This window comes from Microcoleus sp. S13C4 (genome assembly GCF_036700865.1).
Classification (GTDB): Bacteria; Cyanobacteriota; Cyanobacteriia; order Cyanobacteriales; family Microcoleaceae; genus Microcoleus.
Window position 1 is genome coordinate 1 of record NZ_JAUBPS010000040.1, and the last position, 57,671, is coordinate 57,671.

Here is a 57,671-nt window from a genome sequence, read left to right on the forward strand (position 1 = left end):
CGCAATGAACAATGACTATATGATGCAAATTCTCAAGTGCTTTTGTCAAGGCTGATTGAGATGCTCTTACCCTGGAGTCTGTACACTTCCAACACTCCCGATTTTGGTTCAAAAATTACATAAATCGGTACTTGCAAAATTCGCTCATAAAACCGCCATTTGCCGTAAGGATATGTCGGTTTATTTTAATATTCCCTGCCGTCTGTATCCGATAAAAATTCCATCACTACGGCAGGTACTTCTCCCTAAGCATTGCGCGTATAACTGCGGCGAACTTCTCCTTGTTCTGCGGGCAATACCGAGGGAACGTACACCCAATCTGGGGCTTTTACTACTATTTTGTCGTTGACTTTGGCACACAGTCCAAAATTGGAAGCTATTAGCATTGAAGCGAGGATAAATCCTGCGAGAGCCAAGGCTTCTCGCAGGGCGGCAGCTAAAAGTGGTTGGTCGATATTTTCCACAGGCTCGTCTGGTAATTTAAAGTCATCTGGCAATTTTCCCCAACTTATATTATACTGGCTTTTGATTGCGTCCGGTTTCGATAATGTGTGCGTCATCGTTTTTCCTTTTCTTATAAAAAAATTTTTGTTAATAACATTTGGACACTAACTTTAAGACCGGGTTGCGAAAGGTGTACCTTATGAATTAGCTGTAATCGGGTTGCGCTTTTTGCATCTTACTAACTAGATTATAGCGCGAATTTTGTGCAATTGCAGTTATTTTATGATACCCTGTTTTAAGGGGTATTTACGGGAGCAACTGGTTCTGCTGACCTTGCAGTTGGAGAAGCTATAACAGGCAATTTTTTCTGTTTTTGCAAGCTAGGAAATCCCGGGTCTACTGATTGATTGCTGGCAGATGTACTCACATTTACTTTCTCAGAAAGGGGAGCTAATGTTTGAGTGACTTTAACTTGCTGTCGTAGTTGTTCTGTCGAACCCAGTAAGCCTCCTAATCCGTTAAACAACCTGCGAATGTTGTTGCGGAAAGCTGGATCTCCCGTTAAATCATCCACGTCGGAAGTAATTTTCTGCACGTTCTGAAATGTAGCTCGTGCAGAATCTAGAGTTTGTTGCAATAATAGCAAAGTGGCCGGATTGTTTACCTGGCTGGATAAATCTCGCAAACTACCAGAAGCTTGGGCAGCATTCGCTGATAAAACTTCTAAATTGTTCAGCAATTGTCCTTGGTTGATGCGATTAACGGTCGGACTCAAACTGCTGACAGCTACCCGCAGTTCCTGACTGCTTTGATTGATGTTATTCAGAGTGGAGACTAAACTGGCGCGGTTGGTTGTTACTAAGGAATTGAGTTGGTTGGCTGTTAATGTAACTTGATTGGCTGCTTGAGTTACTGAATTAGCAGAATTTATCGCAGCCGCAGATACGGATTTTGTGGAAGCGTCCGCCGTATCTGCAACTTTAGAAACATCAGCAGCAACTCCTGATATTTCCCCTTTTATCGATTTATTTAAACTGCTCGCTTCTCCCTTTAAGGATTGATTTAAGCTGCTTGCTTCTCCTTTTAAGGATTGATTTAAATTGGCTATTTCGGTTTTTACAGATTGATTTAAACTCCGAATATCTCCCCTGACAGATTGATTTAAAGTTTTTATTTCGGTTTGGGCAGTTTGAGTTAAACTCGATAAATCTTGAGTGAGTTTAGCTGCACCTTTAGCTGTGTTGGCTGTATTCTCGGCAAGAGATTTAATATTGTTGAACAGCACCGGGTCGGTGTAGAAATTAGCCAGGCGGACTGTGGATCGAATAAGTTCGTCGATAGTGACCCCAGCTTGACCTTTTAAGCGCGAATTGTTGCAGATAATCTCAGGGGGACAGTCGGCACTAACGGGATTGGCGGTAAGTAACGATTCTGGCAAAATCGAGTTGGGGGTAATGTCGATAGACGATTCGCCAATTAAACCGGATTTATTCGCTTCGATCGTAACATCGCGGGGAATCACTAAAGTACCGGGCGCAATCTCCAGCATCACGTCTACGCCATTGGAACCCGGTTTGAGGGCGGTAATTTTACCGACTGCAACCCCGCGATACCTGATGGGTGTGCCTATTTGCATTCCCTGGGCGCTGCCAAATTCTACGGCGAATTTGTAGTTGCGGTTGCCTACCTGCACGCCCCGCAGCCAGAGCACTAAGCCGCCAAATAAACCGATTCCTACTAAAATTAAGAACCCGACAGAACCTTCTCTTACAGTTCGCGATCGCATATTACCTCCTTACTTATTGTCATTGGTCATTAGTCATGAGTCATGAGTCATTAGTTATTAGTTATTGGTTATTAGTCATTGGTCGTCATTTTTAGGGATGACCCGATAGATTGTAGGTATGAGTTTAATTGAGGGGCTAAGTCATTAATGATTGCTGTGAATGTATTTACTTGTTGAACGGTTAAAACTTTTCGAGTGTAAGCTCGTCTCAACCAGTGTTGAGTTTCATAAGCTGTTCAGCATTTAAATTTTTTGCCTGAAAGCCAGGGTGCAAGCAGTCTAGGCTTCAAAAATCCCAATTTAAATGCGTATCAGCTTATAAAGAACCTCTAGCTATCTTGACAAAGCGTCATAACTGCCTCGTCGCACTCATTCTGCTATGTTAGCACCGACGCTATCGGCTGAACGGACAATTTGTTTGCCGATCGTATCTTTGGCAAATGGCTCCCAAGTCTTAACAGTTTGCCAAATTTCATCTGCTAGTCGTTCTGATAATTTATAAACTCGCAATTCCTGAAAACTTTTTGTTGCCATATTACCCTCGACCTTAATGACTAATGACTCATGACTAATGACTCATGACTAATGACTATCCAAGCGCTTGAATTGGCCCAGTAACACTGCCGCTAAAAAATTGTCTGATCAGTAAATTATCTGTCGATGCAATGTCATTGACAGTTCCCTCCCACTGCACTTTGCCTCGATAGAGAAACACGATGCGATCGGCAGTGCGACGGATGGTACTGTCTTGGTGAGTGACGATCGCATAAGTGCTGCAAACACCTTGGGCCACCTGCAAGTCGCGGATTAAATCTTCAATTACCGTCGAAGCGATCGGATCTAAACCCGCCGTCGGTTCGTCGTATAGCAAAACCTCTGGATTATCCCTGTCATTATCCGGATTCGCCATGATAGCGCGGGCAAAACTTACCCGCTTCCTCATTCCCCCAGACAACTGCGCCGGATAGCGTTCGCCAATTCGTGGCAAACCCACCATCTCCAACTTTTCCTCCACCAATTCCCGAATGCGGCGGCGCGGCAGCTTAGAATGCTGGTAAAGTAAAAAACCGACATTCTCCTCCACCGTCAGCGAATCAAACAAAGCCGCTTGCTGAAACACCATCCCAATTCCGATCGGATCGGCCACGTCGTCTACCCATCCGACCCTGCGCTGTCCCTGAACGAAAACCTCACCGGCATCCGGGGCCAACAAACCCGCAATTATCCGCAAAATAGTAGATTTCCCCGTGCCCGAAGGGCCAATAATTGCCAGGGCTTCTCCCCGATAAATCCTCAGATCGACTCGATCGAGGATCGGGTTCTGGCCGAAGGACTTACTTACCCCCTTGAGTTCGATTAGCGGCTCAGCCATAAGATGTTATCCATAAGTTGTCAGTCCTCAGTCATCAGTCTACCTAATGACTCATGACTCATGACTAATAACTAATTACTTCAATTGACTGCCACAATCAAAACTCTCTTGTATTGTAAATTTGTCAGATCGAGCTGTTCCCATACCCTTAAGACTAATTAACCATGTCAATTAGTTCACTTCCTAAAGCCCTCCGCGTCTTGGCTAAAGCCAAGCAGGTTTTTGCCAGTTCCAGAAATCCTTACCCCCCTTCTTTGCGGAACGGGCGAGTTCACCAGTGGTTTAAGTGGTTAGCCCCCGGACTTTTAGTGAAACGGTGGCTGCTGATCAGTGCCAGCGGCGTGGTACTTGCCACTTTGGGTTTAGCAATTTGGACTGGGATGACTCCCATTTTCTTCTTATTGCAATTGTTGAGAAATTTTTTGGCGTGGATTGCGGAAGTTATTCCCAATTACGTGTCGGGGCCGATCATCATTGCTGGCGGGATTTTGTTAATTCTGTGGGGTCAAACTCGCAGTTTGAACTCTATTACTCAAGTGCTGATGCCGGAAGGGAATGAGGAATTGGTCGATCGACTCCTCAACCACCGCCGCTTGCACCGCGGGCCGAAAATTGTGGCACTTGGGGGCGGAACAGGCCTTTCTAATTTGCTGAGGGGATTGAAGGATTATAGTGCCAAAATCACGGCTATTGTCACGGTGGCCGATGATGGGGGGTCTTCCGGGCGGCTGCGCCGGGAAATTGGGGTATTGCCGCCCGGAGACATTCGCAATTGTTTGGCGGCTTTGGCAGATGAGGAAAAGTTATTGACTGAGTTATTTCAATATCGCTTTCAAGCCGGTGATGGTTTGATGGGTCACAGTTTTGGGAATTTGTTTTTGACGGCGATGAGCGATATTGCTGGAGATTTGGAACAGGCGATCGCCGCGAGTTCTAAGGTTTTAGCGGTGAGGGGAGAGGTGCTACCAGCTACTCTGAGCGACGTGTCTTTGTGGGCAGAACTGGCTGACGGCCGGAGGATTGAGGGGGAGTCCAGCATTACAAAAGCTAACGGAAAAATCCTCAAAATAGGCTGCACTCCTGCTAATCCTCCGGCGTTACCTAGGGCTGTGGAAGGTCTTCGGGAAGCGGATTTTATTATTATTGGGCCCGGGAGTCTTTATACGAGTGTCATTCCGAATTTGTTGGTGCCGGAAATTGCTGATGCGATCGCCAACAGCGAAGTTCCGCGCATTTATGTGTGCAATATTATGACTCAGCCGGGGGAAACTGACGGATACAGTGTTGCAGACCACATTCGGGCGATCGATCGCGCTTGTGGCCGGCCGCTGTTCGATGCTGTAGTCGTTCAAGGAAAAGTCCCTTCTGCAAAAGCTTTGATCCGCTATTCTCAGGAGAATTCTTATCCGGTTGTACTCGATCGCGAAGCTGTAACGCAATTGGGGCGGCGAATTGTCATCGCAAATGTGATGGATGAAGATAAAAATACGGGTTTAATTCGCCACAATTCTCAAAGGTTGGCGGGAATGTTGCTGCGTTGGTACGGCCGCGCCCAGAACATTTAAGCTGGTAACTGTTGACTGCTGATTGTTGACTGTTGACTAATGACTAATGACTAATGACTAATGATTAATATGATACTTTCACTTCCAGATGCTGAAGCTACGCGCAAGTTGGGTTTTGCGTTAGGTCGATCGCTTCCTGCCGGCACAGTCATCTTATTAAAAGGAGACTTGGGTACTGGCAAAACTACCTTAGTTCAAGGTATCGCTGAAGGTTTAGGAATCTCAGACTCGATCGAAAGTCCTACTTTCACGCTGATTAACGAGTATTTTACAGGGCGAATTCCGCTTTATCATCTAGATTTGTATCGACTGGAACCCGAAGAAGCCGAGGCTTTGCACTTAGAAAGTTATTGGGACGGATTAGAAAGGGATTTGGGAATTGTGGCGATCGAATGGGCGGAAAGATTGCAGTACAAACCAGAAAAATATTTGCAAATTTCTTTAAGTTATCTCGATAACGGGCGGCAAGCTGAAGTGATTGGTAATAGCGAGTTATGGGATTGGCAATGGGAAAAGTGAGAAAGGGCGATCGAACTTACTGTGGCGGGCGGTTGACTCGAATCAATTTACCGCTCAAATTTTCCTCACCCGCAATAGCATTATTGATGCGTGTTGCCAACATTTCTACGTTCCGATCTTTCGTACAAACAATAATACCAGTGGGGTCGGGCTGTCGCTTATGCAGTCCGATGAAGTCAAACCGATTTAATGTCAAAACAGCTCGATCTTTGCTTATAGCAAATGCTAGCACCTCTGGATCTGGAATCCCAAGTCCTGCTTTTCCTGCTTCCTGAACAGTCAAGATATTGTGACCAAAAGCGCGCAGCAATTGGACGACTGGCAAAGGAAATTGTTCGTCTGCATATAAATTTAGCATGACTCAGGCTTCCTCATTCTTGCAGATTGCTTCTTCGATTTCCTCCAGATGTGCATCAGCATAAGTCCAAACATTGACTAGATCGGCAGCGCTTAGATGGGGATAAAATTGTAGAAGTTCAGAATCGCTTGAACCTTCACGGCGAAAACTTTCAAGCAGCCAAACGGGGATGCGAGTTTTGGCAATGCAAGCATCGCCACCACACACATCGGGAGTTTTCGTAATTCCTGGCCAGCTATTGTTTAAACTTTGGGTTAAAAGCCGAATGGCTTCAGCTTTCTCAGTCGGAGTTAAGGCCAGGAGTTGTGTTTCTAGTTCTTGGAGAAGCATGGGTAAAATCGCCTTTGCGATGCAGGAATACCCACTTATAACACTTGAGTTAAATTGATGCTTAATCAGCGTCAAATCTCAAGGCTTCTCCCCTCACATTTGTATCCAATTTACCATTCTCAAAAACAACTTTTCCTCCAACAACAGTCACAACTGGCCATCCAGTCAAACTCCAACCTTCAAAGGAACTCCAGCCGCACTTGCTCGCCATCTCTGCGCCGACCACGGGGCGGTAGTTCTCCAAATCAACTAAGACTAAATCGGCGTCAAAACCCGGAGCAATCGCCCCTTTGTTGGGAATGTTATAAGCCTTAGCGACTGCCGCCGACATCCAATTAGCAACTTGCGCCACTGTACATCTTCCCTCTACTGCTTGCGTCAGCATCAATGGCAAAGAAGTTTCGACTCCCGGCATTCCCGACGGCGTATTTGGATAATCTTGAGCTTTTTCTGCTAAGGTGTGCGGCGCGTGGTCGGTGGCGATAAAATCAATTACGCCGTCGAGTAAAGCTTGCCAAAGTATTTCGTTATCGCGGGGCTCGCGCAAAGGCGGATTCATCTGAGCTAAACTGCCAATTTTTTGATAGGCGCTGGTATTTAACAACAAATGCTGCGGCGTAACTTCTGCTGTCACCCAACTCGGTTTTTCCTGGCGCAACAACTCCGCTTCATCCCCAGTTGAAAGGTGCAGAATGTGCAGGCGCCGCTGATATTTATTAGAAAGTTTTAATGCTAGCTGAGTTGCCAATAAAGCTGCTTGATTGTCTTGAATTTGCGAGTGCACGGCAACATCGGAAATCCCGGCAAATTCCTGACGCCTCTGGTTGATTCTAGCTTGGTCTTCTGCGTGCACGGCAATTAGTCGATCGCCTTTGGCAAAAATCGCCTCTAAAGTTGCTTCTCCATCCACCAACAACTGCCCGTGCATCGAACCCATAAACACCTTAATTCCCGGAGTCGGATTCGCAGTCAACAAATCCGGCAAATTCTCGGGCGTTGCACCAATAAAAAAGCCGTAGTTCACCAAACACTTATCGGCAGCGCGACTTAGTTTATCATCTAAGGCAGCTTGGGTTGTAGTCAGAGGTCGCGTATTCGGCATTTCCAGAAACGATGTCACGCCGCCTTTAGCGCAAGCACAGCTAGCGGTAAATAAGTCTTCCTTGTGTTCTAAACCCGGTTCCCGGAAGTGTACCTGGGGATCAATTACTCCGGGTAACAGAGTTAAGCCTTTCGCATCTATTTCTCGATCGCCCGATTCGACAATTTCAGCAGCAACTTTGACAATTTGGCCCTCGCAGATTTGCACATCTCCTACCAAAAATTCACCATTGGGCAGAAGAATGCGAGCGCGACGGATTAACAAACTTGATTTGGGAGTCATAATATATCATTAATTGAGTAGACAGCGTGCTAGCATGGAAACATTATTAAGTCTATAATTTGTATCCAGCTCAGTCACTACAATACCCTATGACTCGTCTAGACAAGTCAGCCGACGAAAAACCTCCGCAAGACACCGAAAATCCTTGGATCGAAGGAATTAAGACGATCGGCTTAGCAGCATTTTTAGCGTTTGGTATCCGCACCCTGGTTGCCGAAGCACGCTACATTCCCACCGGCTCGATGCTCCCAACCTTACAAATTAACGATCGATTAATTATAGATAAGGTGAGCTATCGATTCCAAGACCCCCACCGAGGAGATATTATCGTATTTATGCCTCCTGACCCGGCTAGTTTGTGCACGGGACAGCCACCGCCGATCAAAGATGCCTACATCAAGCGAGTGATTGGACTGCCGGGGGATACTGTGGAAGTCAAAGAGGGAAAAGTTTTTATCAACAAGCAGCCGCTACAGGAAAAGTATATTGAAGAAATTCCGAATTATCCCTACGGGCCTGTAGTTGTAGCTAAAAATTCTTACTTGGTGCTCGGCGACAACCGCAACGCAAGCTGTGACAGCCATTATTGGGGCTTTGTGCCCAAGCCAAATATCATCGGTAGGGCAATTGTGCGTTTTTGGCCGCTCAACCGCACAGGCTCGATCGACCCCACGCCCCTTTATCCCGCTAAAAATTAGCTCTAACGGAAGGAAGAAGGAAGAAGGCCAATTCAATAATAGCAATGGTTTGGGTGATTAAGAACATCCTAATCCTCTTGCCCGTTGCTATACAAAACGCGAGGGATATTAGATCTCCGACTTCTTCAAGAAGCCGGGGATCTAAGCTGACGGGATCAAATCTAAAATCTAAAATCTAAAACCTAAAATCGCCTGACGTTTCGCGATCGAGCACTTTCACAACTTTGTTGTACATATCCTCTGCTTCTTGCTGCGAATTGCCGATACTCGTCACTCCCAATTTGCCAAACTCCGACAAACAACCCATTAAATGAAACACACTGCCCGTCTCTGTACCGCTGTCAAAGTGCAGTTGATTGTCAGCAATAATATCCATCAAATCGTTCGGTAATAACCCCCGATAGCGCTCTTTTTTCAAGTTGTCCGAAGCGACATAATATTTCGGACGGCCCTGCTGGCTGTAAAATAATCCTGTCGAACGTTCGTACCGACCATTTGTTAACAGCTTCAGCGCCATAAACGGATGAGTTGTGCCTCCTTTCCGCAAGTTAATTTCTATTGCTTGCATATCCCATTTCCCATCGGATTGCTTTACAGCGAGAAAATCTACTCCAAATCTCTCTAAAGCCCCTTTTTTAGCTAAGTTTTGCCCCACTTTCCATCCCAATTCTTGCAACGCCAGCCGATAAGATTCGTCCGCCGGAAATCGGCAACCCAAGAAAATTTGACCGTCTGGGCCTCCTAAAATTTGGTCGTGAGTGGAGAGGATTTCTACTTCGCCGCTGGGAATAATTCTGCCTTGAACACTGGGCGAGAACTTTTCTTCTCCTTCGATAAATGCTTCGGCAATTGCCCCTAATTCGGGAATGCGGCTGCTAAAATTTTCCCAGGTTTCGCCTGTGGATTGAAAGCGCAAATTATGGAAGCAATCCCCAATTGCCTTGGCTCTTTCTTGAGGCGCTTTACTTGCCAGGGAACGCAGATCTAGAATTGCATTTCCTTCCCCCGAAAAACCTTCATTTAACTTAATTACTATCCGCTGCAAATCCGGTTGCCGTTCCCACAATTGAGCGGCAGCTTCTGCTAAATCTTCGGCATTCCAAACCAACTCGGAACCGTCAGGATAAGGCACGCCACATTCTTGGAAAATTTGCCTGCTGCCGCTTTTTGTTCCCCAGTACAACAGATCGGGATCGCTGGCCCACAAAGGAATCCCCAATTTAACAGATAACTCGCGTTCTAAAGGCGTCGAGTTATAACAAACCATATAAGATTTTGTCGGCCGTACTGCTTGACGAATGCGCTCCATCAAGCGAGGGCGCTCTAAAATTTTCTGGGTGAGGGATTTGGCAGAAGCATCGTAAGCACTGAACAGCAAAAGCCGATCGCGCGCGTGAGAAAATGGAATTCCTGGCAGCAATTGCAGGTAATAATCCACAATCATCGGGTGCAAGGGTTCGGAGGTAATGTAAATTAAGCGCGTGCGGGGATTTCGCAGGCGAATCAATGAAAATAAATGCCGCTCTTCGTAGTGGTAAGCACCCTCAACTTTCTGCATTTCTTGCTGATCTAAGCTGACCGAAGGAATTATAATAATGTCACAATCTCCGCTGTCGAATTCTTCGAGCCCTCGCCAACGTTCACGTAACTCTGTCTGAAGATTGCGAAATTGCTGTGCGGATTCGGAAGATGAATTATTTAACTCTTGCATTGCGTTTAATCCTAAGTATTCAAATAATTATTGCTGATGCTGTCGGGTGTGTCAGCCCAGATACTTGAGACAACTCAAACAGTTTTTTCTGACTACAATCCTCAATCTTATACCAATTATTAAAAGTCAAAGCGAACATTAGGGGCACGGCAATGCCGTATCCCTAATCCCCGCGCCGGACACGGCATTGCCATGTCCCTACAGATGCTTACGTACAATCTATCTGTATCACTACTTTTCATAATTGCTCTAAGAAGCTCGTCGCACTCGAAAAAGTCTGGCATACTCCAATATTGGCTCTAAGCGGCGTTGATTTTGCTTGAGTGCCGATCGCAATTTTTCCGAAGGGCGGAACACTAGGGGAGCCGAATATTTGTTCAGCATCTCGATTTCGGGCGACTGGCTCATCAGCATCAGCCGCACGTCTTTGTCGAGCAAATAACTCAGAGAAAGCAAATCTCCCATGTTCGTAAAATCGTTGCCGCGATCGCTAATTACAATTGTATCTTTAATTGATCGGTTAGCTATCGCCTCTTTGTTAATAATTTTCGCAACTTCAGCATTAAAATAGCTCAAGTCTTTGCTCCACCAAGTATCAGAAAAAGCGCTAACTGTACAGGAGGCTACACTAGCTGTAAATACCAAGGCTAAAATGACTTGCCAAAACCGCTGCTGAGTTTTCAGGTAACAGGCGAGCAAGTAAGCAACTGCTAGCTGCACTCCCGGAAAGCAGGAAATCAGATAACGGCTGACGGCAGAACGTTTGCCACCTAGGATTAGATCCGGTAATGCCAGTATCAAAAAAGGTACAAAAATTGATGTTAAAATAAACAGCCAAGTTGAACTACTAGCCCGGCGGCAGATTTGGTAAAGTGCTGCCATAATTAACAGCAAAGATGGCAATCTCAGCAGATAAGTCAAGATATTATCAAACCCGAAGTCGCAGTCAAAAAATAAGGCGGTAAAGCTGAGAGTCCACAATTTGACTAGATACAGCCAACCGGGAGATACTCGCGTCCAATCAGTCGTAGAGGAGGCACGTTCCAGGTTGGTTGCTAGCACGTAAATCCACGGGATATACAATATTAAAGCTGCTGTTACTGCTAAGAAAAATTGGGAATTAGTTACGTGACCTCGCAATTTTGTTTTTCGGACAAACAACCAGTAAGCAATTATAAAAACTCCGTGTCCGATGAGTGTTAAACTGAAGAAAGGGTGAGTGTAGAAACCAAGGGCGATCGCCAGCGAGTAAAATACCCAATTTTGCCAGCCCCGCAACCGCACTGCTCTCAGCAGCAGCCAACTGCTGCCAATAACTGTGGCTGTCAGCAAACTGTACTGCCTTGCTGTCTGAGCAAACAATATGTCAAAAGGAGATAATGCCAAAAGTGCTGTTGCTAATAACGCCGCCAAATTCGAGGCGAAAAGTTCCTGAGCTAACAGGTACATCAAAGGCAACGACAGCAAACTCAATAGTGCTGGCAAACTGCGGGATGCTGTTAGAGAACTGCCAAATTGCTGCATCCACCAACGAGCCATGAGAAAGTATAAAGGCGGATGCTGCGGGTCTTCTAGTGCTAAAGAACGAATTGTGTCTGCTTCTGTACTTCCCGGTTTAATCCGCTGATATTTTTGCAATTCGGGTGCGGGAACAATCCGGTTTTGGAATAGTTCGTCGTCAATTTCTTGGCGGGTGAAACCAGCGGCGCGGATTGATGTGTAAACTTCGTCGTGCCAGTACAGTTTGCGATCGATCTCAAAAAACCGAAATCCGATACCAAGTAAAATGCCGATCGCCAATAAGTTCATCAGCCAGCGGGAATTTTTGGTATTAACAGATGTGTCTTGATGTGTTGTAGATCCCATGCTTGTCCTAATTGTGGCGATTCCGTCGGGGATAGCTACGCTTCACGGAATTTGGAACTGTAGACAATCATTAAACCTCACTCCGATCGCGATCGATACCAACTACATCTCCTAACAGACAATAATTCTACCCTCTGCCGGATGCCGAATACCTTCTAGATTAGAGCCTGCTGAAAGCTGGCTCAGGCTGAACCACCCCCAAAATCAAGAATCTTCAGCCAGATCCTCCCAGAACCTCCAGACCCCAAAAATAACTGCTAACATACGTGTTGTACAGTTAATCAACAAGCTCCGCAAGGGGTCTACCCGCGTACCGCAAATGGCAAAAAAAGAAGCGTCTATAAAAACTTCCACTGAAAACTCAGAAAAGCAAAAAGCTCTAACTTCCGTACTCTCCCAAATCGAGCGCAGCTTTGGCAAAGGGGCGATCGTCCGATTGGGAGACTCCACTCGCATGAGGGTAGAAACCATTCCCACCGGAGCCCTGACACTAGACATTGCTTTGGGCGGCGGTTTGCCAAAAGGTCGAGTCATTGAAATTTACGGCCCGGAAAGTTCCGGTAAAACCACTCTAGCCCTCCACGCGATCGCCGAAGTCCAAAAATCCGGCGGTATCGCAGCCTTTGTCGATGCCGAACACGCCCTCGATCCCACCTACGCCTCAGCTTTAGGCGTCGATATTGAAAATCTCTTAGTTTCCCAGCCGGATACCGGCGAAATGGCCCTGGAAATTGTCGATCAACTCGTCCGTTCCGTCGCCGTCGATATCGTAGTAATTGACTCCGTAGCCGCCCTCGTCCCCCGCGCCGAAATTGAAGGCGACATGGGCGACTCTCACATGGGTTTGCAAGCCCGATTGATGAGTCAAGCTTTGCGGAAAATCACCGGCAATATCGGCAAATCCGGCTGTACCGTCATCTTCCTCAACCAATTGCGGCAGAAAATCGGCATAACTTACGGCAACCCGGAAACAACAACCGGCGGCAACGCACTCAAATTCTACGCCAGCGTACGGCTCGACATTCGCCGCATTCAAAGCTTGAAAAAAGGTACCGAAGAATACGGCAACCGCACGAAAGTTAAAGTTGCTAAAAATAAAGTTGCTCCGCCTTTCCGCATTGCCGAATTTGACATCGTATTTGGCAAAGGCATTTCTACTTTAGGCTGTCTAACTGACTTGGCAGACGAAATGGGAGTAATTCTGAAAAAAGGTTCTTGGTATAGCTACAACGGAGAGAACATAGCTCAAGGACGAGACAAAGTGATCCAGCACATGGAGAAAAACATCGATTTCAAAAATGAAATTGAGGAGCTAGTTAAAAAGAAACTTGAGACTGGTGCTGTGGTTTCTGCTAATTCTGTCGCTCCTGTTGAGGTAGATGATGTAGATGATGTAGATGATGTAGATGATGTAGATGATGTAGATGGCGTAGATGATGTAGATGATGTAGATGGTTTGGACGAAGAAATCTAAATTTTTTAGTCCTCAATTATTACTCGTTTACTCGTTTTACTCGTTACCAGGCGGCAGCGAAAGTAACGCTCAACAGCGACCTAGAGCCTCGAATTTAATTTTCGCTCGGCTTCGGCTCTTGGTCGCTTACAGGGGTTAAGAGGCACAGTCAGTAAACCAGTAACACAGCCTGGGAACCAGTAAAACCAGTAAATTATGCTTCGGCGCGATCGAATTTACTGGTTTATTCGTTTTACTCATTTACTCAACTCTCCCGCCAATACTGCCCATTTGGAGCGTTCTATTGCTCAGTTTAAGCAGGGGAAAGTGGTGGAGCGAAATTTGTTGGATGACTAGAAAGTTAGCATGGACGGATGAGGCTTGGGGTGATTATTTATATTGGCAAGGGCCAGACAAGAAAACGTTAAAACGAATTAGCAAGCTAATTGAGCCAACAATCCGATTGCCGTTTGAGGGCATCGGAAAGCCAGAACCACTGAGGGAGAATATGGCTGGTTTTTGGTCGCGGCGAATTGATGATACGAATCGATTAGTTTATGCTGTGGATGACGAGTATCTAACGATTATCTCTTGTCGATACCACTATTCTGATTGACATCCTCCTTAGCCTGCTTAGCTATGATGTGGCGTTTTTGTTTGACCGGAAAGTCGGCGATTCTTTGAGCAGTTTAATTTTAATTAAATGACGATAGCGAGTTTCTATTTAACGGGCGATAGTAACTTTGGTCACGCTATGTAAGTTTTGCAGGATAAACGGGGATGAGAGGGTACTCCTTTGCATGGCAATTGTTATGCAGTGATCGATTGTTTAGTAGTGAAGCCCCAAAATAACGCGGATTTTTTTGGGATTCCCTAGCTTCAATAAATCTTCAATCAACTATTCTATGCAACCCACATAATCTCGATAATTGTCCACCTAGGAAACCTCAGTTGTATAGTCTTTTTTATACTTATAAACACGTTTATTTTTGGGCAAATCCTGGGGAAAACAACCTGAATTATGAAACGGATAAGCATATCGACGGTCTACATAAGCGGTGCATGGTAAAAACCTGCCGTCCCCATCATATTCAATAACTTCCTGAAGCATAAACCAAGTAAAGTGATACTTTAAGCTGTGGCGCATTTAAATTGTATATTCGAGGCGGGCGGGACGCCCAACCCCTACTCCCACAAGACTTTGATTTTTTTTTGACATACAATTTAAATCCCGCAACAGCTTATCCCAACAGAATTGTTTTCAGAATACTGCTTGTAAACTGGATTCATGTCTTTTGGTAAGCTGCGTGGATCTGACAGCGGAACTGGGAGCATCTGATATTTGTAAAAATACTTCTTCTGGCTCCTTCCTTCTGCCTTCTGCCTCTTGCCTCAAAACTCCAATTGTGGGCTTGGCTGTTTTCATTGAGATGCTCCCTACTTACGCTCACTTATTCAGGCATAGAAACTGGCTGAACGTATTGAGAATTAGCGCGCACATAACAGCCTTGTCTTGTGAGCAACCAGGGTTGACCGTTCGCCATTGTAATCGCATTTACTCCCCTGAGTTCAGCAGCAACTGTATCTTTATCCGCGCGGTAAACTGTTTGAATTGCTCCGTTTGCGGTCTTGCGGCAGTTGAGTTGTCCATCTCGCGACGTGACTCGCCAAGCAGGCCAAGTTGCAGAACCAGCAGTTTGAGTCAACCAAGTATTAGAGTTGCTAGAAGTATAGTCGCCACTTGCATTAGGAAGCGGTAAAGCTTCTACTAAATTTACTTTAAATGTCTTGCCAATAGAAGGACAATTTTCTCCTTCTTTCACCTTCCAAGTAACTTCTGCTCCCAAGCTGCTCCTTCCAACTTGATGCCTGATAATGCTAATATCTCCAGAACAAACAATTTTTCTGCCAGGGCCAGTCGCATGGTCTTTGAAAGTTCCGTTGTAGTAGTAAGAGCCTGCTGCTCCTTCGGAACGAGTAATTTGAATATTGCCCAAAAAATCACGATTGCCTACTCTGGTAAAGTAAAAACTGCTGCTATTGTTCGCTTTTTCTGACAGGTTTAAAGTAGTTTTACCGTTGGGGTTAACATAAGTCGTAGCGCTAGCAGCAGCGCACCAAATTAATGACATAACTCCTGTGGATAACCAAATGTAAAGTTTTTTCACAGCAACACCTTGTATGAATCTCTACTTTATTTATAGCTGTTGCTGAAAATACTTGACCAGTCGCTCAAATGAGTGACACTCATTTGAGCGACATTCTAACGACATACGGGCAATCCCCCATGCTGGCCACTACAAATTCGCCAACCACAGGGGATGGGGACTACTGCGTAATTCCGAAAAATCAACTCTGCATAACTTCACCTTGCTTCAGCTCCCTTCAACTCTCTTCACTTGTATGCACCTGCATCACGATGCCTGCGAGCTTCCACCTCTGACTCATTGCAAGTTCCAATAATTAGCAGCAAAATAAATTCATATACGTAAGTAAGCGGGTTCCAATCACCGCTAAATACTGTGGATTTTACGGGTACTTCCGGGTGAGGCAAGTTGGGATTCCAAACACTAGGGCGATTTTTACAGATAGCAGATTTCACATCTAAGAAGGTTTGTAAAGAAATGTAAAAGCTCCTGATAGCCAATTGGTTTGACAGAAAGTACGATTTTTAAGCTGACTCGGTAAAAAAAATCGTCTTGATTCACCGCAAAAATGAACGTGACAAACACAAATTAATTTGCTCGAAATTTAAATCATTGTTGAAGGGAGGATAAATTATGGCTGACGGTCAATTAGAAGTTATATTAAAGATGGCTCAAACAATTAATCCTCAAATTGAGAGCGATCGACATTTTGAAATAAACTTGGCAAAATTGCGCCAACTGCCAGCAGGAACATTAGGGTGCGAAGTGGCGCGATTTCTAGACGAACAAGGCTTTGAGCCGATCGCATCGGGAGACTGGATTCAGCGAAACCACGACGTTTGGCACGTCCTGACTGGCCTTTCGGCTTCAACTGAAGATGAATTGGTACTTCAAGCCTTTACTCGCGCTCAAGTATTTCGCCCTTCCTGTGCGATTTTAGTGTTAGTTGGACTGATCGGCGGAAAATGCGCGATCGGACAAATTATCAAAGGCTTAAAACACGGAAAATTAGCCACTCGGCTAATTAATTGGGACGTTGCATCTGATTGGGAAACTCCTTTATCTGAAGTTCGAGAGAAACTCGGAATTCTACCCTTAATTGATTAGATTTTAACTCGTTACCTCATTGCAAAAATATGCAAAGCACAAGTTACAAACCGGAAATTAGCCTGAGTCCACGGGAAAGAGCGATCGCGCAATTAGTAGCCCAAGGCCTGCCAAACAAATGTATTGCCAAAAATTTAAATATCAGTCACTGGACGGTTGCTACTTACGTGAGGCGGATTTTTATGAAACTCGGTGTTTGTTCCCGAACTGCGATGATTGCACTGCTGATCCAAGAAAATTTGCTCTGGGATTAATAAATAAGTAGGGTGCGTCAAATATTAAGAACGGGCAAGATGCCCGTTCCCCAAAAATTCAATGTTCTTGTGGAACGGGCATTTTGCCCGTAGATATTAAGAACGGGCAAGATGCCCGTTCTTATTTGCAAGCGTTAATTTTTTTCTAAGCCAAAGCCAAAGAAGGAGAAGAATTTCTCAGAAAGCTCAGCAATTCTCGATTCACCGTTTGCGGCGCTTCCTGCTGAATCCAGTGACCGCAGTTAGGGACTAATTTTAACTTAAACGGAGCCGTAATTAATCGGTCTAAACCTTCTACAAGTTTGTGGCTCAAAAACGCATCTTCTTCTCCCCAAAGCACCAAAGTAGGCACTGTCACAGGTTCTAATTTCTGCCCCAAATGCCAAAGCCGCTGCGGGTGAAACATCTGCCGATAATAATTGAGCGCGGCGGCTAATACTCCCGGCTTTTCTAAAGCAGTCTGATAAATCTTAGTTTCCTCAGCGCTAAAAGCTCCTTTGCGAACAGCTTGTCCTTGAAAAACATTGTGCACAAAATCTTTCAAGTTTTGCCGGATCAACCATTCGGGAATGCCGGGAACCTGAAAAGCCAAAACGTACCAACTGCGACGGATTTGATCTAAATTGCTCGCCATTTCCTGTAGGAATCGCTGCGGGTGGGGAGCATTTAAAATTGCCAAGCGATTGAGCTTTTCAGGGAATTTTTGAGCTAAATGCCACGCGATCGCGCCTCCCCAATCATGACCGACAATGTGAGCTTTTGTATAGCCCAAGCTCGCAATCAAACCCCCAATATCGGCGCTCAGCGTATCTAAATCGTACCCGCCTTCCGGCTTGTCGGAATCGTTGTAGCCCCGCAAATCTGGCACCACAACCTTGAAATAACGCGCTAAAGCAGGAATTTGATGGCGCCAAGAGTACCAAAACTCGGGAAACCCATGCAGGAGGAGAACGAGATCGCCTTCTCCTTGAGAAACGCAGTGCAGGCGGATGTTATTGGTTTCGACAAAGATGTGTTGCTGCTCGGAATCTAAAGAATTCATAGTTGGAAAGTTAGACTTATTTTCGGGAAGTACAGAAACCGCCGACTGATAGCAGGCTGAAACGGCCCAATGGTGTTAATTTTTCTACTTTTATTGTAGCTGCTTTTCGATCTCCGCCGCTGCAATCTAATGAAACTTAAAACTTGTAGGGTTTTTGGGTGTCCTGTTTTTTAGGTGTAACTACTGAGCTTAACTTTCTCACCTTAAATGTGTTGTTTTAACAGCGACGCAAGCGGTTCAATAATAGCACAATTTCGTCAGTTGCCGATCGCATCTTTGCAGCCGATAGGTCAGATTGATTGACGATAATGCTAAACACCAGCGGTTCGTAATTCGGAACTTCGATATATCCCGACAGCGCCGAAACTCCGCTCAAAGTTCCTGTTTTAGCTTGCAAAATTACGCGGTTTGGTGTATTATTGAAGCGATTTTTTAAAGTGCCGTTCTCGCCAGCGATCGGCAGTGACGCACGGTAAATAGATGCCGCAGGCGAATTTGCCATAAATCTCAAAGTTTGCACCAAGGCTTCTGGACTAATTAAATTGTGCCGGGAAAGTCCCGAACCGTCGGCTAATATGTAGCTGTTTGGATTTACTCCTAATTGAGTTAAAACTGTTTTTAACTCTTTCAAACCCATTTCACCTGTATCCTCTTGCTGCTGGGGCATCTTGTCGGTAAGTTTTCCCAGCAATCTCAATAAAACTTCTGCATAAAGATTGTTGCTTTCGCGATTAGTTTCTCTCACCAATTCAGCCAGCGGCGGCGATTCAACGGTCGCTAATTCTTGATTGAAATTGCGATAATTCGAGGCAACTAAAGCCTGTTTAACAGGAATTCCCTCAGCCGCCAGAACTTGCTGAAACTGCTGCAAAAAATTATTAGCGGGGTTGACAACTGCGACATAAGCTGATTCAGGTTCGCCACCAACTTTCAACTGTCCGCTAACTCGAATTATAGGTCGATCGAACTCCCGGCCAACTTCAATAAACTCGGATTCGCTTTGAGCGACGGTAACAGAATTGTTCTGAATTTGCCACTGATTTGCCAGCTTTGGTTCGGCAAAAGTAACTTTCAGAGGTTGCCCGAGATCCTGTGGGGACAAGAGAAGGTCGATCGAGTTTTGATTAAAAATTAAACTGTTAATAGGCGCTCCGTAGCCTGCTTGGGCGTCTTCCCATTCCCAATTCGGATTAACTGCACTGCCTTGAAAATAGCTGTCATCGCCAATCAACTCGTTAACTTGACTAATTCCCCGCTGCTTTAACTGCTGCGCCAAGGATTTCAACTGAGCCTCAGCAATGCTTGGATCTCCCCTGCCGGCAACGTACAAACTCCCATTTTCGCCACTGTAAACCGATGTCTTAATCCGAAAATCTGCACCGAGTTTATGCAAAGCAGCGGCTGTAGTTAGCAGCTTGACATTTGATGCTGGAATAAAATATTTTTGGCTATCCCGGCTGTAGAGAGTAGTAGTAGAAGATAGAGGTTGAATCAAAATGCCCCAGCGCGATCGACTAAATTCGGGACGATTGGCGATCGCATCTACTTGCGCCCCCAATTCCCCAGGACAAATATCCCCAGCAACCGCAGACGTTTGAGCAGCAACCGCCGACGGACGCCCCAGAATTAGGACTAACAAACTAAGCGCAATTCCTTGGATTTTCAAAGTGCCAGTTCCTTAACAATAACTATTAAAATTAGATGCGCCAGAGCTTGGAAGTTTCACCTAATCAAGTCAATATTAATAATAATAACGCGCATGAATTCTCGGATTGAACAGCGCCTCTACAGGTTTTCCCCCTTTGAAGTGCTCTTCCACAATCAACGGTACATCACTCGGTTTAACTCGACAATACCAAATTTCGTCTGGGGTAACTCGTACAGTCGGACCAGTGGTGCACTGTCCCTGACAACTACAGGCCTCCACTTTCACCCCTGCAACTTGTTGAGCTTCAAAAGCAGCTAGCACTGCTGCTGAACCATTTTTCAGGCAAGATAGATACTGGCAAACCAATACACAGCGCGCTTCTGGTTGGGAGTCTGGTTCTCGGGCTGGAGATTCTGGCATTGGTAAGGATTTATCCGCTCTTTAAGATATCTTAACAATCTTGTCAGACCGATCGCTCGCCGGAGGGAGGCAAACGGCAGAATTTTATAGTGCGATCGAAAAAAACAGCAAAATTCTGGCATTCAAACTTTTTCCTTCCTTCTACCTTCTAACGAATCCCTTCAGCAGAGCTTCCTTTCTTCAGTTTGTGCCGCCCTTTCCCTATATGATCGATTTAGAGCAACAACTCAATCAACCGCTAATCATGCCAAAAACAGTAGCCGATGTAATGAGCCGCGAGCCGATTTTGGCGCGACCCGAAATGCCCTTGAACGAAGCGATTAAAATTTTAGCCGAGCGACGCATTAGCGGTCTTCCCGTCGTAGATGAGAATGACTTGTTGGTAGGAGTCATCTCCGAAACCGACTTGATGTGGCGCGAAACCGGCGTAACTCCGCCCGCTTATATCATGGTGCTCGACAGCGTGATTTACCTAGAAAATCCAGGTCGTTATGAACGAGAACTTCACAAGGCTTTGGGGCAAACAGTAGGAGAAGCGATGAGTAAAGAGCCAGTTACCATCGATCCCGAGAAATCTCTCCCAGAAGCTGCAAAACTAATGCACGATCGCAGCATCCACCGATTGCCAGTAGTTGATGCTGCGGGCAAAGTAATCGGCATCCTCACTAGGGGAGATATTATTCGAGCGATGGCGGCCGAGTCTTAATTAACTTTTGCAGTTCCAGGACTGTATCAGAAAACGAGCCGATCGCTCTTTCAATGTGCGAATTTTTGGCAATTGCCAATTACCAAATCTAAAATCTAAAATCTAAAATCTAAAATCCGATGAGCATTACCCCTGAGTCTGTCGAACAATTGCTGAATTCCGAGGATTTTGGCGAAAGACTGCGAGCAGTCAACCAACTGCGGCAACTAGAACCAGCGATCGCCTATAAACTGATTCAAATTGCGATCGGCGACAACAACGTCCGGGTTCGCTACGCAGCAGTCAGCCAATTATCAACCCTCGGCACGCAGAATCTGCCGAACGCTTTAGAGGTACTGCGAAACTGCTTGAACAACGACCCCGAACCCGACGTGCAAGCAGCAGCAGCCGATGCTTTGGGCGCATTGAAATTAACCGATGCTTTAGAAGATTTGCAGCAAGTTTACAGCAGTACATCTGAATGGCTGGTGCAACTCAGCATCGTCGCGGCTTTGGGAGAAATGGGAGATCCAAAAGCTTTTCCGATGTTAGAAAATGCCCTCACTTCTGAAAACGAATTGATCCAAACTATTGCGATCAGCGCATTAGGTGAATTGGGAGATCGACGGGCGCTGCCGCTGCTGCTTCCCTACGCTTCCAATGCAGATTGGCAAATCCGTTACAGAGTCGCCCAAGCTCTCAGGCGCTTGGGCGGTAAAGAAGCAGAGGCGGCTTTGGAAATTCTCGCCAAAGATGAGGTTGAACAAGTTGCTCAGGAGGCTAAAGCCGGACAAGAAAATAGTTTGAAATCTTGAGATTGCTTTTGTGATCCCGAACAACCCTGCGCGGTTGTGAATTTTGAATTAATTTAGAATTTTTGGTGAAGATTCTACTAAAAACTCTGTTCGCGATCGCACACAGAATTCACAAACCCGGTTTCTTCCTATATTTCTCGTTCCTGTCCGCAAAACTCGTAGAAACCGGGTTTCTAGCCCGCCCGCCCGCGGGCTGGTGCACACCGCAAACCTTACTAATCAGGAACAATCTCAAAGCTCAAATCTTAAATATAAAATTGTATTGATGCCAGGCCCGATCGCAAATTCTTTTGAAACTCTCCTCAAAGTCGATCGCACTCTTCCCAAACCCAACCAGAGCCGGACTCTTGACATCCCCACTTTGAGAACAGCTATAATCTAAATAGATACAGCAGTGGCAGGAATTAATACAAGTATTTAATTTTGCCCAGCTAGCGATCGGGGAAACTATCGTTAAGACGGTAAGCCATCTACCAGCAAAACCAAGTCTTAAAACTGTTTATCATCCCCATGTTAGAACAACTACCAAATTCTGCTTCGGATTCTGAGTCTTTGGACATTTTAACAGGAGAGCGAGCTGCCTCTCAAGTAGCACCAAGCCCAACCAATCAAAACTTTATTAATAGACTTTTAGAACTTACCAACATCGAACGCAGCAAAGTAGGTTTGTCCCCGCTAATTTTAAATAGTCAGTTACTAAAGGCAGCGGAAAATCACAACCAAAATATGGCACTGCAAGACTTCTTTTCCCATACCGGAAAAGATGGTTCGTCATTAGCAAGTCGGATTTCTGCAACGGGCTATCAATTTTCATCGGCAGCAGAAAACATTGCTGCGGGTTCTTCTACACCCGAAGAAGTTGTATCATCGTGGATGAACAGCAGCGGCCACCGCGCTAACATTCTTAACCCCAATCTCAAAGAAATTGGCATCGGTTACTATTTCTTAGCCAACGATACTGGCACAGAAAATTTCAATCACTATTGGACGCAAGTTTTTGCTACTTCTCTTGACGGTAGTGTCAATCCCGCACCGACTCCCACACCGACACCCATACCGACACCTACTCCCAACACATTGGTATCGATTACTTCGCCCATACCCAATGCTACAGGGGACGGCAGCCCGACAACAGCACCCAAAAATACAGCCAGCGGGGTCAATTATTTCCTATCAGATAGTGCCGATACTCAAATACCGCCAAATGCTGCGGGATTGCCAATTTTTGCCCTTTCCGGCAAAGACAATATCACCGGGGGAGAAGAGGTTGATAGCATTAATGGAATGCAAGGTGCGGATACAATTAATGGCGCAGGCGGCAATGACAGCTTATCGGGCGGCAAAGAATCCGATTCAATTGATGGCGGTGTTGGCAATGATTTTATTAGCGGCAACAACGATAACGATCGACTAATCGGATCGGACGGTAACAATACTATTCGCGGCGGCAAAGAAGATGATGTCTTGATTGGCGGTAACGCCGACGATTTGTTGGCGGGCGATCGCGGGCAAGATATTCTGACGGGCGGCGCTGGAAATGATACGTTTATTTTAGCAGGAGGTTTGTCTGCTTCGGCTAGTTTAATCGGTGCTGATGTAATAGCCGATTTTGCGATCGGGGATAATATTGGTTTGACTGACGGTATGGGATTTGCCAACTTGACTTTTGAAGCTGTGAGTTTGCAGTTGGATGCAGGTGCAAGCATCGCTTCTACGGCGATTAAGTCGGGCAGTAGTTATTTGGGAATCGTGCAGGGTGTAAGTCAAAGTCAGCTTACATCTTCTGTTTTTGTCAACACCTAAAAAACAGCATACCCAGATTCCCGACTTCTTGGAGAAGTCAATCGATTTTAGATTTTAGATTAAAGAATTGAAGCATTGACCCCACGGATAAATTCGGGGGGCAAGTTTCATCGGATACACGTTTTTTATTTGTGGACGGATGAATCCGGGGGCTTGTATCCTGGATGCTTTCTGTCAACTCAACCGTCGGCATGGGTACTGAGTTGACGATCGCATTATCAGTGAAAGCCAACTTAATCGGATCAAGTCAGAGCTTTTTGCAAGCTGCCGTCATACCCTTCGGGTTGACGGCGAGTTCTTGACTGGTTCAGCTTAAAAGTGGGTGGCAATAGGGATAGATGCTGCATCAGACTGAAACGAGTCGTTTAGCACTTTGGTGATTGTATCAGCGTTAGCAGGGCGACTGAAGTAAAACCCTTGACCTTCATGGCAGCCTCGCACTTGCAGGTAGTCACGCTGCTCCTTGGTTTCAATGCCTTCTGCGGTGATCGTTAACCGCAGACTTTTGGCCAGAGCAATGATCGCATCAGTAATGGTGGCGCTGTCCGGGTTAGACAGTACATCTTTGACAAAGGATCGATCGATCTTGAGCATATTAACCGGAAACCGTTGCAGGTAATTGAGGGAAGAATAACCTGTGCCAAAGTCATCTAGGGCGAGGGACACGCCAAGTTCTCGCAGTTGCGTTAAGATTTTGACCGATCGATCGATGTCAGTCATCAAGGCAGTTTCAGTCACTTCCAGTTCTAAATACGCAGCTTCGAGTTCGGTCTGGGCCAAAATTTGGCGAACCATCTCAACCAGATTCGGCTGCTCAAATTGTCGAGCCGACAGATTCACCGAAATCCGCAGGGCTGGCCGCCCAGCCAGTTGCCAGCGACGGGTTTGAGCGCAAGCCGTTCGCAATATCCATTCACCAATGGGCACGATCTCGCCATTGGCCTCGGCGATCGGAATAAATTTTACCGGAGGGACCAAACCCTCTGTAGAATGCTGCCAGCGAACCAGCGCCTCCGTTCCTGTCACCTGTCCGCTGTGCAGGTCGATCAGCGGTTGATAGTAAACCAGTAGTTCGTTACGCTCCAGCGCTCCGCGCAGGCTATTTTCTAGGGCCAGTCGCTCCTGTAAGTGAACGTTCATTTCGGGTGAATAAAACTGATAGTGGCTCCGCCCTTGCTGCTTTGCCTGATGAAGTGCGAAGTCGGCTTGCTGAAGAAGTTTATCTACAGAATTCGTATTTTCTAGATGGTTCAATGTAATGCCAAGACTGGCGGTGATGTGGATCGGGTTGCCCTTGATAGAGAAAGGTTTGGTCAGCGTACTCAGCAGCAGTTGGGATAGCTTGACCACACTCTCCAGCGAGGGGAGTTCGCTGCGAGCGATCGCAAACTCACCGTCGCCCAAACGCGCCAAGACATCTGACTGATCCATGCACTGTACCACCCGTTGGGAAACGGCTCTAATTAGTAAGTCGCACATCTCAGGCTCCAACGCGTGGCGCATCCCTGTAAAATCATCGATACCCACTACCAGCACTGCGACCAAGGGTGAGTCATTTTGAGAGCGGGTTTGATTCAGGCGATCGCAAAATAAGTCACGATTGGGCAATCCAGTCAGTTCATCGTAGTGGGTAATGTAATGAATTAATTCATCTAGTTTGTAAAGCGTTTGTGAGGAATTTGCCATCAGCGTACCGACTTCATCAGTAAACTCTGTGGGTAAGTTCGGCAAGGTTCTTGTATCGAGGTAGTTTTGTAGAGCCTCCGAGGTTAAGATTACCGGAACCAGGAGGTAGCGTAGCGTAGAAAGCGTTACTGCCGTACCCGCTAATGTCGCCAGCAGAGCAATCAGCAGAACCCGGACTGATGTCTCTACAGAGTAAGCGTTTGAGGTAAGAAACCAGACCATTAAGGTTAGCAAAGGAACGTGCGTGCCTAAAAATGCAACCACCATAATTTTGGCAGTGTAGCTTTTTTTCAGCCAGGGGAAATGCCCCAAGGATGAGTATAGGTTAAGGTTAGGCTTTGGTTGCATAGGATTCGGTTTGAAATTTCAAAGTGGGTAGAGTATCCAGCAGTCTCGTACTAGGTGCGTTGGCTTCAGAAACGGCTTTTTTAACGAAGGAGCGATCCTCTTAGATTTGACAGATATTTTACAAATCGATCGACAGACAATACCGGGCCGCGCTCGCTTATCTGATAAAATATCGAAGCGATCGCCCAATAACAAATATATATACTGACCCTAATCGCATTTCTCAATAACGTCAATGATCCGCGCCAGACTCACCGAAATTGACTTTTTTGAAAGCTATAAATTCGATTGACCTTCATGTTTTAGTCCGCTACTGATGACTAATGACTAATAACTAAATTACTAAAAGGGGAACTATGAAAAAAGTACCCGTGTTTGGCAATACTGGAGGCGGTAAATCAACTCTAAGCAAGAGATTATCGGAAATCACTGGTTTGCCACTTTAGGCCTTGGATAAGATTCAATATCAATCTGGGGGCGCTGAGGTTCCAAATGAAGAATATAAGCGTACCTACGATCAAATTTTGGCTACTGATCGATGGATTATTGACGGGTTTGGTTGCAGGGAAACCATCTGGCTTCGACTCAATGAGGCGGATAGTCTGGTTTTGGTCGATTTACCACTATACGTGCATTTTTGGTGGGTGACTAAACGGCTGATTTCATGTAGCTTTATATCGCCAGAAGGCTGGTCTGAAAACAGTCCGATATTGAAGAGTTCAATTAATAGTTACCGCGCTCTTTGGTTGTGTCACAAGTATTTGACTCCCAGATATCGCGAGTATGTCGATCGCGCTCAAAAAACCAAAAGTGTTTATCACATCAGATCCACTGAAGAGATTTCACAATTTTTTGACTCGATATTGCAAATGACGAATGACTGTTGACTGTTGACTTATGAGATGACTAATGACGAATGACAGATGACTGACTAATGACTAATTGATGCCACAGCCGATCGCAAATTTCCTTGAAACTCGCCCAGAATTCGATCGCACTCTTCCTTCTCCAAATTAGTCCAGTGCATCATCAAAGCTAATTTTACAGACTTGCCGCTTTTTTCGAGCAAAAAACCCGCTTCATCCCGGCTCAAATCAGTCAAATCCTGCAACATCCGCACAGCCCGATCGCGCAATTTCTTATTAGTAACCGCCACGTCAACCATCCGATTGCCGTAAACCTTCCCCAGCTTTACCATTACCCCAGTCGAAATGATATTTAAAGCCATTTTTGTGACTGTACCGGCTTTCAAGCGCGTCGAACCCGCCACTACCTCCGGGCCAACCAACAACCGAATATCAACATCAGCCTCAAAATTCACTTGTTCGACGGGTACGCAGGCCATAAACACAGTTTTCGCCCCCCGCTGGCGTGCCGCCTGTAAAGCGCCCGCGACAAACGGCGTCGTACCTCCAGCCGTAATCCCGACAACTACATCTAAGTTGATAATTTGACGGTGGGCGATCGCCTCAGCCCCATCCTCAGCCCGATCCTCCAAATCCTCCGAACTCCGCACCAAAGCCCCCGCACCCCCGGCAATTATGCCCTGTACGAGTTCTGGCGGCGTGCAGAAGGTGGGGGGACACTCGGCCGCATCCAGCACCCCCAAACGCCCGGAAGTACCCGCACCGACATAAAACAGGCGGCCTCCTTGACGCAGAGACTCGGCTGCTATGTCGATCGCTTCGGCTAACTGTTCGCGGGCGCGGGCGATCGCGCTTAAGGTTTGGGCGTCTTCCCGGTTGAACAAGTCCACTAATTCGATCGAACTGAGTTGGTCTAAATTCTCGCTGTTGGTATTCACCTGTTCAGTCAGCAGATGGCCCCGTTCTTCCAAATTCTTCATGATGTTTTCTGCGTTATTGGTCATTGGTCATTGGTTATTGGTCATTGGTCATTGGTCATTGATTTAGAGGGAAACCGCAGATAAACGCAGATAACCGCAGATGCTTTTCAAGATTGGAGAGCAATTTTTGCAATTGGATTCTACTAATGACTGCTGACTCTCACAAAAGTCCTTCGAGTCGGCGACGAATAGAATCCAGTTCGTTTTGGGAAACGTCAGAATCCGGCTCCGGCTCCGCCTCCGGCTCCGCCTCCGGCTGCCACTGAGTCTGTGTTACATTGTCTTCTGGCGGGATCGCCAGCGCGCCCGCCGGCACCAGTTCCCAATCATAATCAACACTATCGCAGAACTCCTTAATTTCCTCATCGTCGATCGCCTCCACAGCGGGTTCGGGGAAATCCTGAGCTTCCAACATCACGCCAAAGCGGGTGGCGTCGTCTTCTGACTCAAACATCAGAACTTTATTGCGATCGCCGAGTTGAATGGTATGAATTCCCTCATTCTCGGTGCGGGCATTGAAGAGTAAGACGAACACTCGCATAAGTTTTAAAGACCTTCTTAACCACCGTTTTTTTATCTTAGAAGCGATCGGGCAACCGATTTTAAATTTTATATTTTAGATTTTAGATTGACCACCGATCCTGCACGGGCGGGATCGAAAGGATGTGGGGCATTTGGACGACTTGATTTGATATTTTAGATTTTAGATTGACCACCCATCCTCCACAGCGGGGGAAACCTAGAGGAGTTGGGGGAGTTCGAGGACTTGGTTTTAGGTGGTGTTGCGTGTTTTGATTAAGTTCGGTCAAGGTTTCTGGAGTCTACCCTAGAGTGGGGGCGTGCCTTTTGTCTGCGATCGCTCCGGGGATCGGCACTTCCGACCTCACTTCTGAGTCTACCAAAGGCAGAAGCCACGCTGGCGAATCACAAAAATTATACCTGTCTAAAATCGGCTGATTCCCTTAATTCCTGAATTCTCTGATTTCTGAGAAACACCCATGACTAACTCGGACGACGACAAAAATCAACTCGCACCCCGTCCCCACCGCCGCTGGTGGCGTCTGCTGCTGCTTAGCGGTACGGGATTGGGCATTATTGCCTTGGTTGGGGCGGTGGTAGCTCAGGCGTGGGTGCGGGCAAATTTAGCTCCTTTGGTGGAAACTGAAGTCAGTCAGTTGCTGAAGCGGCCCGTGCAACTCGGACGTTTGGAGGGATTTTCTCTAACAAGTTTGCGGTTTGGCCGATCGACTTTACCTGCAACTTCTACCGATCCGGATTACGCTTCTACAGAAGCAGTTAAAGTAAAGTTTTCGGTTTGGCAACTGCTGTTCACCCGCACTCTCAAATTAGATATTACTTTAGTTCAAGCCAGCGCTTATATCGAACAGGATGCTAAAGGCCGCTGGGTTAATCTTCCAACTGCGGAGCGGAAATCTCCGGGTTTATTTAAAACTGAAGTTGAAGCATTTCGAGCTGAAAATTCCGTCGCCTTGTTGGTACCGAGTCCCGCAGTAGGACAGAAAACTTCGGCTCCGATTTCTCTAAGCGTGAGAAATGGCAGTGCTCTATTTCGCGACCAAAATCAGCGCGTTCTCTACGAAGTAAACGGTCAGTTTACTAACAGCGATAATTTTATACTTAAAGCTGATTCTATGTTGCCTGCAGCGCAAACTAACCTGCAGTTGCAAGGTCAAAATTTGCCTTTGCCCGACCTCGCTCGCTTGCTACGACTTTCCAGCATTTCTTTACAAAAAGGTCTGGCTAATGGGAATTTGACCGTGCAAGTGCGAGAGAATAAAGTATCGGGAATTACCGGAACGGCTAGTTTTGGAGGAGTGCAAGCGAGTATTTCTTCCCTAAAACAAATTCTACAAAATAGCAGCGGTCAGTTGCGGTTTCAGGGAACTAATGTGATTGTCGATAGTCTGGCGGCTAATTACGGCCTAATTCCGCTGAGAATAGCAGGCACTGTTGCCACTGGAACTAATTTTAATTTGGATAATGCTAGCTTCAATCTGACAACTAGCGTGCAACCAGTCGCTTTTGCAAATGTTGTCAGTGCGGTGGAAACAGAGTTAGGGCAGAAAGTAGTATTACCCGTTGCTGTGGCGGGGGAAGTGAAGGCGGATGCTAAGCTGACGGGAACAGTTGATCTGCCCGTGCTGACAGGTGCGATCGCCTCGACAAAACCCGCTACGGTCGATCGACTGCAATTAAACAATATTAGCACTAATTTCAAATTGGAACGCGGGAGAATGGCTCAAACCCCAACTCCCAATTCTCAATCTTCTATTCCCCCGTTTTCCTCTTTAGGATTGACTTTGAGCGATATTTTGGTAGTGCCGGCGGCGGGCGGTAAAATTGGCGGCAAAGGTGAAGTTGATATTGCTTTAAAAAGTAAGAATTCGCCATCTGGTTTGGTGTTTGACTTTCAAGTTGAAAATGTACCCGGGGACGCGATCGCCCAAATTTACGCTCTCCCGATTCCTGCTGCTGTTACAATTGGCAGTGTCTCCGCAAAAGCTCAAATTTTCGGCCCGTTAGACAACGTTCAAGCGAGAGTTCAATGGCAAGCACCGCAAGGAACTTTCCCCGCTGCGGGCGAAATTCGAGCCGCAAGGAATTCGGCGGATTTGCAAAATACGGTTGTGAAGATTGGCGACGCTTCTGTGAACGTGGATGCTGCGCTAAAAAACCGTCAGTGGCAAGCTTTGATCGAGGGCGATCGCGTGGCCCTTAACCGTTTGCAGCAACTCGTACCGACGCTGAATTTCCCTCCTGAAGTAGCGGGTTTGTTCAGCGGAACCGTCGAAGCAGCAGGCACTCTGGACGATTTGAGTTTAAATGCGATCGCTGCGACGGGCAAAGGAACGCTGAATATTGCTGACAGTATTGTTAATGTTAATGGCGAACTAGAATCGGGTAACTGGCAAGTTCTTGGCAACACTGAAAAAGTTGCTATAAATCAATTAATTGATATTGGATTGCCGTTTTTAGCACGGAAAACTACTGCCAATCGGGAAAATTTAGAAGCTAAAATCCAAAATCTAAAATCGCTCGGCGGACAGTTAGCAGGTGAATTTCAGGCGGCGGGAAATGTTGACAATTTGACGGCGGGCGGAATTAATCTTAGTAGCAACGGTAGGCTCAATTTTGCAGACAGAAATGTCAATTTCACAGGAAAATTGGTAGCAGGAAACTGGCAAGCAACAGCAGAAACCGATCGCACTTCCATCAGCCGTTTAGTAGATTTAGGATTGCCGATTTTAGATGTGGCTTCAGCATTCAATGCCGAAAATCAGCAATCTGCCAATCTCAACAATCTAAAATCCAAAATCCAAAATCTAAAATCGATTGACGGACTGCTATCGAGTCAAATTACCGCATCGGGAAGTCTTGGCAATTTGACGGCTAGCAGCATCAATGCCAGCGGCAGCGGCAGACTCAATCTTGCCGGCAGCAATGTTAATTTAAAAGGAGAATTGGTAGCGGGAAAGTGGCAAGCAACAGCAGAAACCGATCGCACTTCCATCAGGCGCTTAGGAGATTTAGGATTGCCGCTGTTAGATGTTGGCTTAGCTTTCGCTGCTGACAATCCCCAAACAGTCGCCAATATCAACAATCTAAAATCCAAAATCCAAAATCTCCAATCACTTGACGGACAAATATCCAATCAAATTCAAGCCAGCGGCAGTCTTGATAATTCAACCGCCGCTGACATAGGCGTCAGCAGCAGCGGCAAACTCAATATAGGGGACGGTACTCTTGCTTTTAGAAGTAAATTAGAAGGCAGACGCTGGCAAGCTTTCGCCGATGCCGATCGAGTTATTCTCAGTCGCTTAGAACAAACAATCCGCAATACCCAACTGTTGACCCTGACGGCGACTTTGCCTAAAGGATTTGACGGCAGAGTTAACGGTCAATTCCAAGCAGCGGGCAGTTTGGATAACTTGACAGCCAAGGGAATTAGTGGTAGCGGAGAAGGACGGATTTTGGTCGATCGACTCGGGGCGATCGATACTACGGCAAAATTAGAAAACGGCAACTTGCAAGCATTGCTGGAAACAAATGGAATTGCCGTCAGTAATTTAGAACAAACCCTCAAACAAACAGGTTTGCTGACAGCGGATTTACCGCCAGAAATTAACGGAACCCTCGACGGCAAAGTCCGCATTTTGGGAACAGTAGATAATCTAACCGCCAACGGCATCACCGCCAACGGCGACGGACAAATTCGACTTGCCAACGGCGGAGGAATTGTCAATGCTAAAGGCAGCGCCGCATCGGGGAATTGGCGCGCGTCAATCGAGGGCGAGCAAATTGCTCTAAGTCGCTTCCAGCAAGCCTTTGACTCGCAGCGCCAAAGCTCGCAAACCAAAGGTGTAGTCTCCAGTGCCCCAAATCTCCCCCAGCTTGGAGGACTGTTTAACGGGAATATCAATTTATCCGGCCCGATTGCCGCTTCCCTACAAAATGTTCGCGCCGGCGGCAGTTTCCGCATCTCGGAATTGCCGTTTTTGAAACAACCTTTTGAGGCAGTATTTAATTGGGACGGCAAACGGGTAGAAATTGAGAACGCCACAACTCCCGGTTTGACAGCAAACGGCTTTGTTAACGTCAAACTCGAAGGTAAAGGAGGACCCTCAATTTCCAACTTAGATTTGGATCTGAAACTCGCCAACTTTAACCTGCAAGCCTTACCAGCAGAACAGTTAGGATTTTTGTCTAGAATTGCGGACAAAAATTCCTCACAGCAAAACCCACCCCTGCGCGGCAATGTCGATTTTACGGGCAGCCTCACCGGAACCCTCGCCGCCCTCAGCTTAGTTGGCGACGTGGAAGTGCGGGATTTAGCAGTAAATCAAGTCGCTTTTGACCCGGTACTGGCGGGGAGTGTGAATGCGGATGCTGGGAAAAGTGTAGATTTGCGTTTGGCCGGTCGCCAAGACAAAATTCAAGTAGCTTTAAATCAATCTTTTCTGCCGACATCTTTCTTAATTCAACGCGGGGAATCTGTGGCTATTGGCCAAACCGAGGGAGAAACTTTGCGAGTTAATCTAAGCGATTTTCCCCTCGCTGCTTTGAATTTATCACCCGGTAAAGAGGCGGGTTTGGGGCCGATAACTGGTACGGTTTCGGGACAAGTGAATGTGCCCGGTTGGAAGATGCCGTTAAATCCGGCGACTTTGCAAGCAAGTGGACAAATTGCGATCGCCCAACCGGCGATCGGCTACATTAAAGGTGACAGTTTCCAAGGCGAATTCAGCTACGCTAACGGCAGCGCTACTCTCACAAATGGCATATTCCGCCAAGGCAGCGGTCAATATTTAATTTCCGGTAATCTTCAAACAGGCGCAAACCCGCACTTTGCCGGGAAAGTTAACGTCCAGCAAGGCAATTTGCAGCAGGTTTTAACCGCTTTGCAATATTTCAATTTAGGCGACTTGGCTAGAGGCGTAAAACCTCCGGTTTACGGTGACAGCGGCGACGTGCAAACTGTAGCAGTGGGAGAACCCGAAGCGCCGCTAATCGAACAGTTGCGCCGTTTGGCAGAAATTGAAACAATTTTGCAGCAGCAGCAGGCAGTGAAATCATCAGAAAAATTGCCTCCCTTATCCCAATTGCAAGGCACTTTTGGGGCGGAAATTTCTGTCGCCGGTTCTTTGCAGACGGGTGTGCAAGCTCAATTTAATGTCAAAGGTGATAACTGGCAGTGGGGAAAATATGTCGCTGAAAAGTTCAGCATTGAAGGCAGTTTTCAGGACGGTATATTAACTGTTTTGCCTTTGGAAATTCGATCGGGCAAAAGTGTGATCGGCTTTTCTGGACAACTCGGACAAAAAGCTCAATCCGGGCAGTTGCGGGTAGAAAATTTGCCCGTGGAAGAGTTAGCAAAACTGGTGGACTTGCCTTTTGTGGATGTCACAGGAAATTTGAATTTGCGCGCGAATTTGGCCGGCAGTTTGGAAAATCCGCAAGCCACCGGGGAATTGAGTTTGCTTGAGGGCACGCTAAACGGAGAACCGATTAAACAAGCCGACGGCAGTTTCAGTTATAGCAATGCCCGCCTGAATTTTGGCGGCAGCGCTTTGGTAACTCAAACTGAACCGATAGAGGTGCAGGGAAGTTTGCCTTTTGAGTTGCCGTTTGCAGCGGTGAAAGCTGATAGCAATCAAATCGATTTGAGGGCGAATTTGAAAAATGAAGGTTTGGCAATTATTAATGTATTGACTCCGCAAGTTGCGTGGGTCAGCGGCCAGGGACAGGTGCAAATTCGCGTGGGAGGAACGCTGCAAGAGCCCGTAGCGCAAGGAATTGCGAATTTTGAAAATGCAACTGTCCGCGCGAGAGCCTTCCCAGAACCGCTGACAGGGCTGACTGGGACGGTGCGCTTTGAGGGCGATCGTATTCGCGTAGAAGGAATTCGGGGACAGTTGAGTCAGGGACAAGTTGTCGCCGCTGGCGTGATTCCGCTGTCTGTGCCTTTTGCTGAGGGCGATGTCGATGCGGCTAATCCCCTGGCTGTAAACCTCGACAAGTTAGCACTAAATCTCAAAGGATTGTACAGCGGTGGCGTTGTCGGTCAAGTGCAAGCAAGGGGCACGGCTAGGCGTCCGCAGTTGAGCGGTAATATTGAACTGTACAACGGCGAAGTATTTCTCCGGAGTTCCGGCGGCGGCACAACTCAGTTAGCTTCTTCCTCTTCTGCTTCCGATTCTCCTTCTACATCTTCCCCTTCTCCTGGGACTGAGGTTTCTGATTCCCCTACAACTGAGGTTTCTCCTTCTCCTGCAACTCCGACTTCCCCTTCCTTTGAAGTTGGATTGAACGATTTGCGGCTGAAGTTGGGCCGGGGAATTCGGGTAACAAGTGCGCCCATATTGAGTTTTCAGGCGACTGGGGGCTTGACGGTGAATGGAACTTTAGATGACCTTCGCCCTGTCGGTACGATTCGGTTGACTTCCGGGTCGGTAAATTTGTTTACGACGCAGTTTAGACTCGATCGAGGATACCCGCAGACTGCTACCTTTGTACCAGGACAAGGACTCGATCCGACGCTGGATGTGAGATTAGCAACTTCGGTGCAGGAAGTAACGCGGTTCCGCACTCCCGGCACATCTGTAGCCTCTGAAATAGCAGACGAACCGACAAGTTTGGGCAGCGTGCGGAGTGTGCGAGTTCAAGCGTTAGTGCGGGGAAGAGCTTCTCAGTTGGCGGAAAGTCTGGAGTTGAGGAGTTCTCCGAGTCGATCGGAAACAGAGATTGTAGCGCTGTTGGGCGGCAGTTTCGTGCAGACTTTGGGACAGGGAGACAGTACACTGGCGATCGCAAATTTAGCTGGTGCGGGTTTATTGAACAACATTCAATCTGCGATTAGTAACGCCACAGGATTGAGCGAAGTTCGCTTATTTCCCACTCGGATTAGAAGCAACGAAGTAAAAACTGCTAGTTCCAGTTCCGCTGCGGGTTCTCTCGGTTTAGGTTTAGAAGTTGGGTTTGACATCACGCGCAATATTTCAGCATCAATCATTCGAGTTTTGTCAGCAAATCAACCAACTGAATTTACTGTGCGTTATCGATTGAGCGATAAACTTTTACTCAGGAGTTCGAGTAATTTTCAAGGAGACAATCGCGTCACTGCTGAATATGAATTGAGGTTTTAGGCATCACCCCAAAGCCAAGAGTCAGCAGTCATCAGCCATTAATTATCGCGAAGGCACCGACAGCGGAGTGAAGCACTAGCATATTTTGCCATTCCACCGTATATTCCGAGCGATATAATACCAATTAGGTAGGAAAACTGCATTTTCTTGTCCGGCGCGAGGCTCGGCGACTTTTCATAATTGGCATAAAATTAAGGACTGTAGCAAGACTTTTTTAATAGGTATAACCGAACATCATAATCGCACTTCCCATTCCCCATTACCAGTTAATTTGCTATAATAGTAACAGCAGCAAATGGGTGCTGCTAACCCCGCACACAAGGTTATAGGAGTTAAGTCAAATGGCAAACAAACTCCAAGTTAATACACAGTCGATCGGCTATAGCGACTTTTACTGGAACCGCTTTAGTCCGAGAGTTGCGACTATCAGCAGCGTCCGCAACGCCAATCATTGGGACGGCGGATTTATCACTTATATTGCATTTCCCACAAAAGTCGAAGCTACAGCAGCAATGAAATATTTGCTCTTGCATCAAAAAGCTGCTGATGTCGATATGCGGAAAGCCAAGCGAATGAAAGCAAAAGGCATTCGGTGGGAACTCAAAATTCGGGGTTTAGCTTTTAATGAAGTGCTGAAGCTTGCGACGATGGATATAAATGGAAAGCTAGTTATGTCGCCTGCTACTACTCAAGCCACAGGCTGATAATTGAAAAACTTCGTAGTTGCGCTAAGGGTGGTAAAGCGCAACTACTAACCCAAAAATCCCTAAGATATTGCATTTTTCTTCTTCCTTCTACAATATTCGTTTCATCACCCCCAAAGCAGACTTTGCATTCAAAAGAATATTCTGATATTCAGAACATCCTGAAATTTTAATCAGCTTCCTAAATGCAATGTTGTATAACGGAGAAGCGACCATCCAAGAAATAGAAATCCTTGACCCTTATTCAGCAGGAAGCGTTACAGGCTTGAAAGACACTTACCTGGATGTCAAGGCCAAGATTATCGGCAACAAAACCGTGGTTGTGGAATTTCAGGTACTCAACGCCACCGCCCAGGAATCGAAAGGGGTAAAATTGAGGGGGAAATAGGATTAATTATGCGTCCGATCGTGCGGCGGGTGGGAGGTGTTACACTGGAAGTTCAAACTCGCATCCAGGGATTATCTGCGGAACAGTTAGATGATTTGCGAGAAGCTTTGTTGGATTTTAGGAGTCAAGAGGATTTGATCGCGTGCTTGGAGTCTGCGGCGGGATGAACTGATGAGTTAAAAAGAGAGTGGGGGATTTGTAACGCGGATTTGGTAAAATTCCCAATCTCTGCATTCATTTAAACTTTAGTATCTGCGGGAACTTCCCTCTGTACAAGCATCCAACCTAACAGCGCTAAACTAACTCCAAGAGTGAGAAATCCTAAATCCCAAGCTAACTCGTTGATACCGGGTTTGACGTGGTGGATTCCCAAAATTTGATGGTCAACAATGCCTTCAACAAAGTCAAACAATCCAGCACCAATTAATATTGAACCGAAAAAAGTTTGAGTTGACAAAGGAACATCTTTGCGCTTCACAGCACTCCACAAACAGAAGATTCCCGCCACTGTTACCAACCAATCTGCAGCGTGAAACAATCCATCTCCGAGGGTATTTAATTCTAAACCGGCAACGGTAGTATCGGTTTTAACGCTGCTAAACATATGATGCCACTGGAGGAGTTGGTGCAGCACAATGCCGTCAAAAAAGCCGGATTGACCGATACCGAGGAGAATTCCTGCGATAATTAGAGGTCGGCGGTTGTTAACAGAGGTGGCTGGTGAGTTTGTGCGATCGTCCAATGGAAAACCTCAGATTATTTAACTGCTGAGTCTGGGTCGGTGAAGGGATTTGCCAATACATTTTTTTTTAGTTTTGCTGGGGAGGAGGGGCGATCGCATCATCCGCGAGAGAGATTTGTCGAGTGAAGTGCGATCGCGCCTTGATTTTTGATGGATGATCGGAAAGTGCGATCGAATCTTGCCTGCAATAACTTCTACAACACCATCCACATACTAATTGATAGTTTTCATTACATTAAACCTCAACATATTTGCATAAAGTTCTCGCTTCAGGAATAGACGAACCAGATTGACGCAACTCTTCTAAATGAAAAACTATGGCTGCTTTAATTTGCTGTTCTACTTCCTCGATTGTTCTGCCTGTTCCTAGGCATCCGGGGATCTCTGGGAAAATAAGCAGAATAATTCATGTTCCTAGGCATCCCGGGAACTATGGTAAAATAAGTCGAAGAATTGCTTTCTGATTTCTGGATGCCAATTGCATAAATTCTAATTCTGCTTTGACTATCTGCTTTTGGGTTTGCCAACACCATAGATCCTTCTGGCGTCAATTCCCATCTGTCGCGAGGCGAATTTGTTTCTACATATCGTTGAACCAAGCCGTCAGCAGCCAGTTTTTTTAAGACCACCATCATGTCAGGTTCTCGCGGTACATCTCGACGGGAAAGTGCATTCGCGAGTTCGTACCAACTCCACTTTCCTTGACCTTTAGCTACTAATTCCAGCAGCACTAATTCAAGCTGGGTTAATTGAGTTAGGTTTTTCATCAAAATTCCTCTACGCTCGGATGAAATAAAACGCCGAATCCTTCTTTTAATTTATAATCTTCAAGAGTAGCTGTGTGAGCATTGTTCCAAAGTTCATAAGCCTCATCCGGGTCAGCGGGTTGTCCACTTGGGTAGCCAAGCTTTTTATACCTGAGATACTCGCGTAACTCGTGAGTATAAAACCGTAAATCAACAGGGTCAGCTACAAGAGTTTGGGTGGTGATATCTCTTAACCTTTCAACCATTCTTAGCTCAGCTTCACCAACCGGATTAAATCTGCGAACATGAGCTTCAACTAAGGCAACGCCTTTATCAGTAATTTTAACATTTTGATAAGATAAGTTGAAAATCTTTCCACCAGCTTTCGAGGGATTGAAAGGTCTGCCACTGTTTGCACCTTTTTCTATCATTTTATTAGAGTGGCTTTAATCTCTCCATAGTTAACAAAGTTCTGAAACCTTTAGATGTTACACCTTGCAAGTCTCGACGCGAGAGAAGAGACTTAACAAGCCACAAGCTAACCCCTTACGTCCTCGGCCTGGGAGGTGACCTTCTGGTGCTTTAGTGTTGAATTTGATATCTCTATAATCCAACCCGTTACTATTCACACGCCAACCTAACCTATCTAAGAATGCTTCCCATATTTTACTATCAAATTCCCTGGTTCCCCCCAGACTTTGATAAATGCGCTTCTGCACCGAAAAGCCGAAGCGCTCATTACTGTATTTTACCCAAAGTTGGTCAATCGTTCGCAAGTCTTCGCAGGGAAAATTATTAATATGTTCATCATTCAGGCATCCGTCTTCCTTCTCACCCGCCACCTTCAACATCACTCTAGCCGTTTCCCGATCAGCCTCTTTCCATTTTCCGCTAGCCAACAGCCGATCGAGTTGACTATAATCGACTCCTTTTGCTGAAATCAAATTTATAGGTTGTGGTGGTGGCTGCGGGCTAGGAATCGTTGGCAAAAAAAACCCTCTTTGCCCCCAATTACCAAGGGTAGGTTGGGGAAGCATAGCCAACCATTCTTGCACTGAGTGAGGCCGCTTTGTCTCATGCATTTCCATCCCTTTCATAATTGCCCAATGCACCGCATCGCTAATATTAGGATTAATCTGAGACGGCGGCCTTAAAGGATTATTTAAAGCCCTCAAGAATGCAGCAGTTGGTGGTGTTCTCGTTAACAGATAGTAGAGCGTTGCCGCCAGAGCATAAACATCTGTGTACTCAGCAAATCTGCCCATTTCCCCGTACTGTTCGGGAGGCGCAAAACCATGTGTTAATCCAAAAGTCATTTGTTGAGTGCGATCTGGAATAAAACCCCGCGCCAAACCAAAATCAATCAAAACTGCATCTTGCTTGTCACGCACCATAATGTTTTGTGGCTTGATATCGCGATGGAGCAAACCTTTTTCGTGAACTAATATTACGGCTTTTCCTACTTGACGGATGTAGTTTAAAGCTTCTGTTTCTGACAGAAGACCGCGCTTTCCCACGCATTTACACAAATCTTCTCCTGGCACATATTCCATCGCAATGCAAGGCAAATTATCGTGAATGAAGTAGGTGTCTATTTCCACAATATTGGGATGCCTGCACACAGCTAGTAGTAGCGCCTCATCGCGAAATTTGTCCCGATACCGGACCAAATCTGGATCGCTCAATAATTCATCTTTGAGCGTTTTGATGACAACCCGCTGCCTGTTTTGCGCTTTCTGCGCTAGGTACGTGACCCCAAAGCCGCCCTCACCTAACTTGTCTTCAATGATATACCGATCGCCATTTAACCCCTGCCCCGGTGTCCAAACCATTCTCCTCACCGCCAACCAATATTAATTTTTATCTCGGCATAGCCTGTATTTTAACTGTATTTTCTAAGTTCGGTTTAGTTCCACGGGCCCAACTTCAGTTCGCCTTCCCGGTGATGGTTGGCTTTTAGTTCGATCGCCCTTTTCCGACATAATTCGATCGACAAATTCGCAGCAATCTCATTAAGAATCATAAATCCCAAAACCTCTTTGCCCAAACAGTCCACTTCTGTGCAAACCTAAAAAACAGCAGACACAATTTTATAAACTCTAATTACAGAACACTCGCAACCAGTTATGCAAACTCTGCCGAACCCCACTAAAACCCTCACCACCGAACCAACCTTCGACACCACCATCAAACGCCGCAAAACCCGTCCAGTCCAAGTCGGTAGCGTCACCATCGGCGGCGGCTACCCCGTCGTAGTTCAGTCGATGATCAACGAAGACACCCTCGACATCGACGGATCAGTCGCCGGAATTCGGCGCTTGCACGAGATAGGCTGCGAAATCGTCCGCGTCACCGTGCCCAGCATGGCCCACGCCAAAGCTTTAGCCGAAATCAAGCAAAAACTGCACGCCACCTACCAACCCGTGCCCCTCGTGGCCGATGTCCACCACAACGGCATGAAAATTGCCCTCGAAGTCGCCAAACACGTAGACAAAGTGAGAATCAATCCCGGACTTTACGTGTTCGAGAAGCCGAAAGCCGACAGAACCGAATACACCGACGCCGAATTCGCGGAAATTGGCGAAAAAATCCGCGAAACCCTGGAACCTCTGGTGATTTCCCTGCGCGACCAAGGCAAAGCTTTGCGAATCGGCGTTAATCACGGTTCCCTCGCCGAACGGATGCTGTTTACCTACGGCGACACGCCCGAAGGCATGGTAGAATCGGCCCTGGAATTCATCAAAATTTGCGAATCCCTCGACTTCCGAAATATCGTACTTTCCCTGAAAGCCTCCCGTGCACCCGTGATGGTTGCTGCTTATCGCTTGATGGTGCACCGGATGGACGAACTCGGCATGGATTACCCGCTGCATTTGGGCGTCACAGAAGCAGGAGACGGCGAATACGGCCGCATCAAATCCACCGCAGGCCTCGCACCGCTGCTGACTGACGGTATTGGCGACACTATCCGCGTCTCGCTGACAGAGGCCCCAGAAAAGGAGATTCCCGTCTGCTACAGCATTCTGCAAGCCTTGGGACTGCGGAAAACGATGGTTGAGTATGTCGCTTGTCCTTCCTGCGGCCGCACTTTGTTTAATTTAGAGGAAGTGTTACACAAAGTGAGAGAGGCGACGAAGCATCTCACGGGTTTGGACATAGCAGTAATGGGCTGTATTGTCAATGGCCCGGGAGAAATGGCTGATGCTGATTACGGCTACGTCGGGAAGCAACCGGGTTATATTTCGCTGTACCGGGGTCGGGAAGAAATTAAGAAGGTGCCGGAAGACCGAGGTGTGGCAGAATTGATTGATTTGATTAAATCGGACGATCGCTGGGTCGATCCTTAATGGCTGTCGATCGCTCCTAATGCCTGTTGTTAAACCCGGAGATCCCCCCTAACCCCCCTTAGTAAGGGGGGGACAAGAGCGCTCAAAGTCCTTGTTAAGGGGGGACAATAACGCTCAAAGTCCCCCTTCTTAAGGGGGATTTAGGGGGATCGAGACTTTGATACAAACGAAAGAGATAGAGGGTTTCAGTCTTAAGTTGACACCGCAGAACTCGGCAAAGTGGAATAATATATGTACGCCAAACGCGAGCCGGCCTTGCCTGTGTTAGATTGAGCGTAATTATTCTGAACTCTTTTCCTCCCGCGCGTCAGACAAATGGTTATAACAAAACGAGGGCTTGTTCTAAGTGCAGCAGCAGTGGTACTCACTGCTGTAACTCTTGCGAACACTGGTTGCAGTTCTAAATCTCTGGCTTCTTTTCGGGGAAGCCCTAAAGAGTTAGTTGATGAAGTTTGGCAAATTATTGACAAAAGTTATGTGGATGGCACTTTTAACCAGGTTGACTGGAAAGCGGTGCGAAATGATTATTTGAACCGGACTTATACCAGCGACGAGGAAGCTTACAAAGCAATTCGGGAAATGCTCAAGAAGCTAGACGATCCTTATACGCGGTTTATGGACCCTCAAGAGTTCAAAAATATGCAGGTTGACACTTCTGGGGAATTGACAGGAGTTGGGATTCAGTTGACTCAAGATGAGAAAACCAAAAAGTTGGTAGTGATTTCGCCGATCGAAGATACCCCTGCTTTTACTGCTGGTATTCTGGCAAAAGATATCATTACTAAGATTGACGGCAAAACGACAGAAGGCATGGATACGAATCAAGCGGTAAATTTGATTCGCGGCCAGGCGAATACTGAGGTGACGCTGACGATTTTGCGGAACAGCAAGGAATTAGAATTCAAGCTGAAACGCGCTAAAATTGAAATTCATCCAGTGCGGAAGTCGGTGCAGAAAACTCCCATCGGAGAAGTCGGCTATATTCGCTTAAATCAGTTCAGTGCGAATGCTGCATCGGAAATGCGATCGGCAATTAAGGATTTGGAACAGAAAAAGGTAACGGGCTATATTTTAGACTTGCGTTCCAATCCCGGCGGGTTGCTGTACGGAAGTATTGAAATTGCTCGGATGTGGCTCAAAGAAGGTACGATCGTCTCGACGGTCGATCGAGTCGGTGAGGCCGATAAACAAACTGCAAATAAGGCAGCGATCACAGACAAACCGTTAGTTGTACTGGTAGACGGCGGTTCAGCAAGCGCTAGCGAGATTCTATCCGGTGCTTTGCAAGACAACAAGCGCGCGGTTTTAGTGGGAACAAAGACGTTTGGTAAGGGTTTGGTGCAGTCAGTACGCGGCGTGGGAAATGGTTCAGGTTTGGCGGTGACAATTGCCAAGTATTTTACTCCCAGCGGGCGCGATATCAACCACTTGGGAATTGAACCGGATTTTAAGGTAGAACTCACTGACGCTCAAAAACAGGAATTAAGGCGCGATCGCGATAAAATTGCTACGGCGGCCGATCCGCAGTACGCGAAAGCTATGGAAGTTTTGACACAGCAAGTTACTGGTAAAACAGGCAACAATAAGGCGGAGTCGAAACCGAATGCAGCGCCACCTAAGCCGACTGCGGCGCAGGCAAAACCGAGTGCAGCACCTTCTAAATCGAAGTAGAAAACCTGTGTAGGGTTTCAGTTTAAAAAAAGCATTCGGGGGAAGAAATACGGCTAAAGGCCAAGATTTTAAACTCGAATGCTTCGCTATTTCTTGCCATGCGTCATTGCGAGTCACGTTAGCTTTCGCGATTCGGAGGAAAGTAATAGTAATTCCTCATTGCGGCTGGCATTTGCCGGCGCGAATTAATCCGATGCGGCGGGCGATGGCATCTTGGGGCGAATCGTAAGGGCCCCACTTTTCAATAATACTGGGGTTTAGTGGTTCGAGTTGGGCGATCCTCTGCGAGGGCTCCGCCAACGGCAAAATCTCGCAATTACCGGCCCGATGTTTGACAATATAAAATTTTGATGTTTCTGTCATAGCTAAATTCGTCAAATTAAAGCTGGATACTAACTAAGCAATTCGCTCATTATATCAAGTAGGGAAACGGTACTGCCGTGTCCCAAGTGTGTCTTAGCATTAAATCCGCAGTTCGACAGTGGTTGAAACGCCTGCCGGAATGCGGATTTCAGCGCCGGGAACTAATAAGAATTAAAAAAAACTAACACTTTCGGAAGATGCCACAATATTTATCTATGATAAAAATATAGACATTTGTCTAAACAGTGCATTAAACCCTTTCAGAACCACCCAAATATTCTAATCAATACCAAAAAAAACCATGCAATTTTTGTCCAAAACAATTCCCGAAATTAAAACAGAAATCCTACCAGTTAAAGAATCACCGCCAGAACTTGTTACTTTCGATGTCGGCGGGATGAAATGTGCCGGCTGCGCGAAAGCTGTGGAACGCCAACTCATGCAGTATTCAGGCGTAATTTCAGCTTGCGTTAACTTGGCCGTAGAAGTCGCGACGGTTGAGTGTCAACCGGGGACTGTCGATGCAGAGGCTTTAGCGAAAAAGTTGACTGATAATGGATTTCCCTCTCAGTCTCGTTCAGGTGAAAATCAGCAGGAAGCAGAAGCGACAACAATTGAACGACGGCGACAGGAAATTAGACAGCAAATCAAGCAATTGACCATCGCCCTTATCCTAATTATTTTATCCGGTTTAGGTCACGTACTCGGCACAAAAGCTCCAATTCTCAGCAATATTTGGTTTCACTGGGGACTCGCCACCCTAGCTTTGCTGCTACCGGGCCGCCCAATTATCGTTGATGGGTGCCGCAGTTTGTGGCGAAATGCACCCAACATGAATACTTTGGTAGCTTTAGGCGCTGTCACAGCTTACACCGCTAGCAACGCGGCGCTGCTGTTTCCACGGATGGGATGGGAGTGCTTTTTTGACGAACCTGTGATGCTGCTGGGCTTTATTTTGTTGGGCAAAACTCTCGAACAGCAAGCCAGACGGCGCGCTGCATCAGCTTTGCAAGCTTTAATGGCATTGCAACCAGCCAAAGCCCGCTTAGTTGATTTTAAACTTTCGAGTTTAGATTTGCGATCGGAAGAATTGCCTTTAAATTCGACATCAGAGGTCTACAATCCACAATACATTGAAATTCCAGCCGATCGCGTCCGAGTCGGAGAATGGCTGCAAGTTTTGCCCGGGGAAAAAATACCAGTAGACGGCGAAATTTGCGAAGGCAAAACCACGATAGATGAGTCGATGCTGACTGGCGAATCAATGCCGGTTTGGAAGCAACCAGGAGATACAGTTGCCGCCGGAACTATCAATAAATCCGGGGCAGTTGTGATGCGGGCAACTCGCACAGGTAAGGAAACAACTGTAGCTCAAATGGTGGCTTTGGTGCAGGCAGCCCAAACTCGCAAAGCGCCGATTCAAAATTTAGCTGATACTGTCGCGGGATATTTTGTGTATGGGGTAATGGGGATATCGGTTTTAACTTTCCTATTTTGGTATTTTGCCGGTACTCATATTTGGCCTTCTGTGCTTTTAGGACACGGGGCAATGAACATGGCACACGGGGCAATGAATATGGGAAATCAATTGCCAATTATTCATTATCAATCGCCTTTGCTGTTAAGTTTGAAATTGGCGATCGCAGTTTTAGTCATCGCTTGTCCTTGCGCTTTGGGACTGGCTACTCCAACAGCAATTTTAGTCGGTTCTGGCATCGGGGCGGAGCGCGGACTTTTAATTCGCGGTGGTGATGTTTTAGAACGGGTGCATCAATTAGATACGGTAGTTTTTGACAAGACAGGCACTCTGACAACCGGAAATCTCACACTCACAGATTATTTGCCGATTTTCCAGAATTCGGAGTGGGATTTGAAGTCAGATATTAATGTTGGCAACAAACAAGATGTTTGTTCCACAATTGATGGGGTTTCTGGCAACAGGCAAGATGCCTGTTCCACAACAATTGATGGGGTTTCTGGCAGAGTTGACTCAAAACTGCTGCAAATTACGGCGGCGGTGGAAAGGGGCGCTTCTCATCCCATCGCCGCAGCGATTTTGCTGGAAGCTCAACAGCAAGGTTTGCCGCTGCTAGCTGCTGAGGATTTCTGCACGGAACCGGGCTTAGGGGTTTCTGCTTTGGTCGAGGGCCGGCGGGTGTTCGCGGGGAATGCTGAATGGATGAAGGAGCAGGGGGTCGCTGTGGCGACGGAATTGTCTGGGTCTTTGCAAGGCAAAACGGCGGTTTACGTGGCTTCTGAGGGCGTTTTGCTGGGGGTAATCGGGCTAAAAGATACTCTGAGGCCGGATGCTAAGGCGGCGGTGGAACGTTTGCGGGGCATGGGATTGCGGGTGATGATGCTGACGGGAGATACAGCGTCAGCGGCGGCGGCGACAGCGCAGCAGCTAGATTTGGCGGCGGCTGATGTTTTGGCCGGGGTGCGGCCGGAGGGGAAGGCTCGGGCGATCGCCACTTTGCAAGCCCAAGGCTGTAAAGTGGCTGTGGTGGGGGATGGTATCAATGACGCGCCGGCTTTGGCTCAAGCTGATGTGGGTATCGGTTTGCACTGCGGCACGGATGTCGCAGTTGAGACAGCTCAAATTGTGCTGATGCGAAATGCTTTGATGGATGTTGTTGAGTCGATCGAGCTGGGGCGCGCTACTTTTAATAAGATTCGCCAAAATTTATTTTGGGCTTTTGGTTACAATACTCTGGGAATTCCGGTGGCAGCGGGTATCTTGCTGCCTGCAACCGGAATTCTACTCAGTCCTGCGGCGGCCGGAGCATTTATGGCGTTTAGTTCTGTTAGCGTTGTTACCAATTCTTTGTTTTTGCGCCGGGGATTTCGAGCTTAAATTTACGGATTGCATATAAAAGTCGGAGGCCATCGGTCATTAGCTACAAACTAAGGACTAATGACCTCATCCCCATACGGATACAAGCCCCCCACACCAGGAGTCGAGATCAAAGAAGTTTCGACGTTAGTTCGAGGCCCCAGATTTATCTGTGGAGTCACTCTAAAATCTAAAATGTAAAATCGACTGACTGATGGCTAGAGTGCCATACTTTCCAAGAGTCGCCAATTATTGTTGTTCATAATTGAACGACTCACTAGCTCGAACATTTGACGGCAGTGGTTGTTGGTTTGCAGGGGCAGTTCTTCGTTTTTAATCACGAAGTTCATGCGAACCTCTGAGTCGCTGGCCGTGTTTTTCTCAATTAGGACTTCTGCGGTGACAAGTTTGGGAATCGAAACTTGACCTGGGAGCTCGCGAGCCATGACGGAATCTCCTGTATTGTAGATAATATCAAGATTGCATGACTCTAAAATTTCAATCAGGGATTGACGGAGACGGTCGATCGGAACGGCAACGATAAAAAAACCAGTATAGCGAGCCATAAAAAACTCCAGCCTTGAGGCATTGAGACTTTATTATCATACCGAACCTAGAACCGATGAACAGAACAATATGGATTTATTTTATTCAGGTGGAAAGTTAGGGCAATGAAGGGCAAACTTATCGTGTTTGAGGGGGTTGAAGGTGCGGGTAAAACTACGCAAATGCAGCGCTTGATACAGTTCCTGCAAGCAAGTTGCTTTCTGACAGTCCGCTTGGTGGCTACTCGCGAACCGGGGGGTACTGAGTTGGGAAGGGGACTGCGACATTTGTTGCTGAAACAAGATGGGGGCGAATCTGTATCCGATCGAGCAGAATTACTCATGTACGCGGCAGATCGCGCTCAACACGTCGAAACTTTTCTCAAACCCGAGTTATCGAAGGGAACGATTGTTTTATGCGATCGCTTTACTGACTCTACGATTGCTTATCAGGGCTACGGCCGCGGTCTTAACTTAAATTTAATTAAGCACTTGAATGAAATTGCTACCGACGGCTTGGAAAGCGATCTGACTTTGTGGCTGGATATTAATGTGGAGGAGGGTTTGGCGAGGGTAAGGGCTCGGGGAGGGTGCGATCGGATCGAGCAAGCAGATTTGAAGTTTCACCGCCTTGTACAGCAAGGTTTTGCGGAGTTAGCCCAGGAAAATAAATCTCGAATTGTCCGGATAAATGCCGATCGACCTGAATATGAAGTCGCTCAGGAAATTCAAGCTATTGTAACTCGCAGGTTAGAAGCTTGGGGATATTTAAATAATACCAATCCTGAAAAATAGCGCTACATAATGTGTAAAGACACGGCAATGCCCTGTCCGGCTCCGGCCACTTACAATTTAAGATTCTTAACTCCAAACAATTATTTAGCAGTCCGTTAAAACACAATAACCTTTTGGTATTATAGCAACCGCGCCAGACGGTTAGGATATTCTTAATTACTACTGACACCCTAGATTTTCTTCCTTCTTCCTTCTTCCCTCTTCCTTCTTCCTTCTTCCTTCTTCCTTCTTGCTGAGCAAACATGGATTATTTTACATCATTAATCGGACAAGAGAGAGCAGTAGAATTGCTAACTCAAGCAGTCGAGAGAAACCGAATTGCTCCTGGTTATTTATTTGTCGGCTCTAACGGCATCGGCAAAAGTTTAGCTGCTCAGTGTTTCATCGAACTTTTATTCTCAGCAAATATTCCCGAAACCCGACTAATAGCCTCCGTGCAAAATCGCGTGAGGCAGCGAAATCATCCAGACTTACTCTGGGTAGAACCAACTTATATGAACCAAGGCAAACGGCTTACGCCAAAGGAAGCAGAGGAAGCCGGTTTAAAGCGGAAATCACCACCACAAATTCGCTTAGAACAAGTTCGAGAAATCGGTGAATTTCTCAGCCGACCGCCGTTGGAAGCTGGGCGTTCAGTCGTAGTTTTGGAACAAGCCGAAACAATGGGCGAGGGAGCCGCTAACGGCTTGTTGAAAACATTGGAAGAACCTGGAAAAGCAGCGCTAATCTTAATTGCTCCGACTGTGGAAGTTTTGTTGCCCACTTTGATTTCCCGTTGCCAAAAAGTCCAGTTTTCTAGGCTGAATCCCGAAGCAATGGCACAAGTTTTGCAGCAAGCCGGATTGGCAGAGATTTTGGATCATTCCGAGGTACTGGGGATGGCTCAAGGCAGTCCTGGGGAGGCAATTTCTATTTGGCAGCAACTGCAATCAATACCCGATGATTTACTGCAAAAAGTGAAACAGTTGCCCCAAAATCTGCGGTCTGCTTTGGAATTGGCCAAGGAAATTGATAAAACTTTAGATACTGAATCTCAGTTGTGGTTAATCGATTATTTACAACACTGTTACTGGCAGCAATTTTTGGCAGGGGGAATTAGTCGATCGCCCTTAGAACCCTTGGAAAAAGCACGACAATATTTGCTAAACTACGTACAACCGCGATTGGTTTGGGAATGCACACTAATGGGAATATGTCAAGCATAATTTAGTGCCAAGTTTTATCCCAATACGATGAGTCACACAATGGAAAAAGCCACATTTGCCGCCGGTTGTTTTTGGGGAGTTGAACACAAGTTTCGCGCCGTTGCGGGTGTCGTCTCGACTGCTGCGGGCTACACAGGAGGTCACTGGCCGAATCCCTGCTACCTAGATGTTTGCGCCAGAGTCACTGGTCACGCTGAATCTGTGCTGATAGAGTACGATCGATCGCAGGTGAGTTACGAAGCACTGCTAGATGTATTCTGGAACTGTCACGATCCAACCCAAATCAATCGCCAAGGCCCCGATAGAGGTGAACAGTACAGGTCTGTAATTTTTTATCACAATTGGGAACAAGAAAAAGCCGCTCGCGCATCCAAACAAAAATTGCAAATTTCCGGTAAATACGACAAAGATATTGCTACCGAGATCAAACCTGCTGCTGAATTTTATATGGCCGAGGATTACCACCAGCAATATATAGAGAAGAAGCGGCATTCGTCAAAAGTTATTAGTGAACAAGTAGGCAGACGCGACCAAAAATAAAAGATATTAGGGGCGGGTAAGGCAATAATATATACTAGCCCCAGTTTATTATTAATGCAAAACCCGGTCTCCCCCAAGCCATATTTATTTCCACCGACTCAGCAGTAATAAATCATTAGTGATGAGATAGTGTTTGGTAGGGGTAATCCCCCCGTGGTAAGCCGATGCGATGGGGAGGCGACACAAATCTCAGCTTTGACAATTGCTAAAAGAATATAGATGCGGGGCGGGGAATGCCAGTCTGAAGAGGATTGATAGCGTTTTAAACAACTTGTTAGGCAAGTCATAATTTTATAAAAATGCTGTCGTAGTTGGGCGCGTAAGACCCAAAGAATTTTGCAAGAAAGCCTAACTGAAAATTGGGCCTTTCTGTTTCAATTTTCTTTAGCAAATCTCACTTTTTGGATCCCGGACTTTAGTCATTCGTCAGATGAAAGAAGGAAAAAAGAAGAATATCTACTTTTGCAGTGTTGCCTGTTTATTTGCTAAGCTAGACGTGGCGCTTTATCATCAATAAACCTTATATTTATGCACAGGTTATTAACGGGAAAACTTCGAGTAGAGTATTTAACAATACCGATCGCCAATCTTCCAGCAAATCTATCCGGTACTAAAATTGTACAGCTTACTGACTTTCACTATGACGGGGTGCGGCTATCGGAATGGTTGCTAGAAGAGGCGATTGCTGCTGCAAATGAAGCCGAACCCGACCTGATTTTTTTAACTGGTGACTTTATTAGCTACGACCCCGCACCTATTTACGGTTTAGTGCACCGATTGAAAAACTTGCAAAGTCGGACGGGAATTTACGCGGTTTTGGGCAATCACGACCACTATTGGCCGGAGGCAAAAAGAGAGGTTGCTAATGCTTTAAATAGCGTCGGAATTCGGGTTTTGTACAACGAAGCAATCTATCCTTTGGGATCAGAATTAGCTTTAGTTGGGTTAGCAGATTTTTGGTCGGGCGATTTTGCGCCTAAACCTGTAATGGCATCAATAAATCCCGCGATTCCTCGGATTGTTTTGTCTCACAATCCGGATACTGCTGAAAAACTGCAAAATTGGCGGATTGATTTGCAGTTGTCGGGGCACACTCACGGCGGTCAAATCGTTATTCCCGGTATCGGCCCTTTGTACGCTTGGGTCAGAAAAATTGGCTATTGGATCCCTCAACCAATCCGAAAGTTAATTCCTTTTATGTCGGCTTGGGATCGAGTAGTTACTCACTGGGAATGGGCTAGCGGTTTGCATGAGGTTGGGAGTAATTTGCTGTACGTGAATCGCGGTTTGGGAACTTATTGGCCGGGAAGGCTATTTTGTCCCCCGGAGGTGACAGTAATTACTTTGGTTTGTCAAGATACATAAAGGCTGGTTTAGGGTGCATACTTTCCCGATAACAGATAATATAGCAGAAGGAAAAAGGAAGAGGGAAGAGGAAGAAGGAAGAGGGAAGAAGGAAGAGGGAAGAGGGAAGAAGGATTTTTGTACAATTTCTATTATTTTTAATTGGCTTCTCCAAAGCGATAGCCCCTGCCGTAGACTGTGTGGATTAGCACACATTCGCCCGGTGCTTCTATTTTTCGCCGCAGCAGGCGAATTTGAGCGGCTAATACATTGCTACTGGGTTTTTCTGCTTCACTCCACAAATACTGGTGGATTTGTTCGTGTGTTAGCAATTGACCAGGATGGCGCATTAAGTATTCTAACAACTGACATTCTTTTTCTGATAAATCAATTGTACGATCGCCCCGATAAGCTAATTGATTGTCGTAGTCTAGCTGTAAATCTGCAACTTGCAGCCGCCCGACAGCAACCTCGGCATCAAAAGTAGGAGGCCGCCGCAGCAAGGCGCGGACTCTGGCTAGGAGTTCTCGCAGTTCAAAAGGTTTGACTAAATAGTCGTCTGCACCGGCGTCAAGTCCTTGTACGCGATCGTCTACGGTATCTTTGGCGGTGAGAAATAGCACTGGCGTACTCCGTCCTTGCGATCGCAACTTCTGGCAAATTGCCAGTCCGGTTTGTCTCGGCAGCATCCAATCCAAAATTAGCAAATCGTAATTGCCCTGCATGGCTAAATTGCTGCCACTTGCTCCGTCAAATGCCACATCAACTGTATAACCTTCGCGAGTTAAGACTCGACTCAAAGGGTCAGTTAACTCAACTTCATCATCAACTAAAAGAATCCGCATCCTGATTTCAAACTTGATATTTGAGATTGTAGGTTAAGTAAACTAATTTTTCCTAGATTTTAATGTGTGGAATACTTTCGGTTTCGCTGCAAGCTGCTGCTACCCATTCCTGGATGGCAGGCAAGGCTAAAATAGCCTCCGCATAAGCTTTTGCTGATGAATCTAATTTGACTTCGTAGGTAACAAAACGCATGACAATGGGGGCAAACATAGCATCAACAATTGTGAATTTTCCGAACAGCATATTGCCACCTGTCCCGAATTTTTGGCGGCATTCGCGCCAAATGGTAAAGATGCGATCGATCTCTGCTTCGACACCGGGAGTCATCCCTTCTCCCGGATAGCGGTTGCGACAGTCCATCGGCATATTTTCGCGCACATTTTGGAACCCCGCGTGCATTTCGGCGGCAATAGAACGGGCGATCGCCCGTTCCGCTACATCCGCCGGCCACAAATCATTAGCAAAGCGTTCTGCAACGTATTCGCAAATTGCTAAAGATTCCCACACTTTCAGATCGCCGTCGATTAAAACTGGCACTTTTCCCGAGGGAGAATAGCGCCTAATTTCTTCATGGGTTGTCGGCCAGTCTAAGGGGATTCTCACCTCGGAAAATTTCAGTCCAGCTTGTTTCATCGCCAACCAAGGACGCAGCGACCAAGAGGAATAATTTTTGTTGCCAATAACAAGTGTCAATTCGGTCATAATTTAGCTGTCAGCTATTTGGAATCGCCCGTTAAATTTTAAGTTTGAGAGTTGAATACACTGCTAAAGGCGTGATACTGAATGGCGCTCCTCTTCGAGGGCTTCGCGAACGGGCGATCGTCCAATTCTGTGCACCAGCCTCTGCAAGCATTTTACATTAACAGCCTCCCAGCGTTCCGCGTTTTTCTGCAAACTGCGATCGGGGGGCGCGATCGAACACGCTTAATTCCACATGGGATGAGAAGCCTCCGCCCCTGGGGATTCTGGCGTGGTTAGCAGTAGGTACGGCTACTGTATAATCCCTTTCCTCGGCCTCTCTACCACCGGCTGAGAGGATTTAATCTACTGTAATTTTCAGGGAATCCGGCTCTACACTGTGAAATTATCCGTCAAATTCTCCCTCAAATTCTTGACTATCAAACTCTTGATTGTTTTCCATACTGAGCGCACTTTAAAAGTATGAGGACATAAAAACTTAATAAATATAATATATACCCAAACAAAGAATCGAGCAATACCCGAAATTTATTTTTCGCTATGAACTCTATGTGTTATTCTGAGTTTGGTAAAAGCTGTTTCTGCTTATACCGCGATCGCCCCCTTCCCAAATTGAGCAATTTACACTCTAAAAATTGACATGATTACTGTTGCACTTCCCAAAGGCGGATTGTTAGGAGATAGCATTCGGCTGTTTAAATCGGTTGGATTAGACTTCAGTGCTTTTCTCGATTCCTCTAACCGACAACTTCAAATTTATGACCCTACAGGCACTGCAAAAGCTTTGCTAGTAAGGACGCACGACGTGCCGGTTTATGTAGAATACGGTCAAGCGGATTTGGGGATTGCTGGCTATGATGTTTTGCGGGAAAAAAAGCCGAAAGTTGCCAATTTAATTGATTTAAAATTTGGCAAGTGTCGGCTGTCGGTGGCAGTGAAAGAATCTAGTTCTTACCGACGAACGGTGGATTTGCCTCCTCACGGTAGAGTTGCTTCTAAGTTCGTACACTGTGCAAGGGAATATTTTCACAATTTGAATTTGCCGGTGGAAATTGTGCCGCTTTACGGTTCTGTTGAGTTGGGGCCGATTACGGGTATGTCGGAGGCTATTGTGGATTTGGTTTCGACTGGCAAAACTTTGCGGGAAAATGGTTTGGTGGAAATTGATGTTTTGTTTGAAAGTTCGGCTTATTTGATCGGTCATCCTTTGAGTTACCGTTTGAATACCGGAGGTGTGAATCACTTGATCGGGAAGTTGAGAGAGCAAGTTTTGACGAAAGTTTGATGCACACTCCAATTAGAGTAGACTTATTGGATAAATCTTTCATTGATAGGGAAACCCCAGACGCAACGCAGGATAGTTGGAGACTTTTGTAATAGGTCTAAACTATTTTAGGGTGGGCTTGTAGCCCGCCCTAAAAGTTAAATCTTTATGAAGTGCTATTTCCCGGTATAAAACCTAGTTTTTCCTGGCAGCGATTTATATAAAAACGGACAACTGTATCCGCAGGGTTTTGTTCGATTAGTTGCTGAAAATATCCCAAGGCGGCGACAAACCTTTCGGATTGCCATCCTTGAATTCCTTTGTCAAATAAACCCTGGGTAAGCTGCTTTGCTTCAGAATCGGGACAAGAGGCGGCCCAGATTTCGTATATTTCTATAGCTTCCTGCTTGCCGCGCGGGGTTACTCGATCGATCCAGCGATAGTAATAATTGTTGCTTGGCGAATAGCTGCCTGCCGCAGTCGCCCCAGAAGTAGAAATAATACTCTCCTGTGTTTTCACTTCCAAGTCGCACTTTAATAATAGACTTTCTTGTGAGTGTGAGTTCAGACTTATGCCATTTAGAAATTCTCTCGCATGAACGATCGCATTTTCGCTAACAATAATTTGGCAGCCGTATATTTTAGTTAAATTTTCTAACCGAGAAGCTGTATTTACCACATCGCCGATGACTGTAGAGTCCATGCGGCGATCGGAACCCAAAGTACCGATCATGCCGATACCTGTGTTAATTCCCGTACCAATATTGACGGGAAATTCTAAATTGTATTTGTAGCGGCTGGCATTAAATTCTTGCAAAGTTTCTTGCATTGCTACTGCGGCTTCGATCGCATCCATAGCGTGAGAATTCTGCTTGTCAAATACTGCCATGATTGCATCGCCTAGGTATTTGTCAATAAACCCGCCATGAGACGTTATGCAATCGTTCATTTGAGTAAAAAAAGCGTTCAACCATTCAAAAGTCTCGCAAGCTTGTTGAGATTCGGCGATCGCAGTAAAGCCGCGAATGTCGCAAAATAAAATAGTCAGCTCTTCTTCTGTGACATTGCCCAACTGAATAGATTCTATTCCTTGCGGTGCAATTCGTCCGAGAAGTTGCTCCGGCACAAATAGCTGAAATTTTTCTGAAAGATATTCGTTAGCCTCCCAAGCTGCGGCGATTTGACGCTGGCTTTGCTCTTTGACTCGCTGGTTTAACTGGGAAGATACAGCTTGCGATCGCATTTGACTCAACTGCAAAATATTTTCAACTTTCGCCAGCAACAAACGGCTGTTAAAAGGCTTTGTCACATAATCGTCTGCCATCATTTCTAACCCTCTGAGGCGAGAGGAATCGTCGTCGAGGGCGGTCAAAAAAATCACCGGTACAGTTTGCAATGCCGTATCCTTCCGCAGGATCTCGCACACATCAAAACCGTTCATCTCCGGCATCATAATATCTAGTAAAATTAAATCGGGTCGAGAGGCGCGGGCAAGGGAGAGCGCTTCATGGCCAGATAGGGCTGATACTGTAGCGTATCCTTTCAGGTGCAATAACTCTTCCAGTAAAGTCAGATTAGCTGGCTCGTCATCAACCAACATTATGCAGGGCGACTTGTTTGACATGGAATATGATATAATATATTGAATTTAGCTCGGGAATTGCGCGTGGGGAAGCTCGAAAACTGGTTGATTCGTATATTTCTCCTTACTAAACTCGATATTTTTCGTAGAACAGGCTTTCGGAGGCAAGCGCGGGCAAGTCATATAGATATTTATCTACTATTGAGTTTAACCTTTGTTCTTATCAATTATCATAAATGGCAGTGCTGGAACTGCAAATAATTATTCTTAGCCCAGAAAAGAACGGACAGTAGCGATCGTCAAATTCAAATCCAGTGGCTTGCTCAAATAAGCAGAAGCGCCAGCTTCCAAACATCGCTCACTGTCACCGGGCATCGCCATCGCCGTCACCGCAATCATCGGTACCGAGTCCCAGACAGGATCTGCTTTAACTCGGCGCATCAACTCAAAGCCGTCAACATCCGGCAACTGAATGTCCATCAAAATCAAATCCGGCAGCAACTCCGGGGCAGCAGAGGCGGCGAGAATACGATCGGCCATCGCCTTCCCATCAGCGAGTATCTCTACCCCGTACCCCTCCAATTCCATCACCTCAGAAATTAACATTTGGTTAAAAGGCTGGTCTTCGACAACCAAAATCCGCTTCCTGCCAATGGGTAAAGCAATCGCAGAAGCAGGAACTAACTTGGTATCCAAATCACAAGAAGCAAAGTTTCCCAACTGTTGACGCATTTCCGTCAACGGCAGCCAAACGCGGAAAATACTTCCCCGCTCGCAAACAGATTGAAAAGAAACAGTTCCCCCGTGCAATTCTGCCAGACGCTTAGTCAAAGCCAAACCCAAACCTGTACCTTCGTGCCGCCGAGTCAGGGAAGAATCCACCTGTTGAAAAGGTCGAAATAGCAAGTGCCAGCGGTCTTGAGGAATGCCGATGCCGGAGTCTTTCACCTCAAAACAAAAATAAGGAGTGCTGGCATTTACAGGAGAACAATCCGGCCGGTAGTCGTCGTTTATTTCACTACCGTAGACCAGACGCCCGCTGAGTTTAACTTGTCCCTGTTCGGGGGTAAATTTGATGGCATTGGAAAGTAAATTAATCACAATTTGTCGCACTCGCCGTTCGTCGAGCCAAACTTTAGTAATACGGTAGTCTAGTTCTAAAGACAAACCGATTCGCTTTTTGTCTGCCCGGGGCTGCATCATTTTCAGACAGTCTGTCGCAAGTTCTTGAACGCGAATAGGCTGTAAGTTGAGTTCTACTTTTCCCGCTTCAATTTTAGAAAGATCAAGAATATCGTTGATTAGCTGCAACAAGTGCTGGCCGCTTTTTTCGATCAGTTCTACATAGTTAATTTGTCGATCGCTCAACTGTCCGGCTGTTTGCCGCAGCAGCAAGTCAGAAAAGCCGAGAATGCTGTTAAGAGGCGTCCGCAATTCGTGGGACATGGAGGCTAAAAACTCAGATTTCAACTGAGAAGAATACTCTAATTCTTCGTTAACTTGGCGCAGGTTTTCTTGTGTCTGAGCCCGCTCGATCGCCGCCCCCAGAGTCCGGCAAGCAGCCTCCAGCACTTCTTGGTGGACAGCGGCTTGCAGTTTTTTGATGTTGCGGGACTCCAGCGTCAGCACTCCGATGATCGTGCCGTTGGTAGCTGCGATCGGAAAAATGCCCAGTTGTCCGATTCCCGGATGCCGAAATTCCGGCACGGCATTGGGATGCTGGGCATAATCCTCGACAAGCAAAGGTTTACCAGTTTTGACCACTTCCCACAGCAAACCGATGCCGTAAGGAATGCCTTTGTCGAGCAATTCTTGCATTCCTGCGACTACGGGTTCCCCGTAAGTAGCCAAAAATTGACTAGAAACTTGGTTGCAAATCCCCGACGCTTGCCGATCGTTTCCCTTGCCGCTAATCACCTTGACATCTCCGAAAGCAGCATTCATTGCCCCTACCAGATAGGTGAGGGCAAACTGACCTATTTCTTGCAAACTGTCAGACTTTTGCAGGCGTTCAGTTAAACCTAAAAGAAAGCTCAGCCGCCTGACTTCTGCGTTCAAGCTAGCTTGGGAGTTTTGGTATACCGTCACATCTCGAAAGGTAAACAGCCGTCCGCCGCTGTTGGTAATCGTGGCGCACACCTCCAAACAAACCCCATTGGATTGCTCGAAATAAAATGATAAACTTTCATGCTGACATTTTTCGAGTGCTTGCTGAAACTCTTGCCACTGTTGAACAGACAAGTAACCCCGATCGACAATTTCCGCAAACAGCAAGTGGCACTTCGGCTTTGTTGCCAGCCATTCTGGGGACAGTTCCCAGATTCCGGCCAATTTTTTGTTAAACAAAACTAAGCAGTCAGACGAGTCGAACAAAGCGATCGCATTGTCTACTTGATTGAGAATTAGTTCTTGGTCGGCCCTCCATTGCTGCCAGTCTATCTCCATTTTTTTTTCTGTAGCTCTTAGTTTTGTTGTCATAACTTTCTACGGATATGGCAAGACTTCTTCGATCACCCTTTACTTAATTTGACATAATTTTAGGTTTTTTGGCAGTGAGGGTGATCGATCGGCCTTGTGATCTGAGACACTTGCGGGTTTCCGAGGGCGATCGGAGGCAGCTTTGAAATGCGTCCGCTACACTTCTTAATCATGAGGCAATAAGGAGGAAAATCTTTATGACAGAAACAGAATTTTTTAATAACAATGCTGTCGAAGTTGATGGCATCTGACTTGAAACTCTTGTGTCCAACCCTGTGCTAAATTGACCAATCATAATAAAAACTCATTCCGCTGATAAGAAATCCGCATATAGCAATCCTAAATAATTTGTGAATTTCTTACTTTCTCTCAGCGGGTTGGGGGAGGGTTGGGGTTGGGGAAAAAATTTACGACTCCTGCAAGGATTGCTATATTAGTTTCAAAAAAGCAACTGTAGGCTCGTAATCCCAACCCATACACAATCATTTATTCCCAATCATTTAATCTAAAATTGTGCGACTGAGCGCTCACGCCGAAGTCTAAAATCTACAATGGTATGAGTTATTACGATCGCACTTATGAGTAAGGTGTGCAGTGCACACCCTACAAATGTGAGTTAAGCTAATCC

At 46.3% G+C, this 57,671-nt stretch carries 54 protein-coding genes; 24 read left to right on the forward strand and 30 right to left on the reverse strand.

The window, feature by feature from the left end; translation table 11 throughout:
* Window positions 1–245: 245 nt before the first annotated feature.
* The 4 genes from QT996_RS17415 to QT996_RS17430 all read right to left on the reverse strand — a co-directional run bounded on the left by QT996_RS17415 (window position 246) and on the right by QT996_RS17430 (window position 3,602).
* Complete coding sequence (locus QT996_RS17415) at window positions 246–560, reverse strand: hypothetical protein (protein ID WP_333047963.1); 315 nt, start codon at window positions 558–560, stop codon at window positions 246–248.
* 179 nt (window positions 561–739) lie between these two features.
* The gene (locus QT996_RS17420; protein WP_333047964.1) at window positions 740–2,230 is read right to left on the reverse strand and encodes an MlaD family protein; all 1,491 of its coding nucleotides are present in this window, start codon (window positions 2,228–2,230) and stop codon (window positions 740–742) included.
* A 369-nt stretch (window positions 2,231–2,599) separates the two neighbouring features.
* Entirely contained in the window at window positions 2,600–2,764 is a 165-nt protein-coding gene (locus tag QT996_RS17425) for a four helix bundle protein (RefSeq protein ID WP_333047965.1), read from the reverse strand.
* A gap of 55 nt (window positions 2,765–2,819) precedes the next feature.
* Window positions 2,820–3,602, reverse strand: a complete 783-nt coding sequence (locus tag QT996_RS17430; protein ID WP_333047966.1) for an ATP-binding cassette domain-containing protein — start codon at window positions 3,600–3,602, stop codon at window positions 2,820–2,822.
* Between the two features lie 164 nt (window positions 3,603–3,766).
* Between QT996_RS17430 and QT996_RS17435 the strand changes: the two genes are divergently transcribed.
* Both QT996_RS17435 and tsaE read left to right on the forward strand, forming a co-directional pair.
* Window positions 3,767–5,167 carry a gluconeogenesis factor YvcK family protein gene (locus tag QT996_RS17435; protein ID WP_333047967.1) on the forward strand — a complete coding sequence of 467 codons (1,401 nt, stop codon included), beginning with the start codon at window positions 3,767–3,769 and terminating at the stop codon, window positions 5,165–5,167.
* 69 nt (window positions 5,168–5,236) lie between these two features.
* Window positions 5,237–5,686, forward strand: a complete 450-nt coding sequence (tsaE, locus tag QT996_RS17440; RefSeq protein WP_333047968.1) for a tRNA (adenosine(37)-N6)-threonylcarbamoyltransferase complex ATPase subunit type 1 TsaE — start codon at window positions 5,237–5,239, stop codon at window positions 5,684–5,686.
* A gap of 16 nt (window positions 5,687–5,702) precedes the next feature.
* Here tsaE and QT996_RS17445 read toward each other — a convergent pair whose 3' ends face one another.
* The 3 genes from QT996_RS17445 to QT996_RS17455 form a co-directional block, all read right to left on the reverse strand.
* Window positions 5,703–6,044 (reverse strand): DUF5615 family PIN-like protein, encoded by a 342-nt coding sequence (locus QT996_RS17445; RefSeq protein WP_333047969.1) that lies wholly within the window; start codon window positions 6,042–6,044, stop codon window positions 5,703–5,705.
* 3 nt (window positions 6,045–6,047) lie between these two features.
* On the reverse strand, window positions 6,048–6,374 hold the full coding sequence (locus QT996_RS17450; protein WP_333047970.1) for a DUF433 domain-containing protein: 327 nt from the start codon (window positions 6,372–6,374) through the stop codon (window positions 6,048–6,050).
* A 61-nt stretch (window positions 6,375–6,435) separates the two neighbouring features.
* A complete protein-coding gene (locus tag QT996_RS17455) occupies window positions 6,436–7,758 on the reverse strand; it encodes a dihydroorotase (RefSeq protein WP_333047971.1) in 1,323 nt (440 codons plus the stop codon).
* Window positions 7,759–7,847: 89 nt separating this feature from the next.
* Here QT996_RS17455 and lepB point away from each other — a divergent pair, with 89 nt between their 5' ends.
* Complete coding sequence (lepB, locus tag QT996_RS17460; protein WP_333047972.1) at window positions 7,848–8,456, forward strand: signal peptidase I; 609 nt, start codon at window positions 7,848–7,850, stop codon at window positions 8,454–8,456.
* A gap of 175 nt (window positions 8,457–8,631) precedes the next feature.
* On the opposite strand, the gene QT996_RS17465 is transcribed toward lepB, so the two are convergent.
* Together QT996_RS17465 and QT996_RS17470 are read right to left on the reverse strand one after the other, a co-directional pair.
* A complete protein-coding gene (locus tag QT996_RS17465) occupies window positions 8,632–10,167 on the reverse strand; it encodes a peptide ligase PGM1-related protein (protein ID WP_333047973.1) in 1,536 nt (511 codons plus the stop codon).
* Between the two features lie 249 nt (window positions 10,168–10,416).
* Window positions 10,417–12,033 (reverse strand): glycosyltransferase family 39 protein, encoded by a 1,617-nt coding sequence (locus tag QT996_RS17470; RefSeq protein WP_333047974.1) that lies wholly within the window; start codon window positions 12,031–12,033, stop codon window positions 10,417–10,419.
* Between the two features lie 319 nt (window positions 12,034–12,352).
* Between QT996_RS17470 and recA the strand changes: the two genes are divergently transcribed.
* Both recA and QT996_RS17480 read left to right on the forward strand, forming a co-directional pair.
* On the forward strand, window positions 12,353–13,507 hold the full coding sequence (recA, locus tag QT996_RS17475; RefSeq protein WP_333047975.1) for a recombinase RecA: 1,155 nt from the start codon (window positions 12,353–12,355) through the stop codon (window positions 13,505–13,507).
* A gap of 328 nt (window positions 13,508–13,835) precedes the next feature.
* A complete protein-coding gene (locus QT996_RS17480; protein ID WP_333047976.1) occupies window positions 13,836–14,102 on the forward strand; it encodes a Txe/YoeB family addiction module toxin in 267 nt (88 codons plus the stop codon).
* A gap of 645 nt (window positions 14,103–14,747) precedes the next feature.
* Here QT996_RS17480 and QT996_RS17485 read toward each other — a convergent pair.
* The 3 genes from QT996_RS17485 to QT996_RS17495 form a co-directional block, all read right to left on the reverse strand.
* Window positions 14,748–14,912, reverse strand: a complete 165-nt coding sequence (locus QT996_RS17485) for a hypothetical protein (protein ID WP_333047977.1) — start codon at window positions 14,910–14,912, stop codon at window positions 14,748–14,750.
* 25 nt (window positions 14,913–14,937) lie between these two features.
* Complete coding sequence (locus QT996_RS17490) at window positions 14,938–15,618, reverse strand: hypothetical protein (RefSeq protein ID WP_333047978.1); 681 nt, start codon at window positions 15,616–15,618, stop codon at window positions 14,938–14,940.
* 263 nt (window positions 15,619–15,881) lie between these two features.
* Window positions 15,882–16,133, reverse strand: a complete 252-nt coding sequence (locus QT996_RS17495) for a hypothetical protein (RefSeq protein ID WP_333047979.1) — start codon at window positions 16,131–16,133, stop codon at window positions 15,882–15,884.
* A 133-nt stretch (window positions 16,134–16,266) separates the two neighbouring features.
* Between QT996_RS17495 and QT996_RS17500 the strand changes: the two genes are divergently transcribed.
* Both QT996_RS17500 and QT996_RS17505 read left to right on the forward strand, forming a co-directional pair.
* Window positions 16,267–16,740: a Coq4 family protein gene (locus QT996_RS17500; protein ID WP_333047980.1), complete on the forward strand. Its 474-nt coding sequence runs from the start codon at window positions 16,267–16,269 to the stop codon at window positions 16,738–16,740.
* A 29-nt stretch (window positions 16,741–16,769) separates the two neighbouring features.
* On the forward strand, window positions 16,770–16,994 hold the full coding sequence (locus QT996_RS17505; RefSeq protein WP_333047981.1) for a helix-turn-helix transcriptional regulator: 225 nt from the start codon (window positions 16,770–16,772) through the stop codon (window positions 16,992–16,994).
* Window positions 16,995–17,139: 145 nt separating this feature from the next.
* On the opposite strand, the gene QT996_RS17510 is transcribed toward QT996_RS17505, so the two are convergent.
* The 3 genes from QT996_RS17510 to QT996_RS17520 all read right to left on the reverse strand — a co-directional run bounded on the left by QT996_RS17510 (window position 17,140) and on the right by QT996_RS17520 (window position 20,104).
* Window positions 17,140–18,036 (reverse strand): alpha/beta hydrolase, encoded by an 897-nt coding sequence (locus QT996_RS17510; protein ID WP_333047982.1) that lies wholly within the window; start codon window positions 18,034–18,036, stop codon window positions 17,140–17,142.
* A 217-nt stretch (window positions 18,037–18,253) separates the two neighbouring features.
* Window positions 18,254–19,696, reverse strand: a complete 1,443-nt coding sequence (dacB, locus tag QT996_RS17515) for a D-alanyl-D-alanine carboxypeptidase/D-alanyl-D-alanine endopeptidase (RefSeq protein WP_445304575.1) — start codon at window positions 19,694–19,696, stop codon at window positions 18,254–18,256.
* An 81-nt stretch (window positions 19,697–19,777) separates the two neighbouring features.
* A complete protein-coding gene (locus QT996_RS17520; protein WP_333047984.1) occupies window positions 19,778–20,104 on the reverse strand; it encodes a (2Fe-2S) ferredoxin domain-containing protein in 327 nt (108 codons plus the stop codon).
* A gap of 244 nt (window positions 20,105–20,348) precedes the next feature.
* Here QT996_RS17520 and QT996_RS17525 point away from each other — a divergent pair, with 244 nt between their 5' ends.
* The 4 genes from QT996_RS17525 to QT996_RS17540 all read left to right on the forward strand — a co-directional run bounded on the left by QT996_RS17525 (window position 20,349) and on the right by QT996_RS17540 (window position 23,709).
* The gene (locus tag QT996_RS17525; protein WP_333048022.1) at window positions 20,349–20,810 is read left to right on the forward strand and encodes a CBS domain-containing protein; all 462 of its coding nucleotides are present in this window, start codon (window positions 20,349–20,351) and stop codon (window positions 20,808–20,810) included.
* Window positions 20,811–20,929: 119 nt separating this feature from the next.
* Window positions 20,930–21,604 carry a phycobilisome degradation protein NblB gene (gene nblB, locus QT996_RS17530; RefSeq protein ID WP_333047985.1) on the forward strand — a complete coding sequence of 225 codons (675 nt, stop codon included), beginning with the start codon at window positions 20,930–20,932 and terminating at the stop codon, window positions 21,602–21,604.
* Between the two features lie 510 nt (window positions 21,605–22,114).
* Complete coding sequence (locus QT996_RS17535; RefSeq protein WP_333047986.1) at window positions 22,115–23,407, forward strand: CAP domain-containing protein; 1,293 nt, start codon at window positions 22,115–22,117, stop codon at window positions 23,405–23,407.
* Window positions 23,408–23,571: 164 nt separating this feature from the next.
* A complete protein-coding gene (locus tag QT996_RS17540; protein ID WP_333047987.1) occupies window positions 23,572–23,709 on the forward strand; it encodes a hypothetical protein in 138 nt (45 codons plus the stop codon).
* 10 nt (window positions 23,710–23,719) lie between these two features.
* On the opposite strand, the gene QT996_RS17545 is transcribed toward QT996_RS17540, so the two are convergent.
* Window positions 23,720–25,441, reverse strand: coding sequence for a bifunctional diguanylate cyclase/phosphodiesterase (locus QT996_RS17545; RefSeq protein WP_333047988.1), 1,722 nt, complete (start codon window positions 25,439–25,441; stop codon window positions 23,720–23,722).
* A gap of 449 nt (window positions 25,442–25,890) precedes the next feature.
* Here QT996_RS17545 and QT996_RS17550 point away from each other — a divergent pair, with 449 nt between their 5' ends.
* The gene (locus QT996_RS17550) at window positions 25,891–26,328 is read left to right on the forward strand and encodes an adenylate kinase (RefSeq protein ID WP_333047989.1); all 438 of its coding nucleotides are present in this window, start codon (window positions 25,891–25,893) and stop codon (window positions 26,326–26,328) included.
* Between the two features lie 44 nt (window positions 26,329–26,372).
* On the opposite strand, the gene murQ is transcribed toward QT996_RS17550, so the two are convergent.
* Window positions 26,373–27,287 (reverse strand): N-acetylmuramic acid 6-phosphate etherase, encoded by a 915-nt coding sequence (murQ, locus tag QT996_RS17555; RefSeq protein WP_333048023.1) that lies wholly within the window; start codon window positions 27,285–27,287, stop codon window positions 26,373–26,375.
* Between the two features lie 160 nt (window positions 27,288–27,447).
* A complete protein-coding gene (locus QT996_RS17560; protein WP_333047990.1) occupies window positions 27,448–27,828 on the reverse strand; it encodes a DUF3110 domain-containing protein in 381 nt (126 codons plus the stop codon).
* 457 nt (window positions 27,829–28,285) lie between these two features.
* Between QT996_RS17560 and QT996_RS17565 the strand changes: the two genes are divergently transcribed.
* The 4 genes from QT996_RS17565 to QT996_RS17580 all read left to right on the forward strand — a co-directional run bounded on the left by QT996_RS17565 (window position 28,286) and on the right by QT996_RS17580 (window position 36,210).
* Window positions 28,286–34,951 carry a translocation/assembly module TamB domain-containing protein gene (locus QT996_RS17565; RefSeq protein ID WP_333047991.1) on the forward strand — a complete coding sequence of 2,222 codons (6,666 nt, stop codon included), beginning with the start codon at window positions 28,286–28,288 and terminating at the stop codon, window positions 34,949–34,951.
* A gap of 341 nt (window positions 34,952–35,292) precedes the next feature.
* Entirely contained in the window at window positions 35,293–35,655 is a 363-nt protein-coding gene (locus tag QT996_RS17570) for a hypothetical protein (protein ID WP_333047992.1), read from the forward strand.
* A 190-nt stretch (window positions 35,656–35,845) separates the two neighbouring features.
* Window positions 35,846–36,043: a hypothetical protein gene (locus QT996_RS17575; RefSeq protein WP_333047993.1), complete on the forward strand. Its 198-nt coding sequence runs from the start codon at window positions 35,846–35,848 to the stop codon at window positions 36,041–36,043.
* Window positions 36,044–36,051: 8 nt separating this feature from the next.
* The gene (locus QT996_RS17580; RefSeq protein ID WP_333047994.1) at window positions 36,052–36,210 is read left to right on the forward strand and encodes a DUF4351 domain-containing protein; all 159 of its coding nucleotides are present in this window, start codon (window positions 36,052–36,054) and stop codon (window positions 36,208–36,210) included.
* Window positions 36,211–36,281: 71 nt separating this feature from the next.
* Here the strand turns inward: QT996_RS17580 and QT996_RS17585 are convergent, their stop codons facing one another.
* The 6 genes from QT996_RS17585 to QT996_RS17610 are packed head-to-tail and all read right to left on the reverse strand — an operon-like array spanning window position 36,282 to window position 39,363.
* A complete protein-coding gene (locus QT996_RS17585) occupies window positions 36,282–36,785 on the reverse strand; it encodes a DUF2243 domain-containing protein (protein WP_333047995.1) in 504 nt (167 codons plus the stop codon).
* Between the two features lie 18 nt (window positions 36,786–36,803).
* A complete protein-coding gene (locus tag QT996_RS17590; RefSeq protein ID WP_333047996.1) occupies window positions 36,804–36,995 on the reverse strand; it encodes a hypothetical protein in 192 nt (63 codons plus the stop codon).
* A gap of 25 nt (window positions 36,996–37,020) precedes the next feature.
* Window positions 37,021–37,191, reverse strand: coding sequence for a type II toxin-antitoxin system HicB family antitoxin (locus tag QT996_RS17595; RefSeq protein WP_333048024.1), 171 nt, complete (start codon window positions 37,189–37,191; stop codon window positions 37,021–37,023).
* On the reverse strand, window positions 37,112–37,552 hold the full coding sequence (locus QT996_RS17600) for a hypothetical protein (protein ID WP_333047997.1): 441 nt from the start codon (window positions 37,550–37,552) through the stop codon (window positions 37,112–37,114). The genes QT996_RS17595 and QT996_RS17600 overlap by 80 nt, the downstream gene beginning before the upstream one ends.
* A complete protein-coding gene (locus QT996_RS17605) occupies window positions 37,552–37,962 on the reverse strand; it encodes a hypothetical protein (RefSeq protein ID WP_333047998.1) in 411 nt (136 codons plus the stop codon). The genes QT996_RS17600 and QT996_RS17605 overlap by 1 nt, the downstream gene beginning before the upstream one ends.
* Window positions 37,963–38,019: 57 nt before the next feature.
* Complete coding sequence (locus tag QT996_RS17610) at window positions 38,020–39,363, reverse strand: serine/threonine-protein kinase (RefSeq protein ID WP_333047999.1); 1,344 nt, start codon at window positions 39,361–39,363, stop codon at window positions 38,020–38,022.
* A gap of 294 nt (window positions 39,364–39,657) precedes the next feature.
* Between QT996_RS17610 and ispG the strand changes: the two genes are divergently transcribed.
* Both ispG and ctpC read left to right on the forward strand, forming a co-directional pair.
* On the forward strand, window positions 39,658–40,878 hold the full coding sequence (gene ispG / locus QT996_RS17615) for a (E)-4-hydroxy-3-methylbut-2-enyl-diphosphate synthase (RefSeq protein WP_333048000.1): 1,221 nt from the start codon (window positions 39,658–39,660) through the stop codon (window positions 40,876–40,878).
* A 315-nt stretch (window positions 40,879–41,193) separates the two neighbouring features.
* A complete protein-coding gene (gene ctpC / locus QT996_RS17620) occupies window positions 41,194–42,549 on the forward strand; it encodes a carboxyl-terminal processing protease CtpC (protein ID WP_333048001.1) in 1,356 nt (451 codons plus the stop codon).
* A 156-nt stretch (window positions 42,550–42,705) separates the two neighbouring features.
* On the opposite strand, the gene QT996_RS17625 is transcribed toward ctpC, so the two are convergent.
* Complete coding sequence (locus QT996_RS17625) at window positions 42,706–42,912, reverse strand: DDE transposase family protein (RefSeq protein ID WP_333048002.1); 207 nt, start codon at window positions 42,910–42,912, stop codon at window positions 42,706–42,708.
* A gap of 301 nt (window positions 42,913–43,213) precedes the next feature.
* On the opposite strand from QT996_RS17625, the gene QT996_RS17630 reads away from it, so the two are divergent.
* Window positions 43,214–45,766: a heavy metal translocating P-type ATPase gene (locus QT996_RS17630; RefSeq protein ID WP_333048003.1), complete on the forward strand. Its 2,553-nt coding sequence runs from the start codon at window positions 43,214–43,216 to the stop codon at window positions 45,764–45,766.
* A gap of 197 nt (window positions 45,767–45,963) precedes the next feature.
* On the opposite strand, the gene QT996_RS17635 is transcribed toward QT996_RS17630, so the two are convergent.
* Entirely contained in the window at window positions 45,964–46,311 is a 348-nt protein-coding gene (locus QT996_RS17635) for a hypothetical protein (protein ID WP_172190364.1), read from the reverse strand.
* Window positions 46,312–46,416: 105 nt separating this feature from the next.
* Here QT996_RS17635 and tmk point away from each other — a divergent pair, with 105 nt between their 5' ends.
* The 4 genes from tmk (at window position 46,417) to QT996_RS17655 (ending at window position 50,195) form a co-directional block, all read left to right on the forward strand.
* Entirely contained in the window at window positions 46,417–47,085 is a 669-nt protein-coding gene (tmk, locus tag QT996_RS17640) for a dTMP kinase (protein WP_333048004.1), read from the forward strand.
* 242 nt (window positions 47,086–47,327) lie between these two features.
* Complete coding sequence (locus QT996_RS17645; protein ID WP_333048005.1) at window positions 47,328–48,290, forward strand: DNA polymerase III subunit delta'; 963 nt, start codon at window positions 47,328–47,330, stop codon at window positions 48,288–48,290.
* A 39-nt stretch (window positions 48,291–48,329) separates the two neighbouring features.
* Window positions 48,330–48,830: a peptide-methionine (S)-S-oxide reductase MsrA gene (msrA, locus tag QT996_RS17650; RefSeq protein ID WP_333048006.1), complete on the forward strand. Its 501-nt coding sequence runs from the start codon at window positions 48,330–48,332 to the stop codon at window positions 48,828–48,830.
* A gap of 528 nt (window positions 48,831–49,358) precedes the next feature.
* Window positions 49,359–50,195, forward strand: coding sequence for a metallophosphoesterase (locus QT996_RS17655; RefSeq protein WP_333048008.1), 837 nt, complete (start codon window positions 49,359–49,361; stop codon window positions 50,193–50,195).
* A 137-nt stretch (window positions 50,196–50,332) separates the two neighbouring features.
* Here the strand turns inward: QT996_RS17655 and rppA are convergent, their stop codons facing one another.
* A complete protein-coding gene (gene rppA, locus QT996_RS17660; protein ID WP_333048009.1) occupies window positions 50,333–51,019 on the reverse strand; it encodes a two-component system response regulator RppA in 687 nt (228 codons plus the stop codon).
* 52 nt (window positions 51,020–51,071) lie between these two features.
* Entirely contained in the window at window positions 51,072–51,722 is a 651-nt protein-coding gene (locus QT996_RS17665) for a glutathione S-transferase family protein (protein WP_333048010.1), read from the reverse strand.
* Window positions 51,723–52,359: 637 nt separating this feature from the next.
* Between QT996_RS17665 and hisG the strand changes: the two genes are divergently transcribed.
* Window positions 52,360–53,004, forward strand: coding sequence for an ATP phosphoribosyltransferase (gene hisG / locus QT996_RS17670; protein WP_333048011.1), 645 nt, complete (start codon window positions 52,360–52,362; stop codon window positions 53,002–53,004).
* Between the two features lie 145 nt (window positions 53,005–53,149).
* Here the strand turns inward: hisG and QT996_RS17675 are convergent, their stop codons facing one another.
* Window positions 53,150–54,607 (reverse strand): response regulator, encoded by a 1,458-nt coding sequence (locus tag QT996_RS17675; RefSeq protein ID WP_333048012.1) that lies wholly within the window; start codon window positions 54,605–54,607, stop codon window positions 53,150–53,152.
* 225 nt (window positions 54,608–54,832) lie between these two features.
* Window positions 54,833–57,043: an ATP-binding protein gene (locus QT996_RS17680; RefSeq protein ID WP_333048013.1), complete on the reverse strand. Its 2,211-nt coding sequence runs from the start codon at window positions 57,041–57,043 to the stop codon at window positions 54,833–54,835.
* Between the last annotated feature and the right edge of the window lie 628 nt (window positions 57,044–57,671).

Coding starts and splice junctions, on each gene's coding strand:
- QT996_RS17415 (WP_333047963.1), bottom strand. CDS start 560: ATGACGCACACATTATCGAAACCGGACGCAATCAAAAGCCAGTATAAT.
- QT996_RS17420 (WP_333047964.1), bottom strand. CDS start 2,230: ATGCGATCGCGAACTGTAAGAGAAGGTTCTGTCGGGTTCTTAATTTTA.
- QT996_RS17425 (WP_333047965.1), bottom strand. CDS start 2,764: ATGGCAACAAAAAGTTTTCAGGAATTGCGAGTTTATAAATTATCAGAA.
- QT996_RS17430 (WP_333047966.1), bottom strand. CDS start 3,602: ATGGCTGAGCCGCTAATCGAACTCAAGGGGGTAAGTAAGTCCTTCGGC.
- QT996_RS17435 (WP_333047967.1), top strand. CDS start 3,767: ATGTCAATTAGTTCACTTCCTAAAGCCCTCCGCGTCTTGGCTAAAGCC.
- tsaE (WP_333047968.1), top strand. CDS start 5,237: ATGATACTTTCACTTCCAGATGCTGAAGCTACGCGCAAGTTGGGTTTT.
- QT996_RS17445 (WP_333047969.1), bottom strand. CDS start 6,044: ATGCTAAATTTATATGCAGACGAACAATTTCCTTTGCCAGTCGTCCAA.
- QT996_RS17450 (WP_333047970.1), bottom strand. CDS start 6,374: ATGCTTCTCCAAGAACTAGAAACACAACTCCTGGCCTTAACTCCGACT.
- QT996_RS17455 (WP_333047971.1), bottom strand. CDS start 7,758: ATGACTCCCAAATCAAGTTTGTTAATCCGTCGCGCTCGCATTCTTCTG.
- lepB (WP_333047972.1), top strand. CDS start 7,848: ATGACTCGTCTAGACAAGTCAGCCGACGAAAAACCTCCGCAAGACACC.
- QT996_RS17465 (WP_333047973.1), bottom strand. CDS start 10,167: ATGCAAGAGTTAAATAATTCATCTTCCGAATCCGCACAGCAATTTCGC.
- QT996_RS17470 (WP_333047974.1), bottom strand. CDS start 12,033: ATGGGATCTACAACACATCAAGACACATCTGTTAATACCAAAAATTCC.
- recA (WP_333047975.1), top strand. CDS start 12,353: ATGGCAAAAAAAGAAGCGTCTATAAAAACTTCCACTGAAAACTCAGAA.
- QT996_RS17480 (WP_333047976.1), top strand. CDS start 13,836: ATGACTAGAAAGTTAGCATGGACGGATGAGGCTTGGGGTGATTATTTA.
- QT996_RS17485 (WP_333047977.1), bottom strand. CDS start 14,912: ATGAAAACAGCCAAGCCCACAATTGGAGTTTTGAGGCAAGAGGCAGAA.
- QT996_RS17490 (WP_333047978.1), bottom strand. CDS start 15,618: ATGTCATTAATTTGGTGCGCTGCTGCTAGCGCTACGACTTATGTTAAC.
- QT996_RS17500 (WP_333047980.1), top strand. CDS start 16,267: ATGGCTGACGGTCAATTAGAAGTTATATTAAAGATGGCTCAAACAATT.
- QT996_RS17505 (WP_333047981.1), top strand. CDS start 16,770: ATGCAAAGCACAAGTTACAAACCGGAAATTAGCCTGAGTCCACGGGAA.
- QT996_RS17510 (WP_333047982.1), bottom strand. CDS start 18,036: ATGAATTCTTTAGATTCCGAGCAGCAACACATCTTTGTCGAAACCAAT.
- QT996_RS17520 (WP_333047984.1), bottom strand. CDS start 20,104: ATGCCAGAATCTCCAGCCCGAGAACCAGACTCCCAACCAGAAGCGCGC.
- QT996_RS17525 (WP_333048022.1), top strand. CDS start 20,349: ATGCCAAAAACAGTAGCCGATGTAATGAGCCGCGAGCCGATTTTGGCG.
- nblB (WP_333047985.1), top strand. CDS start 20,930: ATGAGCATTACCCCTGAGTCTGTCGAACAATTGCTGAATTCCGAGGAT.
- QT996_RS17535 (WP_333047986.1), top strand. CDS start 22,115: ATGTTAGAACAACTACCAAATTCTGCTTCGGATTCTGAGTCTTTGGAC.
- QT996_RS17540 (WP_333047987.1), top strand. CDS start 23,572: ATGCTTTCTGTCAACTCAACCGTCGGCATGGGTACTGAGTTGACGATC.
- QT996_RS17545 (WP_333047988.1), bottom strand. CDS start 25,441: ATGCAACCAAAGCCTAACCTTAACCTATACTCATCCTTGGGGCATTTC.
- murQ (WP_333048023.1), bottom strand. CDS start 27,287: ATGAAGAATTTGGAAGAACGGGGCCATCTGCTGACTGAACAGGTGAAT.
- QT996_RS17560 (WP_333047990.1), bottom strand. CDS start 27,828: ATGCGAGTGTTCGTCTTACTCTTCAATGCCCGCACCGAGAATGAGGGA.
- QT996_RS17565 (WP_333047991.1), top strand. CDS start 28,286: ATGACTAACTCGGACGACGACAAAAATCAACTCGCACCCCGTCCCCAC.
- QT996_RS17570 (WP_333047992.1), top strand. CDS start 35,293: ATGGCAAACAAACTCCAAGTTAATACACAGTCGATCGGCTATAGCGAC.
- QT996_RS17575 (WP_333047993.1), top strand. CDS start 35,846: ATGTTGTATAACGGAGAAGCGACCATCCAAGAAATAGAAATCCTTGAC.
- QT996_RS17580 (WP_333047994.1), top strand. CDS start 36,052: ATGCGTCCGATCGTGCGGCGGGTGGGAGGTGTTACACTGGAAGTTCAA.
- QT996_RS17600 (WP_333047997.1), bottom strand. CDS start 37,552: ATGAAAAACCTAACTCAATTAACCCAGCTTGAATTAGTGCTGCTGGAA.
- QT996_RS17605 (WP_333047998.1), bottom strand. CDS start 37,962: ATGATAGAAAAAGGTGCAAACAGTGGCAGACCTTTCAATCCCTCGAAA.
- QT996_RS17610 (WP_333047999.1), bottom strand. CDS start 39,363: ATGGTTTGGACACCGGGGCAGGGGTTAAATGGCGATCGGTATATCATT.
- ispG (WP_333048000.1), top strand. CDS start 39,658: ATGCAAACTCTGCCGAACCCCACTAAAACCCTCACCACCGAACCAACC.
- ctpC (WP_333048001.1), top strand. CDS start 41,194: ATGGTTATAACAAAACGAGGGCTTGTTCTAAGTGCAGCAGCAGTGGTA.
- QT996_RS17625 (WP_333048002.1), bottom strand. CDS start 42,912: ATGACAGAAACATCAAAATTTTATATTGTCAAACATCGGGCCGGTAAT.
- QT996_RS17630 (WP_333048003.1), top strand. CDS start 43,214: ATGCAATTTTTGTCCAAAACAATTCCCGAAATTAAAACAGAAATCCTA.
- QT996_RS17635 (WP_172190364.1), bottom strand. CDS start 46,311: ATGGCTCGCTATACTGGTTTTTTTATCGTTGCCGTTCCGATCGACCGT.
- tmk (WP_333048004.1), top strand. CDS start 46,417: ATGAAGGGCAAACTTATCGTGTTTGAGGGGGTTGAAGGTGCGGGTAAA.
- QT996_RS17645 (WP_333048005.1), top strand. CDS start 47,328: ATGGATTATTTTACATCATTAATCGGACAAGAGAGAGCAGTAGAATTG.
- msrA (WP_333048006.1), top strand. CDS start 48,330: ATGGAAAAAGCCACATTTGCCGCCGGTTGTTTTTGGGGAGTTGAACAC.
- QT996_RS17655 (WP_333048008.1), top strand. CDS start 49,359: ATGCACAGGTTATTAACGGGAAAACTTCGAGTAGAGTATTTAACAATA.
- rppA (WP_333048009.1), bottom strand. CDS start 51,019: ATGCGGATTCTTTTAGTTGATGATGAAGTTGAGTTAACTGACCCTTTG.
- QT996_RS17665 (WP_333048010.1), bottom strand. CDS start 51,722: ATGACCGAATTGACACTTGTTATTGGCAACAAAAATTATTCCTCTTGG.
- hisG (WP_333048011.1), top strand. CDS start 52,360: ATGATTACTGTTGCACTTCCCAAAGGCGGATTGTTAGGAGATAGCATT.
- QT996_RS17675 (WP_333048012.1), bottom strand. CDS start 54,607: ATGTCAAACAAGTCGCCCTGCATAATGTTGGTTGATGACGAGCCAGCT.
- QT996_RS17680 (WP_333048013.1), bottom strand. CDS start 57,043: ATGACAACAAAACTAAGAGCTACAGAAAAAAAAATGGAGATAGACTGG.